Annotated in this window: 47 protein-coding genes; 24 read left to right on the forward strand and 23 right to left on the reverse strand. The window is 58.9% G+C overall.

Features of this window, described 5'->3' with window-relative positions; all coding sequences use genetic code 11:
* Window positions 1–602 precede the first annotated feature (602 nt).
* Window positions 603–959, forward strand: a complete 357-nt coding sequence (locus tag CGA21_RS23395; RefSeq protein WP_188265135.1) for a hypothetical protein — start codon at window positions 603–605, stop codon at window positions 957–959.
* 41 nt (window positions 960–1000) lie between these two features.
* Complete coding sequence (locus CGA21_RS23400) at window positions 1001–1312, forward strand: hypothetical protein (protein WP_188265136.1); 312 nt, start codon at window positions 1001–1003, stop codon at window positions 1310–1312.
* A 185-nt stretch (window positions 1313–1497) separates the two neighbouring features.
* Here the strand turns inward: CGA21_RS23400 and CGA21_RS23405 are convergent, their stop codons facing one another.
* From CGA21_RS23405 to CGA21_RS23415, 3 genes are all read right to left on the reverse strand, one after another.
* On the reverse strand, window positions 1498–2118 hold the full coding sequence (locus CGA21_RS23405; RefSeq protein WP_188265137.1) for a tyrosine-type recombinase/integrase: 621 nt from the start codon (window positions 2116–2118) through the stop codon (window positions 1498–1500).
* 174 nt (window positions 2119–2292) lie between these two features.
* Window positions 2293–3096, reverse strand: coding sequence for an SIR2 family NAD-dependent protein deacylase (locus CGA21_RS23410; RefSeq protein ID WP_188265138.1), 804 nt, complete (start codon window positions 3094–3096; stop codon window positions 2293–2295).
* 10 nt (window positions 3097–3106) lie between these two features.
* Window positions 3107–3760: a hypothetical protein gene (locus CGA21_RS23415; RefSeq protein ID WP_223194235.1), complete on the reverse strand. Its 654-nt coding sequence runs from the start codon at window positions 3758–3760 to the stop codon at window positions 3107–3109.
* Between the two features lie 82 nt (window positions 3761–3842).
* Here CGA21_RS23415 and CGA21_RS23420 point away from each other — a divergent pair, with 82 nt between their 5' ends.
* Window positions 3843–4529, forward strand: coding sequence for a hypothetical protein (locus CGA21_RS23420; protein ID WP_188265139.1), 687 nt, complete (start codon window positions 3843–3845; stop codon window positions 4527–4529).
* A gap of 160 nt (window positions 4530–4689) precedes the next feature.
* On the opposite strand, the gene CGA21_RS30170 is transcribed toward CGA21_RS23420, so the two are convergent.
* On the reverse strand, window positions 4690–4824 hold the full coding sequence (locus CGA21_RS30170; RefSeq protein ID WP_262927141.1) for a hypothetical protein: 135 nt from the start codon (window positions 4822–4824) through the stop codon (window positions 4690–4692).
* A 163-nt stretch (window positions 4825–4987) separates the two neighbouring features.
* On the opposite strand from CGA21_RS30170, the gene CGA21_RS23425 reads away from it, so the two are divergent.
* Window positions 4988–5680 carry a hypothetical protein gene (locus CGA21_RS23425; protein WP_188265140.1) on the forward strand — a complete coding sequence of 231 codons (693 nt, stop codon included), beginning with the start codon at window positions 4988–4990 and terminating at the stop codon, window positions 5678–5680.
* 63 nt (window positions 5681–5743) lie between these two features.
* Here the strand turns inward: CGA21_RS23425 and CGA21_RS23430 are convergent, their stop codons facing one another.
* Genes CGA21_RS23430 through CGA21_RS23450 form a run of 5 tightly spaced genes read right to left on the reverse strand, consistent with a single transcriptional unit; the run spans window position 5744 to window position 13920 of the window.
* A complete protein-coding gene (locus tag CGA21_RS23430; protein ID WP_188265141.1) occupies window positions 5744–8929 on the reverse strand; it encodes a UvrD-helicase domain-containing protein in 3186 nt (1061 codons plus the stop codon).
* Window positions 8930–8931: 2 nt separating this feature from the next.
* The gene (locus tag CGA21_RS23435; RefSeq protein ID WP_223194238.1) at window positions 8932–11547 is read right to left on the reverse strand and encodes a PD-(D/E)XK nuclease family protein; all 2616 of its coding nucleotides are present in this window, start codon (window positions 11545–11547) and stop codon (window positions 8932–8934) included.
* A gap of 35 nt (window positions 11548–11582) precedes the next feature.
* Complete coding sequence (locus CGA21_RS23440; RefSeq protein WP_188265143.1) at window positions 11583–12560, reverse strand: hypothetical protein; 978 nt, start codon at window positions 12558–12560, stop codon at window positions 11583–11585.
* Window positions 12561–12612: 52 nt separating this feature from the next.
* Window positions 12613–12984 carry a hypothetical protein gene (locus tag CGA21_RS23445; RefSeq protein WP_188265144.1) on the reverse strand — a complete coding sequence of 124 codons (372 nt, stop codon included), beginning with the start codon at window positions 12982–12984 and terminating at the stop codon, window positions 12613–12615.
* Window positions 12985–13038: 54 nt separating this feature from the next.
* On the reverse strand, window positions 13039–13920 hold the full coding sequence (locus CGA21_RS23450; RefSeq protein ID WP_188265145.1) for a hypothetical protein: 882 nt from the start codon (window positions 13918–13920) through the stop codon (window positions 13039–13041).
* Window positions 13921–14020: 100 nt separating this feature from the next.
* Here CGA21_RS23450 and CGA21_RS23455 point away from each other — a divergent pair, with 100 nt between their 5' ends.
* Entirely contained in the window at window positions 14021–15103 is a 1083-nt protein-coding gene (locus CGA21_RS23455; RefSeq protein ID WP_317451700.1) for a WYL domain-containing protein, read from the forward strand.
* A gap of 1087 nt (window positions 15104–16190) precedes the next feature.
* Complete coding sequence (locus CGA21_RS23460) at window positions 16191–17114, forward strand: LysR family transcriptional regulator (RefSeq protein WP_188265172.1); 924 nt, start codon at window positions 16191–16193, stop codon at window positions 17112–17114.
* A gap of 109 nt (window positions 17115–17223) precedes the next feature.
* Here the strand turns inward: CGA21_RS23460 and CGA21_RS23465 are convergent, their stop codons facing one another.
* The 3 genes from CGA21_RS23465 to CGA21_RS23475 form a co-directional block, all read right to left on the reverse strand.
* The gene (locus CGA21_RS23465; RefSeq protein WP_110749547.1) at window positions 17224–17952 is read right to left on the reverse strand and encodes an aspartate/glutamate racemase family protein; all 729 of its coding nucleotides are present in this window, start codon (window positions 17950–17952) and stop codon (window positions 17224–17226) included.
* Between the two features lie 56 nt (window positions 17953–18008).
* Window positions 18009–19550 carry an NCS1 family nucleobase:cation symporter-1 gene (locus tag CGA21_RS23470; RefSeq protein ID WP_188265147.1) on the reverse strand — a complete coding sequence of 514 codons (1542 nt, stop codon included), beginning with the start codon at window positions 19548–19550 and terminating at the stop codon, window positions 18009–18011.
* A 576-nt stretch (window positions 19551–20126) separates the two neighbouring features.
* Window positions 20127–20861: a phosphoadenylyl-sulfate reductase gene (locus CGA21_RS23475; protein WP_033044110.1), complete on the reverse strand. Its 735-nt coding sequence runs from the start codon at window positions 20859–20861 to the stop codon at window positions 20127–20129.
* Between the two features lie 163 nt (window positions 20862–21024).
* On the opposite strand from CGA21_RS23475, the gene thrH reads away from it, so the two are divergent.
* Complete coding sequence (gene thrH, locus CGA21_RS23480; RefSeq protein ID WP_188265148.1) at window positions 21025–21642, forward strand: bifunctional phosphoserine phosphatase/homoserine phosphotransferase ThrH; 618 nt, start codon at window positions 21025–21027, stop codon at window positions 21640–21642.
* Between the two features lie 84 nt (window positions 21643–21726).
* On the opposite strand, the gene pabB is transcribed toward thrH, so the two are convergent.
* The 4 genes from pabB to CGA21_RS23500 form a co-directional block, all read right to left on the reverse strand.
* Entirely contained in the window at window positions 21727–23070 is a 1344-nt protein-coding gene (gene pabB, locus CGA21_RS23485; protein ID WP_188265149.1) for an aminodeoxychorismate synthase component I, read from the reverse strand.
* Between the two features lie 205 nt (window positions 23071–23275).
* Window positions 23276–24262, reverse strand: coding sequence for an alpha-L-glutamate ligase-like protein (locus CGA21_RS23490; RefSeq protein WP_110749537.1), 987 nt, complete (start codon window positions 24260–24262; stop codon window positions 23276–23278).
* The gene (locus tag CGA21_RS23495) at window positions 24262–25797 is read right to left on the reverse strand and encodes an inactive transglutaminase family protein (RefSeq protein WP_033044105.1); all 1536 of its coding nucleotides are present in this window, start codon (window positions 25795–25797) and stop codon (window positions 24262–24264) included. The genes CGA21_RS23490 and CGA21_RS23495 overlap by 1 nt, the downstream gene beginning before the upstream one ends.
* Before the next feature lie 5 nt (window positions 25798–25802).
* Window positions 25803–26339, reverse strand: a complete 537-nt coding sequence (locus CGA21_RS23500) for an ATP-dependent zinc protease (protein WP_188265150.1) — start codon at window positions 26337–26339, stop codon at window positions 25803–25805.
* 302 nt (window positions 26340–26641) lie between these two features.
* Between CGA21_RS23500 and CGA21_RS23505 the strand changes: the two genes are divergently transcribed.
* The 6 genes from CGA21_RS23505 (at window position 26642) to prpD (ending at window position 35236) form a co-directional block, all read left to right on the forward strand.
* Window positions 26642–27358 carry a GntR family transcriptional regulator gene (locus tag CGA21_RS23505; RefSeq protein ID WP_173667179.1) on the forward strand — a complete coding sequence of 239 codons (717 nt, stop codon included), beginning with the start codon at window positions 26642–26644 and terminating at the stop codon, window positions 27356–27358.
* On the forward strand, window positions 27355–28245 hold the full coding sequence (gene prpB / locus CGA21_RS23510) for a methylisocitrate lyase (RefSeq protein ID WP_020800453.1): 891 nt from the start codon (window positions 27355–27357) through the stop codon (window positions 28243–28245). Before CGA21_RS23505 ends, prpB begins: the two co-directional genes overlap by 4 nt.
* A 160-nt stretch (window positions 28246–28405) precedes the next feature.
* Window positions 28406–29533, forward strand: coding sequence for a 2-methylcitrate synthase (gene prpC / locus CGA21_RS23515; RefSeq protein ID WP_110749535.1), 1128 nt, complete (start codon window positions 28406–28408; stop codon window positions 29531–29533).
* A gap of 204 nt (window positions 29534–29737) precedes the next feature.
* On the forward strand, window positions 29738–32332 hold the full coding sequence (gene acnD / locus CGA21_RS23520) for a Fe/S-dependent 2-methylisocitrate dehydratase AcnD (RefSeq protein ID WP_188265151.1): 2595 nt from the start codon (window positions 29738–29740) through the stop codon (window positions 32330–32332).
* A 56-nt stretch (window positions 32333–32388) separates the two neighbouring features.
* The gene (gene prpF / locus CGA21_RS23525; protein ID WP_188265152.1) at window positions 32389–33579 is read left to right on the forward strand and encodes a 2-methylaconitate cis-trans isomerase PrpF; all 1191 of its coding nucleotides are present in this window, start codon (window positions 32389–32391) and stop codon (window positions 33577–33579) included.
* Window positions 33580–33751: 172 nt separating this feature from the next.
* Window positions 33752–35236, forward strand: coding sequence for a 2-methylcitrate dehydratase (prpD, locus tag CGA21_RS23530; protein WP_188265153.1), 1485 nt, complete (start codon window positions 33752–33754; stop codon window positions 35234–35236).
* Window positions 35237–35362: 126 nt separating this feature from the next.
* On the opposite strand, the gene CGA21_RS23535 is transcribed toward prpD, so the two are convergent.
* Window positions 35363–36181 carry a pyruvate, water dikinase regulatory protein gene (locus tag CGA21_RS23535; protein WP_020801102.1) on the reverse strand — a complete coding sequence of 273 codons (819 nt, stop codon included), beginning with the start codon at window positions 36179–36181 and terminating at the stop codon, window positions 35363–35365.
* A 174-nt stretch (window positions 36182–36355) separates the two neighbouring features.
* Here CGA21_RS23535 and ppsA point away from each other — a divergent pair, with 174 nt between their 5' ends.
* The 8 genes from ppsA (at window position 36356) to CGA21_RS23575 (ending at window position 44541) form a co-directional block, all read left to right on the forward strand.
* Entirely contained in the window at window positions 36356–38731 is a 2376-nt protein-coding gene (ppsA, locus tag CGA21_RS23540) for a phosphoenolpyruvate synthase (RefSeq protein WP_033039437.1), read from the forward strand.
* 202 nt (window positions 38732–38933) lie between these two features.
* Window positions 38934–39923, forward strand: coding sequence for an alpha/beta fold hydrolase (locus tag CGA21_RS23545; RefSeq protein ID WP_188265154.1), 990 nt, complete (start codon window positions 38934–38936; stop codon window positions 39921–39923).
* A 137-nt stretch (window positions 39924–40060) separates the two neighbouring features.
* The gene (gene rraA / locus CGA21_RS23550; protein ID WP_110749526.1) at window positions 40061–40552 is read left to right on the forward strand and encodes a ribonuclease E activity regulator RraA; all 492 of its coding nucleotides are present in this window, start codon (window positions 40061–40063) and stop codon (window positions 40550–40552) included.
* A 34-nt stretch (window positions 40553–40586) separates the two neighbouring features.
* A complete protein-coding gene (locus tag CGA21_RS23555; protein ID WP_110749524.1) occupies window positions 40587–41582 on the forward strand; it encodes a zinc transporter ZntB in 996 nt (331 codons plus the stop codon).
* A gap of 63 nt (window positions 41583–41645) precedes the next feature.
* Window positions 41646–41894 carry a hypothetical protein gene (locus CGA21_RS23560; protein ID WP_020801096.1) on the forward strand — a complete coding sequence of 83 codons (249 nt, stop codon included), beginning with the start codon at window positions 41646–41648 and terminating at the stop codon, window positions 41892–41894.
* Window positions 41895–41896: 2 nt separating this feature from the next.
* Window positions 41897–42721 carry a mechanosensitive ion channel family protein gene (locus CGA21_RS23565; RefSeq protein ID WP_008048604.1) on the forward strand — a complete coding sequence of 275 codons (825 nt, stop codon included), beginning with the start codon at window positions 41897–41899 and terminating at the stop codon, window positions 42719–42721.
* Between the two features lie 90 nt (window positions 42722–42811).
* Window positions 42812–43402: an RNA polymerase sigma factor SigX gene (sigX, locus tag CGA21_RS23570; protein ID WP_075949123.1), complete on the forward strand. Its 591-nt coding sequence runs from the start codon at window positions 42812–42814 to the stop codon at window positions 43400–43402.
* A 107-nt stretch (window positions 43403–43509) separates the two neighbouring features.
* Window positions 43510–44541 carry an OmpA family protein gene (locus tag CGA21_RS23575; RefSeq protein ID WP_188265155.1) on the forward strand — a complete coding sequence of 344 codons (1032 nt, stop codon included), beginning with the start codon at window positions 43510–43512 and terminating at the stop codon, window positions 44539–44541.
* Window positions 44542–44645: 104 nt separating this feature from the next.
* Here the strand turns inward: CGA21_RS23575 and cobA are convergent, their stop codons facing one another.
* The 5 genes from cobA to CGA21_RS23600 all read right to left on the reverse strand — a co-directional run bounded on the left by cobA (window position 44646) and on the right by CGA21_RS23600 (window position 50430).
* Window positions 44646–45413, reverse strand: coding sequence for a uroporphyrinogen-III C-methyltransferase (cobA, locus tag CGA21_RS23580; protein WP_110749520.1), 768 nt, complete (start codon window positions 45411–45413; stop codon window positions 44646–44648).
* A gap of 50 nt (window positions 45414–45463) precedes the next feature.
* Window positions 45464–47134, reverse strand: coding sequence for a bifunctional protein-serine/threonine kinase/phosphatase (locus tag CGA21_RS23585; RefSeq protein WP_188265156.1), 1671 nt, complete (start codon window positions 47132–47134; stop codon window positions 45464–45466).
* 7 nt (window positions 47135–47141) lie between these two features.
* A complete protein-coding gene (locus CGA21_RS23590) occupies window positions 47142–48353 on the reverse strand; it encodes a nitrate/nitrite transporter (protein ID WP_110749516.1) in 1212 nt (403 codons plus the stop codon).
* 274 nt (window positions 48354–48627) lie between these two features.
* The gene (locus CGA21_RS23595; protein ID WP_110749514.1) at window positions 48628–49203 is read right to left on the reverse strand and encodes an ANTAR domain-containing response regulator; all 576 of its coding nucleotides are present in this window, start codon (window positions 49201–49203) and stop codon (window positions 48628–48630) included.
* A gap of 15 nt (window positions 49204–49218) precedes the next feature.
* Entirely contained in the window at window positions 49219–50430 is a 1212-nt protein-coding gene (locus CGA21_RS23600; protein ID WP_110749512.1) for a CmpA/NrtA family ABC transporter substrate-binding protein, read from the reverse strand.
* Between the two features lie 228 nt (window positions 50431–50658).
* On the opposite strand from CGA21_RS23600, the gene CGA21_RS23605 reads away from it, so the two are divergent.
* Window positions 50659–51678 (forward strand): quinone-dependent dihydroorotate dehydrogenase, encoded by a 1020-nt coding sequence (locus CGA21_RS23605; protein WP_110749510.1) that lies wholly within the window; start codon window positions 50659–50661, stop codon window positions 51676–51678.
* 222 nt (window positions 51679–51900) lie between these two features.
* On the opposite strand, the gene rmf is transcribed toward CGA21_RS23605, so the two are convergent.
* On the reverse strand, window positions 51901–52116 hold the full coding sequence (rmf, locus tag CGA21_RS23610; RefSeq protein WP_003223300.1) for a ribosome modulation factor: 216 nt from the start codon (window positions 52114–52116) through the stop codon (window positions 51901–51903).
* A gap of 527 nt (window positions 52117–52643) precedes the next feature.
* On the opposite strand from rmf, the gene rlmKL reads away from it, so the two are divergent.
* Both rlmKL and CGA21_RS23620 read left to right on the forward strand, forming a co-directional pair.
* Entirely contained in the window at window positions 52644–54914 is a 2271-nt protein-coding gene (gene rlmKL / locus CGA21_RS23615; protein WP_110749508.1) for a bifunctional 23S rRNA (guanine(2069)-N(7))-methyltransferase RlmK/23S rRNA (guanine(2445)-N(2))-methyltransferase RlmL, read from the forward strand.
* A gap of 277 nt (window positions 54915–55191) precedes the next feature.
* Entirely contained in the window at window positions 55192–57591 is a 2400-nt protein-coding gene (locus CGA21_RS23620; RefSeq protein ID WP_188265157.1) for a GGDEF domain-containing protein, read from the forward strand.
* Window positions 57592–57671: the final 80 nt, after the last annotated feature.

Raw genomic sequence — 57671 nt, forward strand, 5'->3', positions numbered from 1 at the left:
CCCAAACAGCATTAACGAACGCCTATGTAACTGACTAGGGCAATTCGCGATTCCGTCTGCTGGTTTCGCAGGCAACGCCCGTAGCTCTCAGCTTTCGAAGTGTTCAGTGCGTTTTCACACAGCCTGGGTCGAGAGGCGCCCTTCGTGCCCCGCAGCAATGGCCTAGGGCGTGTAAAAAAGCCAAGTCCAGTTTCGATCTTCGAGGCTGAGAGCCAAGCAGTCGGTCTTGGCTGATGGGATCGATCAAAGGTGGTGACGATACCATTTTGTAGTGCCAATTTGATATCATAGACCTGGCACATCCTCAAATGCGCAGGGGGGAACTGAGAATGAGGTAACTGCGCATTTGAAAGTTGTGTCGCTTAAATAAGCAGTACGCATGCTGCACCCTCACTCAGAAACTAAGTAGAAACGGCCTTTTACCTATTAGTAAGTTTAGGAGAGCAAAAATTTTAAAATATCTTATTGCAATAGCGTCTTCAATTTTGACCGGATGCGTAGCTCAAGCGCCTGAAAACTCCGGCCTTTCGAGTCGAGGAGTTGGGAAATGGCAGGCAGAGGTAGTCTGCAAGAAGATGGGGGCCGATACCCGTGATACTATCATGTTCAAGCTCAGCCCCGGCGAACTGCCATATTCCCAGCATGGGCTGATGGTATTTCACAGCCGAGATGAAAATGGTCGCAACCTTGGGTTTTCTACTTATTTTGTTCTTGTCCAGACGACTCCATTTACTGGTGGGATAGCAATCGATGTAGATCACCGGATAGTTAAAAACGGGCCTGATGTAGACACCCACTTTACGAAAATGGCAGGTGAAGACCAGCTAAAGCGTGGAGAGTTCACCGGTCCGGACGCTATGAAACTTAACATGTGTGGTCGTGTAGAAAAGTTTCACCGAATTCCAAGTAATACCCGACTTGATCAAGCTCCACCATTAGAAAATGTTGACTATAATTAGTAGTTCAGTGCTGGGTTTTTTATATACTATAGGAGAGAGTCGTGCTATTTCGGGTAATTGAACTAACGCAAGGCAACCTTAACAATAATCACCTTTACCTCTCCAGTGTCATAGATTTATTTCCGGCTGAATCCATTGGTGGTCCCAATGAAAGTGAGCTTGGCGCTCAACTAGAGATCCACTGCGGCATTGCGGAGCCGGTTTTCACTGACATTGCAGGTGACAAGAAGATTTTTAGAAAGCGCTCTTGGGTGGGAGAGTTTTTCCAGTCCCATGCCTTGTCTGCTGGCAGCAGGGTCATAATTGAAAGAACTGGGGCCAATCGCTACCACATCTACCCAGTGCGGGCGTAAGGCTCTAACAGACCAGTTGCGGTACTCAGTGTCTCTGTCGGTTCGGCCAAGGAAGGGCCAGCGCCAGGTTGGCACGGTTTGGCCCTAACAAATCGTTCAAGTCGCCCCTCCGGGGCTAGGGCGTTAGCCATGGTCTGCTTAGGGTCGGATAGCGACGGCCTAGCATCGACCGTCACTATGGATGATCAGACCTCCGTCTGTTCCGCCATTTCCAGGGCATCATCGACCTCGATCCCCAGGTATCTGACAGTGCTTTCAAGTTTCGTATGACCAAGCAGGAGTTGGACAGCTCTCAGGTTCTTCGTCCTGCGATAGATCAACGATGCCTTGGTTCTCCGTAGCGTGTGAGTACCGTACATGGTTGGATCAAGGCCAATGGCTGTCACCCACGCTTTGACTATTCGAGCGTATTGCCTGGTGGAAAGATGGTCTGAGGCGTGCAATCGGCTTGGAAACAAGAAGTCCTCGCTGCGGAGACGCGCCTGATGCATCCAAGCCTCCAGAACCACTCGGGTTTGCTCAGTGATTTCAAATTGCACTGGATGCTGGGTTTTCTGCTGCATCACGATGGCCCGTGACGACACATGTTCCCCATGAGCTATGTCTCGGACTCGCAACTTGGTTAAGTCACAGGCACGCAGCTTGCTATCGATGGCCAAGTTGAAGAGCGCCAAGTCCCGGGTCTTCTCAGCAAGCTGAAGTCTTACGCGGATGGCCCAGATATCTCTGACTCGAAGCGGGGCTTTCTGCCCGACAAGCTTTCCCTTGTTCCAAGGCTGATGGCTGTATCTAGCAATAGTGTTCATGGCTCGTCCTCCACGTTGAGGGAGGACAAGGGTGGATCAGTCACAATGGCTGGTGGTCGCTATCCGACCCGAAGCGGCCCGTCGCCACTCCGCCGTTCGGGCCTTCCAGTATCTCAGTGCATCGGAACCCGATACAAAAAGGGTGGGGCGTTAAATGCCCGCATAGCCTCACATTCAAAGGTCTGCGTTTGGATTTGCTTTGCGCAATAACTCATCGTGAGACCTGAATCCTTGCATCAGCAGTTGTGGCAGTACTTCACTTGCTCGCCCGACTAGCCAGAACTCGCGCACGCTTCGGATACACTTGGCGTCTGGATTGATATGCACCACGGTAGCTCCCGCCCGCCAGGCAATGTCTGGTATTTGTGCTGCGGGTTCGACTACTCCCGATGTACCGACAGATAGCAGTACGTCACAGTCTTTCGCAGCGGCAAAAGCCTGCGCGAGAGCTTGGGCGGGGAGGCTTTCTCCAAACCACACTACGCCAGGGCGTAGCTTGCCACCGCAATGACTGCATCGCGGCGGCTCCAAGTGCCGACCCTCTATTGGCTCATCAGGCAGCGGCAAAGGGTCGATAGCGAACCTGGCGCAGGCAAAACAACGTGGCTTGTTTAAACTCCCGTGCAGATGGATGACCTCAATACTGCCGGCGCGCTCATGCAGGTCATCTACGTTCTGTGTGACCAGTGTCAGCTTGGGCACTATGGCGGATAGTTCAGCAATTGCCCGATGCGCCAGATTGGGTTGCGCGTTGTACACCTGCATCCGCCGCCACTCATACCAGCCCCATACGAATGTCGGATCTCGCCTAAAGGCTTCACGTGTAGCCAGGGCTGCGGGGTCGAAGCGTGCCCATAATCCAACCAGCGCATCACGGAACGTTGGAATTCCGCTTTCCGCAGAAACTCCAGCTCCGGTAAACACAAGGACATGCTTGGCGTTTTGTAGTGCATCGAGCAAGCCCTGATTAATTTCCACGGGAGGCACCTCAGTTTTTTCTTCTTACCAACGCGATATAGATAGCCGACTGTCCATTCGCCGGGTCGATGTAGTTTGCCGTGGACATGTCGCAGAGATGCACGGGTTCTAATGCCAGCTCCAGTTTTGGCGCGCCTTCATACCATTCTTCGTCGTCTTGCAGTGCATGTTCAAAGGCCTGAAGCATTCCTTGGCAATCCTTGAACTGACGATTCAGCGCGTACCCGCCGGCTTGATCTTCGTAGAAGCGATGGAACACCAGAAGGACCGCACCCCACCGTATGACCTGGTCATTCGATTCGGTATTAGGTATTACCTTTTGCAGGTCACGGCGGATTTCCCATATTTTCTGGTAGGCATTTTTATTATTGTGGATGACTTTGAACTCCACGGAATGGGGTGGCTGTTCTCCTGTCTGATCTTCGATCCACAAATCCACTTTCTTGCGCTCGGCAGCGATCAGCCAGCGGGGCACATTGTGACGCTCATCCAGAGGTTCGCCCAGTCCAAACCGGGCACGATTGACGTCCAGTAGCGCAGCAGCTTCCAGGCTCAACCAATGCTCAGGGGCTGCTGTGACCGCAATGGACATCAGCATGCGTCGGCGCTCCTCCTGCTGGAGATGGGTAATCAAGAAATCAAAAAATGAAGGCACGAAGGACATGAGTGGTGTCTGCTCTCGAAGGGTTACGTGGTGACAATAATGATATAATGGCCATTTGCTATAGTGCAGAGGTACTGACCGGATGGCCAGTAGAAGTGAAATTTTTGGTTTTAAGTTCGAGTCACAAGATTTCCAAATCTACAGTTATGCCGATGAGGCTGGCTTGCTTTCTCATGCAACCATTCAGGAAGTCGATCGCGCCCGCTTTGCGTTTCTTGTCAATGCCCCGCTAGATGTCTCGATGCAGGTTACCGGCCAGTTCTCGTATGTGTTTTATCTAGATGCGGAACCTGTTGAGCGAAAGTTCTTGCCTCAAAATTATCAACTGGTTTACTCGGAACAGCCGTGTGGGCGCTCGTTCGACCGGTGGATCGAGACAGTTATCCGTTATTTGTGCGCCTGCTTTTGTTGCAATGCCATTCCGGCGTTCGATGCGCATGAAATAGCAAGTGTCCTCCTGGAAGCGCGGCAACACCGATTGCTCTTCAATGTAGTGCCCTTTGATGCCCTCTCCACTCTTGATGGTGAGCCGGTCTTCAATCGATTGCTGGCAGTCGTTTTCTCCTCGCCCGATTGGGGCTACGGGGATGTTTTCGATAAACTGGAGTTATGCGAGTGTCTCGGGCACCGCGTTGTTGGAGGTGGTGCTTTCCATCCGTACGATGAGCGTTTGGTGATGCTGCTAGGTGATCCAGCCTGCTGTGACCAACCCAGTAATGCGATAAAAGCCGAACTGGGTCCCGGAGATTTGCCGGCCATTTATGAATGAAAATGGGGCATGCAACCGTTAAAGCTCGGGCGCCTTGGGAAGGGGAGAGTCACTTGTCACCGGCTGGTTCTGGCCGATTGCGAAGGGCTGCAAGATAGTCCGTCCCACCTTCAACGATACTGGTAACGGTTGGGGGCGCGACGCACGCGCCTCCAATCATTCAAGCCAACATAGACGCATCAAGTTCATCATGACCTGTGATCAGCTCCGCAGGAGAAATACCCAACGACAGTGCCAAAGCCACGCTGCTCTGCATCAGCTTCGCATTGCGCTCAACATCGAGCGCGGCCGTCATGAGGTCGCCCAGTGGCTCTGCTTTGTATTGGTCTAATGAAGCCAGACACCCATTTCGGCAAGAATGCTCGCCAAATAGGAGTGCCTGATGAGTAAAAAACGTCGCTCCAGTAACTTTACTTCGAGCAGCCACTACTCGCGCTGGACAGCGCTAAGGAAGCATTATGTCCGCTTTCAATCTCAACGAATTTCCCACGTTCTTTTGTGCATACAACTGGTCGAATGCGAACCATAAGGCACGAGGCTATCCGGGCGACATATACCCCGACTTCCCATGGATGAAATCATTGGAAGAGCGAGGCGCGTGGCTCACAGTACAGTCTGAAGTGGCTGCCGCGCCGACGGACTACGTCCGCGAGCTTCTCGCGTGGGGAGCTGGCAAGAATGATCCCCGGATGAGGTTTGAAGTCGGGTTGGGCAACGTGTCACTGCTGGATATCTTCCAGCCGGTGGTTGCCAATATTGATGATCCAAAGGCCGCAATCACTGCAGCGCTTCAGATTCCCGGTTGCGGGTTGACCTACGCATCGAAGTTGCTGCGCTTCTTGCGGCCGAATTTGCACGCCAGCCTTGATGGACGCATACGCGAAGCAATGCTCAAAGCCGGGTTGCTAAGCAGGATTTACGACAGTAATGAAAATTCGATGGTCCGAGGCTATGTCGCATTTCAGGGATTTTGTACTGACTTGGTTGCACAACTCGATGCGGCGAAGATCGCACGACCAGGATGCAATCTTCCGGCGGCGCCAACGGCGACAGGCTGGCGAGTGGCAGACGTAGAGATGGCGCTGTTCGCCTGGGCTGACCGCTCGAATCCGGGAGCAGGCCTTGAGGGTCAGATAGCTGCCCCTGAGTGAAAAAAGTGCGGCCCGTACCTGGGCCGCAATCAGGGTTATCGGTCGTTCAAAACCGTTACTTGCTCAAAAGACCCGTACGGCACCGGCAGCTGTGGGAAGGAAAATCCATCCTTGTGCTACCGGTTTGCCCGACGCAACTTGGATGGCTCTGGCATAAGCTTCGAGCTGGCCGATGTGCTCGTCGGCCAATTCATCCCAGCGCGCCATCGGTGAAGGGTTCGATTTGTGATCGATCACTACCCAGCCTTCATGGGTGTCTAGCAACAGATCAATACGCCCGTTCAAGACCTGACCGGTCTCCAACATTTGTTGTACCGGGTATTCAGCCATTGCCCGTGACCCGGGCCACCGAGATTCAATCCAGTCGTGGAATGCACCCACTTGATCGTGAAGCTGTTGTGCATTCAGATTTTCGAGAAGGTCATGGGCCGCCAGCAGGCGGCGAATGTCCTCCAGGACGATCGGCTGATCCGTGTCGGCGAATGAAAGACACAGACTGGCGTGGATCGCGGCCCCCAAGACGCTCATTACCGGGCTGCCCTGAAGCACAATACGTGCCCCAATCTGGCATTTATCGCGATGCGTAGAAAAGGTGCGTGTTTCGCTACTGTAAGGCTGGAATATTAATGGCAGTCTCTGTTCGCTGGCCGGACTCGGTGCAAACCAATGAAGTATTTCAGCGCTGACATCAACTGGAATCGGTGAGCTCCGCGGTGAGAGCTTTTGGGCGTTGGCGAGCAGCGTTGAACCACCGGGCAACGTCAATTGTTGTTCGCCCTCCGGGAGTATCAACCAAGGAGCGGTTACGCAGTTGAGCCATGGACCGCTCATTTTTCTAGCAGGAGACGCGATCACCAGCAGGTCACGGGCACGGGTCATGCTGACGTAGAGCAGGCGCTTGGCCTCTTCTGTGGCCTCGTGCTTGAACATGATTCCTGCTTCAGAGTCCGCGATCTTTTCGGCTATCGGCACTTTTTGCTGTTTGCCAAGCGGCCATGGCCAGTAGCGAATGAACCGGTCATGCAACGGCCTGTGCGGGTCGAAAATGCTGTTTGAGCGTGTCGATACAGACCATAAGCGATCGCCGAAATCACGCGCCAGATCCATCAAGATGACCACGGGCCATTCCAGCCCTTTGCTGGCGTGATGGGTCATCACCTGCACAGCATCCAGCGCCGGTACCGGTAGTGCATCACTTTGGCTCTTCGCGATTTCGTCTAGCCAAAGAATCAGGCCGGAAATGGATGCGGTGCCCAGCCCATTTCGACAAAGCTCCTCATGCTGCTGGGCGAGGTCGATCAGCGCATCGACGTTCGCAAGTCGTTGCTGCGCCATGGCTGGGGAGGAGGACCAGGCAGTCACAAGGGAGAGGAGGTCACATTCGGCTATAAGGCGTTGCAATGCTTCCTTGGGTGTTATCAGCGCAAGGTCAGCACGCAACAACGCGATAGCGGCGACCACTGGGTGGGCTGCGTGGTCTTCAATATTTTCTTCACGCCATTGCGCCTGCGGATGTTCCGCATCCAGATAGCGCAATCGCTCAGAGACCCAGGCTTCGGGCTCCTCGGTGCCGGTGAGTGAAACGATCTGGGCAGTGGCCAATGTATCGGCAGGATCATTCAAACGACGCAAACATGCCAGCGCCAGAGTCGCCTCGGCACTGGCCAGTAATCCCGGTTGAGCTGTCGAGCATCGGAGTCCAGCTTGGGCAAGGGCGCTGGCTACTTTGATCACGTTGCTGTTTGAGTAGCAAAGGACCGTGATATCGCCAGGGCGAACATTTCGAATGGATTTACTGACGTTATCGAATACAGGGTGGCCTTGATCGATAAGTTGCTGGATACCTGCTGCTAATGCCTCCATGTACTGAACGACGTTACTACCGTCCAGGCACCAGTTAGCGAACGCCGCGCCGGGCAGACGGTCCTGTCGAGTGGGTGAAAGCCGTACCTCAGATGCTGCCAGGTCGGGTTCGAATGCAGGCGCAAAAACGTCGTTGATTAGCTCTACCAGTTCTGGCCGAGAACGCCAGGATTGAGTCAGGACCTCCTTTTCTCCGCCGAGTTGCGGAAGTGACTTGAGGATGGCCTGCATCAAGGCGCTGTCACTGCCGCGGAAACCATAAATGGCCTGTTTGATATCACCCACCCAGTAAACCCGTTTAGCCAACTGCGACAATTTCAAGAAAATCGCCAGTTGCATCGGACTGGTGTCCTGGAACTCATCGACCATGACCAGATCCAGCTCTTCCCCTAGTACCTGGGCTACTGCAGGGTTATCCAGCAATTTAAGGAGTGCATGCTCTTGGTCTGCGAAATCGAGCACGCCCAGTTCACGCTTGGAGTCGCCATAGACCTTCACAACACTGATTGCCAGGCTAAACACCTGCTCGAGGTAGTCCTGGATGTCGTTGTGCAGCGCTCGACTCTCGGCGAAGCGAGCAGCGGTTTCACCTATACGCTCGACCAATGGCTTGAGCTTCTTTTCCGGTTCGGTCTTCGATAGCTTTGCCCAGTCACTCCAGCGAGCGCTGTCCTGACACAGTGACCGCTGGAAATCCTTGAGCAACGACAGGTAGGTGCGCGTGGTGCCAACTTTGCTATCAGCGGCTATCAATTGAGCGAGCACATCGGGAATGGTGGAGAGCAGTTCAAGCTTCAAGTCTGATATTGCAGGTGCCGGAAAATGGGCAAGCAGTTCATCGGCATTGCGCTTGGCGAAACTCATGGCTGACTCGAGGTCGATGTCATTGGTGCGTAGCTGGTCGAGTATCTGACGCAGATCGTCGAGCCAGTTGTGAGTTTTGAATTCTCCCGTTTGCTCGTTTATTTCCAGGCCCATACGACGAGCAACAGCGAGGAAACGTTCCAGCATTTCGCCGTTGAGTACACGATCGATCGCCTGGTTCAGCAGCACTTTTGCCTGGCTGTCTTCCAAAACACGTTGTTGAGGCGGCATGCCAGCCTCAAAGGTAAATCTTTCCAGTAACTGGCCGCACAGACTATTCACTGTGCCGATGCGCGCCAGGCCCATAGCTGTGGCCAGGCCTGTGTTGCCTTGCTTGAGCAGGTGACCACGAACCCGCTCGCGCAACTCCGCTGCCGCCTTTCGGGTGAAGGTGGTGGCAATGACGCCGGCCGGGTCGACATCACCACTGAGCAGTTCCTGATGAAGGATCTCTGTGAGCCGGTGTGTTTTGCCACTGCCTGCGCCGGCGCTGATGAAGGTGATGCGAGGAGGTGTCGGCATTCTCATTGCTCCCACCCGGCAAGAGCCAAGTAGCGGTTATAGGATTCTTTGAGGTATTCCATCGACATTGCTCCATCAGGCGGGACGGATAGTTCGTCCTCTTCGATACCCTCCAAGGCAACTTCGAATTCCCCACCGGCAATTTGCGCCTGACGCCATGCCCATGTTGCTGTAAAGCTCTGCCACAACTCGCGCGTGGTGCCCGGTGGATTTGCTGGAATGCACTCAGAGTCCGCGAATGCTTGATCATCCGGCGTCAGAAGGCGGGCGGAGTCGAGTATGAAATACCCCACTGAAGGCATCGATCCAGTAGTCTGGCGCAACAGTTCGGCATAGATCGCCAGTTGGAGGTGCCGATTGCCCTTGAGTTGGTCAGGATATGTCTTGCCTCCGGCCCACTTCATGTCGACGATCGCTTGATGGCCATCCGCTTTGGTGATGATCAGATCGGCTGATCCGGCCAGCACGCCCCCCGCAAACTGTCCTTCAAGCTGTGTTTCGCAGGTAACGCTTTGTACTGACGCAACCGATAAATGAGTCAGCAGCTGCTTCAGTGCACGTCGCACCCGGTAGCGAAAAGAAGCCAGGTCAGCACCACGGCCGTCCATCAACAGCACCGCGCCTTCCTCTCTGATCACTTGGTCAAAGTGAAGCGCGAACCAGGCTGAAAAATCGCCATCACTCAGGCTCAAAGCGTCCTGCGAAGTGAAAAACCGCTCTGCTATGCGATGAGCCAGCTTTCCTTTGAGCTGAAAACTGTCGCCCAAGGTGAGGCTTTGTGAAGGGCGAATTCGCGCTCCGTAATGCAACAGCCATTGATAAGGGTTGAACAGGAGCAGATTCAAACTGGAGAAAGACGCTTTTTCCACCGTTGACAGTGGCGTTCGGCCAGGCAGCTTCCACCAGCGTTTGCGCAACGGCAGAGGAGCCAGCCGATGAGGTTGGGACAAGGGGCCTGGGGCAACCAATAGCGCTTCCAGCACCTCAACCTTGGGATGATCGACCAGCGTTTCCACCATCTGCCATAAAGGATGGCTTTCCTCGCTCTGTCGCCCGAGTACCAAGACCAAATGGCGATCCGCGGCCAATAGGGGGCGTAGCCAGTCCTGGGAGGCTTGGGCGAGCAGGGTCGCGCCCGTTGGCACTGCCACACCCATTTCTTCAAGTTGTTTGAGTTCTGCGTTGGACCACACCGAATGGCCGGGGAGCACCGGTATGCTCATGTTCCACCACACCACAGTGTCCACATGCTCGATAGCCGCTCCGGGTCGTGAGATCGCCAGTTGCGCCCCCACTTGCGCCGCCAGTAAGGGGTTATCGTTTCCAGCCGCGGTAGCCTGTTCCACCATTTGCTGCAGCTGGCGTGGGCGAAGCAGATACACGCCCTGCGCGACAAGGGTTTCAAGTGCTTGCTCAATGGCTGTGCACTGTGCGTGGCCTGCGTGTGATGCGAGATGGGGTGACGCTTCGGCGCGCCCCATTCGCCCTTGGAAGAATCTGCTCAGCCGTCGGACTCGCCCCAGCACGTCCTCCAAGGGTGCGCCCTGGTCTTTGCTGTATGTCGGACCCTGTATCCAAGCGGTTATGGATTCCAGAACCTGCGATGCTTCGTCCCCATAGTGTTGGCTGATACCGCCTACTACGTCCTCCCAGAGGACACCCTCAACACCGGGCGACGCAGCAATCTTGGCCGCCAGCTTACGACGCGCATGGGTGCGAATCGGGCATATTGAGTGCGTGAGGAATTGCAGTAGGGATGGGTAGTTCAGAGGCGCCCAGAGGAGCTCTATTGCCAGTGGCAGCACTTGGAGCGCGGGACGCAATGCGCTTGCGCTATCGAGCCCCTGACGAGCCCGGCTGGCGCCAACCATGTGTGCATCAAGGCAATCACCTTCCTGGCTCGAAACCAGCAGTAATGACTCGTTGTCCTTAAACGAGCGACTGAGCCAACTGGCCGCGAGGGAGCGGGTTTGTGCCTGTACAACTTGCACTGTGCCGTCGTCCTGCCAGATGAGAGGGGCAAGCTGTTCACCAGCAATGCTTCTTTGAAGCTGTTCTTGCAGCTGTCCTAAAAAGCCTTTCGCGCGGCCTGACGGTGGCTCGATGGACGCATGCGGAAGGCATTGGAGCACGTCTTGCCAGGCGCGGGGGTACGTTTGCCAATTATCAACTAACAGGATTTTTTCAATGGGCGTTCGACGCGTCTGCAAAGTTGACGCTATGCGTCGCAAGCGCTCGCCTACCGATGGTGCGACGTAGCGCTTTGCTTGCTGTTCAACATCGGCGAGATCACTGATGCGTGCGCTTCCATGAGCGGAGGCATTGCCATCCCAGCCGTGTAGATATAGATCGTCACGCCAGGAGAGCAGCTCGGCAGCGACGCCCAGTTCATCGGCCAGGAAACTAGCGAGATAGAAGCGTTTGGTGTCGGTACCCTTCGCAAGACAATCTCGATACGCTGCTGCTCGCTGGACGGCACATGGCTGTAGAGCAACCAGACCAAGCTGTGTTTCGAGAATTTCCAGCAACCCTTGCGGCCCAACCATCACAGACCCTAGTTGATTGCCAGGCTGTACCGGCCGCTGACCATCGAGTTGCATGCCAAATGTAATCTGCATATCAGACACGTTTATGCTCCCTGCTGATTTTTAATCTAGAAGCCCCGCGAAATATGGCTTCGCGTCCATTTGTGCCGACAATCCATGCAAGCGAAATCCTGCGTCACCTCATGATCCGTGACTGTTACCTGCCGCGATTTCCGCTTGCCCGTCAGCCGATCATTCACAATCTGCTCCACGGATCGCACTTGATAGACATTTTCCCGGTAGCCGGTGAGCTTTATCGCACGATGGTGGCAGCGTGGGCACTCTTTGTTTTTCTGCTGTTCAATCCAGAGAATTTGCACATGCGGTACAACCCAGATCAATGAGCTCAGCAGCGCGAGAATGATGGCCAGATCGGACGCGCTACTCGATAGACTCACTTTTGAGAACACCGGGATCAGGCACAACCCGCCCAGGATACCGAGCCATACCAGGCCCAAAATCAGCCGCTGGCTGCACAACGACCGATAACGTTTCTCGCGGCGGTTGATGTGCGTGGCAAACGAATCATCCTCCGTGTGTGGGGCAACTCCGGTAACCGCCTCAGTGTACTTGGTCTTATCAAACGCATTGTTGTAGAACTGCCGGGCTTGCCGCTGTAGCTGGATGCAAAACTGCTCGGGTAGCAGCATGTGTTCATTCTTTTCGGCCGAGTACAGCTTGAGTTTCAGCGACGCTGCGTCACACAGCTTGCGCAGCTGGCAAGGCGCGGGCTCCAAAAAAAACACGCCGATTTCATACAGGTCACCGCGGCGGTACTCGCAGGCCTTGTTGGGGAAATAGTTCAGTTCGATTCGCTGGTCATCCGCCAGTACGACCAGTTGCGAAGGCAGCCAGCCGCCCGAGCGCGACGTCTTTATTTCAAGATCAAGAATCATGCGGTCCGACGTCTGGCGAATACTGCGACGCCAGGACAACGTGAGTTCATTCGCCCCCCCGCGATGACGGCAGTGGCGCAGGTGCTCAATGGTGGTCAAACCCTCGAACTGATCTGTTTCAACCGACACGTAGTCTCCTTTGATACTCATCACTGCCCCTCTGGAAGTGCGTTGCACGTGCTGAAAAATGTCGCTGAGGTATTCAGTTCGACGAGTTCGAATCAGTGCCTTGTGCCTTGGCGATCATGGCGTCCAGTTGAGCAAGGAAATCGTCTACGTCGATTTCTACAAATTCCCCGCAGGACGCGGCGATGATTTTTTCGGCAAACTCGGCACTGTATTCGAGGGGCTGATAATCAGGGTCGGTCTTATCCAGGGTTTTGAAAAACCACTCTCCCTCCACTTCTTCGCCCACCAGGCATTCGAGTTCCTGCAGGCCCAAGAGCGCCGATTGGTATTGCGCGTCCATCAGATGCGGATAGTTACGGACTACCGCGTGTTTCAGTTCGATGGCGCGCATTCCGTTCGCGGCAAGGTCAACTATTAGGGTCTGCATCGGATTCAAGCGTTTCATCGTTCACCTCAATGATTCAGTGGTGACCCTCGTTCATGGACCGAGGGCCCGACGTCAGGCGGCCACAGCTGCTCGCTGAAGGCCAAGGTCATAGCCGATCATGAACAGCGCTGCTTCGAGGGCGCGCATCGGATCGTGGGGGGAGGCGACCGAATGGAAGGGGCTGGTTTTTGCGGTCGGGTGTGCCAATACCGCGCTCAATACCCAGTTGGCGCGCAGATTCCAGAGTGCGTGATGAGCGCCCGAACGCAGCCCTTTGAAGTGGAGATTGCCGATACCTGGATTGCGGCATTTAGGTGCAGTTGCGTTGGGCGCTTCTTTCGCGGCTGCCCAAGGGAAACACAACGCTTCTGGCACTTTCAGGAGACCCACAGACTGGCAGTATTTCACTACAAGCCAGCCGATGGCTGCGGCGACACGGCTGTCATATATGACGAAGCTCTTGCACAGCAGCGAGTAAACCTTGGTCATTCCAGAGTTGAAACGTAGATGCTTCGAGCGCAGAACCGGAGCCAGTTCATCGCCGGCATCCATTGCTGTCTGGACTGCTTTCAGCAGATCCGCCAGTCCTTCCTTATTCGCCTTAAGCCAGCTCGCGTTACCCGCGCTCACGCCACCCCAGCTCATTACGTCAAGCGAAGCATCGACAGCGCGATCGTCATTTCCTTGGATGTTTTCGAGATCCTTGCGCAGTGCCGCGAGAGCAAGGCCATTACTCATGGAGCAGTTACCGGGATTGAACGCCAGTCGCGAGTTTCCCGGATGATTCCAGCGGTAGCGGGTGAAGGCATCGAACAAGCTATTGCACGACCATTGCGCGCCCGAACGACGATCAACATACTTGTGCGTGAAACGCGATTCAGAATCGAGCTCGGCCGCGAGCCAGTTAATGAACTTCGACACCTGTGGGCAAGCGAGGTAGGTTTGGCGATTCATGAATACTCCTGTGGGCTGGCACTACGATTAGCGAAATTGCCTGCCAGCCAGAGCATCAAAACATCAGATAGGGACAGATCGTGTCCGCAAAAGGATGACTGTGGAAAATAAAGTCGATTTGTTTGATCGCCGAGATTGCCTGCGCAAGATTTTGTGTGAGTACAAGGAGGCGCAGCCGACCAACGTTCTGCATGAGCGTCTCTGCGCCGAGTTAGCGCTTGAGAACCACATTCCCAAAAATACGCAACGGGATCTTGAGGCATTAGAACGCATCGGGGATGTCAGGCTGGTCAAGCTGGACTCGGACCTGCGAGCCAATTTCTGGGAGTGGGCAGGGCCTGGCCTTGATTTGACGCTCTTGCCTACAGAGGCCATGACGGTATCGGCCATCATCGACCATGCGGCTCGTTTTGGCCTTCAGGCGCCACCCCAAATGCTGGGGAAACTGCGTAAATACGTTGATGGCGTCATGAGCAAGGGTTCTCACCGAAAGCTGGAGTGGGCCAAGCGCATCATCACAGGCACACGTTTTACGGTGCTGAAACCCGGACGATCCGATCCCGCTCATGTGGCCAGGATTCAAGACGCTCTTCGATACAATGAGCCGTTGAAGGTCACATATCTGCCTCGGGATGCCGAGGGCGTCGAGTGTGTCTACCACCTCAAACCCCTGGCGCTCTCCTATCAGGATTCGAACATCTACCTGTCTGCCTATGTTCTGACAGAAGAGTGGCCAGAAGGCTGTGCACCCGAGCCCGGCGCAAGGCGCGGTAAGTACAGCAGCAATGGTCCGAAAACACAGTGCGCGCTCATGCTCCATCGAGTGGTGGCGGTTGGCGAAAGCGGCTGGGAGATCCCTGAGCCCGAGGACTTTGACGTCAATTCGCTCGAAGCACAAAAACACCTCATGACCATTCATGGCGATGAGCCTGTTGAGCTCAGGCTTCGGCTGGGCGCCAACTTGCACAACCGGCTCACGGAAAATCCGCTGGCGGATGACCAGACCATGGTGCAATCGATTGACGGAAAATGGGATCTAAATTGCACCCTGCGCGATACTCAAGGCCTGAGGCTCTTTCTACTCAGCAATGCGGACGAGATCGAAGTGCTCGGACCTCTAGTGATTCGTGAGCATGTGCGAGAAACACTTCGCCGCGCAGTGGCTCATTATGCTGATGATTGAACCGGCGTACTGAGTGAAATGTACACTTGCTCAACCACCTGCGACTGAGCAAATTGTAGGCCAACCTTAGCATTCACTACCCAACTGAAAGGAAGTAGGTTCCGTAGTTACAGATGTGACGTCTGCCATTAACAATGCCGACGGTTTGATTGTTGACTGGGAGTGGCTGCGCCCGGATTCAATGCCATCGTGCCGGCATTCCGTTTATGCCAGTGGAACTCCTGAATTAGCTCTGGAGAATTAGCCGAGAGACAGATTTTGGCGCTGTTGTTTAGCCCAGGGCTGCGGCCGAAAGAATTAGAGGAACTGCGACAACAGAGTCAGCTAATTCAGAAGCTTTGCGCTCATGTCCAGGAACACTCGACGCTCTGGCCCACAGCATCCGCAGCTCCGAATGCAACGTCAGGAGAGTTGTTTTTTGAGTTGCTTGGCTCCGCCCTTTACCGACTCGATCCACTCACAGCAGTTGAAGCTCGGTAGCCACTTACCGTGATCACTTGGTATGTGTGTTGGGGTTGTGCCGTGAGCGGTTGATGATCTCGTGCAGCCACCGGGCACCCGGGCGACATCCAGCAGGTCTCGATGGCGATCGGTTGAATCCACAGCCCACAGCAGACAGTCACGACCGACCGCTTCTGGCCGTTTTCTGCCTGTCGTGAGGGGCAGAAATCGGCCGACTCTGTTGAACAAGTCGGATTTCAGCTAGCCCGAATCCACGCAACATCACCATCGGAGCTTTGTTAGCCCGGTACGGGAAGACCCGGCGAGCGCATTGGCCGTGCCGGCGTAGTTCCTTGCTGGCGGAAAAGCTATTCCAGTTAGGGGCAAAGTTTTTCCGGTAGCGCCGTCAGGGACTAACGCGGAGCAGCCTGGAACCTCTAGTAGAATTCGAAAATTCCTAATTGAGGTCTCGCCTCTTAGCCGGCAAAGTGGTCAGGGAATGTTCTTTCCTACGCCTTTGAAAGAAGCGACATGCTTTGCCCGTTTTAAAAACTAATGACTTCATTTTATTTTCTAATGACCACCGAAGGCTGAGTAGACGGCTATTGCGATAGTCTGTGTAAACCATAAGTTTATAATGGCTCCTATGGAAACCTTCAGCAGTATCGAATGCTTTGTGCGCAGTGCCGAGGTCGGCAGCTTTGCCGAGGCCGCGCGACGCTTGAGCCTGACGCCGGCGGCGGTGGGCAAGAGCGTGGCCAAACTGGAAGTGCGGCTGGGGGTACGCTTGTTTCAGCGCAGCACTCGCAGCCTGACGCTGACCGAGGCCGGGCAGCTGTTTCTGAGCGAGGTCAGTGCAAGCCTGCACACGATCCAGAATGCCGTCGCCAATCTCGCCAGCGCCGAGGGTCGTCCGGCGGGCACCTTGAAGGTCAGCATGGGTACCGTCTTCGGGCGTCTATACATCGTGCCGTTGCTCGGGGAGTTTTTGCGGCGTTTTCCAGCGATCAGCCCGGACTGGCATTTCGATAACCGTCAGGTCGACCTGATTGCCCAGGGCTTCGACGCCGCGATTGGTGGCGGATTCGAACTGCCCCAAGGGGTGGTTGCGCGCAGGCTGACACCGGCCCATCGTGTGCTGGTGGCCTCGGCCGGATACCTGGCGGCGCATGAAGCGATACTCGAGCCCGATGATCTCAAGCTTCACCACGGCATCCTCATTCGCTCGCCGCAGACTGGCCGCGTGCGCTCCTGGCAGTTGACCAGCCGCACCCGACAACACAGCCCGCTGACGCTCACGGCGCGGATGACCATGAGCGATTCGGAGGCGGCCTGCGCCACGGCGGTCCAGGGTTTAGGCATTGCCCTGGTGAGCATGCCGTTTGCCGTGGGGTATCTGGAGGCGGGGACGCTGGAGCGGGTGCTGCCGGACTGGTATGTCGATGATGGCAATATTTCGATCTATTACGCCGAGCACAAACTGCTGCCGGGCAAGACCCGGGCGTTTGTGGATTTTATTATCGAGCAGTTTGCCGGGCAGGGGTTGGGGCAGCGTTTTAGTGCTATTTGAGTCAGGCTTGAAACCGAGTCGCCCCCATTCGCGAGCGGGCTCGCTCCCACAGGGGAGTTTTGTACGCCGCGGAACCAATGTGGGAGCGAGCCTGCTCGCAAAGAACGGACTACCTGCCAAACCGCCCTGGCCAGCCCATGATTTTTTTCGGCCGCGGCGTCGCATAGGTCCGCACCTTGGACGTCGATAACCCCAGCCGCACCAGCGATTCGGCAATGGTCACCGCCGCCGTCACACCATCGATTACCGGCACGCCTGTGCGCTGGCGAATCTGCTCGTCCAGCCCGGCCATGCCACCGCAACCCAGGCAAATCACTTCGGCCTTGTCCTGGGTCACCGCCAGTTCAGCCTGATGCACGATGGCTTCCAGCGCGCGTTGTGGTTCGTGTTCCAGTTCCAGCACCGCCAGGCCGCTAGCTCGCACCGAGGCGCAGCGGTCCCAGAGCCCTGACAGTTTCAGGCGATCTTCGATCAGAGGAACGGTGCGGTCGAGGGTGGTGACGACCGAGTAGGCATGGCCGAGAAACATCGCGGTGCTCGCTGCCGCATCGGTGATGTCCACCACTGGCACGTTGAGCAATTCCTGCAGGCCTTCGCGACCGTGTTCGCCATAGCCTGCTTGAATCACAGCATCGAAGGGCTGGTCGTAGGCCATGACCCGATCCATCACCGCAATGGCGGCCAGGTAGCTTTCGAAGTTGCCTTCAATCGAGTCGGCACCGAAGTAGGGCGTCAGGCCAACGATTTCCGTGCCGGGCGCGGCCACGGCCTGGGCCGAACGGGCAATGGCCTGGGTGATGGATTCGGTGGTGTTGACGTTGACCACGAGAATACGCATGGGGATTCCTTATAGCGGGTGGTTCAGCGGCCCGACGCTGCCGGGCCGCGATGGAGTCAATGGCTGACGTTGTCCACGGCGATGGCTTCACCGCTGACGTCGGCGTAGTGAGGTTGGCGCTTGGCGATGATCAGGTAGAGCATCCCGGCAATCCCGGCCCCAATCAGCCAGGAAAACGGCGACACCCGGTGGAAACCCGGTACCAGCGCCAGGACGATGGCGATCAGCGCGGCGGGAATGAATGCCGCCACGGCGCGCAGATTGACCCCGCGGCTGTAGTAATAGGCGCCGTTGGGGTCTTCGCTGTACAACTGCGGCACGTTGACCTGGCCTTTTCGTACAAGCCAGTAGTCGACCATGATCACGCCATACAGCGGGCCGAGCAGGGCGCCAAGGCCAGAGAGGAAGTAGACGATCACCAGCGGGCTGTTATAGAGGTTCCACGGCAGGATCAGCACGGCGATGGTCGCGCTGATCAGCCCGGCACGACGGAATGTCAGGTATTTGGGCGCCAGGTTGCTGAGGACAAAGGCCGGCGCGACGAAGTTGGCCATGATGTTGACCGCTACGGTAACGATCAGGAACGCCAGGCAGCCCAGGACCAGGAAGAAGGTGTTGGGGATCGAGGCGATGATCTCCGTAGGACTTTCAATAATGCGGCCATTGATCTGGAATTGCGCGCCACACAGCAGGACGGTGATGGCAGCGAATACCAGGATGTTCACCGGCAGGCCCCAGAAGTTTCCGACCTTGATGGTCTTGCGGCACGGCGAAGAGCGGGCGAAGTCGCAGAAATTGAGGATTAGCGTACCGTAGATCGCCAGCCACAATGCACCGCCGGCAAAGATGTTGCGCCACATCTCGCCTCCGCTCAGCGGCTCGCGGATCGACCAGGCGATGGTTGCATTGGCCTGGAAATACATCCAGGCGGCGAGGGCGGCGACGGTCAGCAGGATCACCGGCCCGGCAACGGCTTCATAGCGCCGCACCATTTCCATGCCGTAGGCAAGGATGCCCAATTGCACCAACCAGATCGCCACGAAACACACCCAGCCCAGGCTAGACAGCCCGAGGATCGAATCGTGGTCGTACTCGGCGAATCCGGGGTGGATGGCGGTCAGCAGGACGCGGAACACAACCGAGGCCAGGTACGTCTGGATGCCGAACCAGGCGATGGCGATCACGGCGCGGATCAGGGCAGGAATCTGCGCACCGTGGATGCCGAAACTGATGCGGCTGATGACCGGAAACGGCACACCGGTCTTCTGGCCCATGTAGCCCGACAGGTTCATGAAGCAATACACCAGCGCCGCGCCGATGGCCAGCGACAGGAGTATCTGCCAGCCGCCCAGGCCCAGGGCGTAAAGGCCAATGGCAAACGAGTAGTTGGCGATGTTATGCACATCGTTGGTCCATAACGCGAAGATGCTGTAGCGACCCCAGCGCCGGCCTTCTGCCTTGGTCGGGGCCAGGTCCTTGTTATGCAGGCGGGGGCTGAGTACCACGGGGCATTGTTGTGTTTGATCACCGGTGGTTGGAGAGGAGTGGGAGGAGGGTAGATCCAGCGCGATATTGTTATTGGAGAGGCTTGTACGCATTCCGGCAGGCTCCTGATGCTCGACGCCGCGATGACTGTGCATGAGCGCAATGGCTCGACAAATCTTCGTCGCGGGTAGCGAATATCATTGGTTACGGGGCATCTGCAGCCTGTACGGGATAGGGCGCTTCAGGCTTGCGGATCTGGGTGTTTTTATGTTTTGAGATGATTGTATACAAAACATGTATGCACTTAAGCGAGATGCGTGCCAGTCCGGGATCTATGAAATTTGCGGCTGATTTCGTTTTGTTATGGACGAACTTCAAATTGCTGAAAAACGGGCGAAATAAGTTGACCGATTGCGCAGGTATTTATTTTTTCGGAGGTGTTTTAAAGAAGCTGTGGCGAGGGGGGCAGGCAGGGAAATGTAACTTTTTAGGGCGAAGAAACAAAAAGTGCACACAAAAATGACACCGATGGTGACAATGATGTGTACACATTTTTAGGGTTGAGTGCTGACACCTGTGGGAGCGGGCTTGCCCGCGATGCTCTTCAACGATAACGCAGGGTGCCTGAGACACCGCGGCGTTCTCACGTTTTTTCGTGAGCGAGCTCGCTCCTACAGGGGGTATCGCTGTTATGACTTGCTGATGATATTGCCGGCATGCAGCCCGCATTCCTTCTGCGTGGCCTCTTCCCACCACCAGCGACCTTCACGCTCGTGCTGGTTTGGTAGTACCGGACGGGTGCACGGCTCACAGCCAATGCTGATGAACCCGCGTTCGTGCAGGCTGTTGTACGGCAGTTCCAGCATCCGGATGTAACCCCAGATTTCCTCGCTGGTCATCTGCGCCAGCGGGTTGAACTTGTACAGGGTGCGTTCCGGGGTAGAGAACGCGGTGTCGATTTCCATCACTGCCACAGCGCTGCGCGTGCCAGGGCTCTGGTCGCGGCGCTGGCCGGTGGCCCAGGCCTTGACGCCAGACAATTTGCGACGCAGCGGCTCGATCTTGCGGATGCCGCAACATTCGCCATGACCGTCCTTGTAGAAACTGAACAGGCCTTTTTCCTTCACGAACGGTTCAAGCTTGGTGTGATCCGGCGACACCAGTTCGATATCGATCTTGTAATGCTCGCGCACCTGGTCGATGAAGCGGTAGGTTTCGGGATGCAAGCGGCCGGTGTCGAGGCTGAACACTTTGACGTTCTTGTTCAGCTTCCAGGCCATGTCCACCAGCACCACGTCCTCGGCGCCGCTGAAAGATATCCACAGATCATCGCCGAACTCGGCAAAAGCGAGTTTCAGGATGTCCTGGGCGGATTTGTTGGCATAGGTCGTGGCGAGTTCCACGACGTCGAACGTTGGGCTCATCAGGGCGGCTTCCTACAGGTCGGTGGCGCTGGGCGCTCTATATGGGGCCGATGGTAACAAAAAGCTGCGCTGGCCGGGGCGTCCTCTGCGTTGCGTGGTAGGGGAGTTGTCGCTAGAGTTCGGGCTCGCTCGACTCAATAAACAATACCAATGGGAGTGTCTTGTGGAAATTGCCTGTCTGGATCTTGAAGGTGTGCTGGTCCCGGAAATATGGATCGCCTTCGCCGAAAAAACCGGGATCGAATCCCTCAGGGCCACCACCCGGGACATTCCCGACTATGACGTGCTGATGAAGCAACGCTTGCGGATTCTCGACGAACACGGCCTGAAACTCGCCGACATCCAGGAGGTGATCGCTACGCTCAAGCCGCTGGACGGTGCCGTCGAGTTCGTCGATTGGCTGCGCGAGCGCTTCCAGGTGGTGATTCTGTCGGACACCTTCTACGAGTTTTCCCAGCCGCTGATGCGTCAGCTGGGGTTTCCGACCTTGCTCTGCCATCGTTTGATTACTGACGATACCGGCCGGGTGACGGGCTACCAGCTGCGTCAGAAAGATCCCAAGCGTCAGTCGGTGCTGTCCTTCAAGAGCCTCTACTACCGGGTGATTGCAGCGGGCGATTCCTACAACGACACCACGATGCTGGGTGAGGCGGACGCCGGGATTCTGTTCCATGCGCCGGACAACGTGATTGCCGAGTTCCCGCAGTTCCCGGCGGTGCATACGTTTGAAGAGTTGAAGCAGGAGTTCCTCAAGGCTTCCAGCCGCACCTTGAGCCTTTAGTCGTCTGGTCTGACGCCTTCGCTGGCAAGCCAGCTCCTACAGGATTGTCGCATCTCTGTAGGAGCCGGCTTGCCGGCGAAGCTTTTAGAGGTTTTGCAGGGTATCGAGCAGCACCTTCACCTTGGTGATCGATTCCTGATACTCGGCCTGCCACTCCGAATCGGCGACGATTCCACCACCGCCCCAGCAACACACCTGCCCATCCTTGACCAACAGGCTGCGGATGGCGATGGAGCTGTCCATCTCGCCGCGCACGTCCAGATACAGCAATGAACCGCAGTACAGGCCGCGTCGGGTGGGTTCCAGCTCGTCGATGATCTGCATCGAGCGAATTTTCGGCGCACCGGTAATCGAGCCGCCCGGGAAGCTGCCGGCGATCAGGTCCAACGCATCCCTGTCATCCGCCAGTTCGCCGGTCACGCTGCTCACCAGATGATGCACGTTCGGGTAGCTTTCCAGGCTGAACAACTCAGGCACACGAACCGAACCGGTGCGGCAGGTGCGACCGAGGTCGTTGCGCAACAGGTCGACGATCATCAGGTTCTCCGCACGGTCCTTGGGGCTCGCCAGCAGTTCGGCGGCGTTCGCCGCGTCCTCGGCAGCGCTAAGGCCGCGCGGGCGTGTGCCTTTGATCGGACGGGTCTCAACATGGCGATCGCTGACTTTGACGAAACGTTCCGGTGACAGGCTCAGCACCGCGCCGCCGTCGGGCAGGCTCTGGAAGCCGGAAAACGGAGTGGGGCAAGCCAGCCGCAGCGCGCAATACGCCGTCCATGGATCACCTTGGCAGGGTGCACGGAAACGCTGGGCGAAGTTGACCTGATAGCAATCGCCTGCCTGGATGTATTGCTGGATGCGCTCAATCGCCTGGCGATACTGATCAGCGTTCAGATCGGCATTCATCGGCGCTTGCAGCTTGAACGGCTCGACCGCTTCAGCGGCGGGCTGGCTGAACAGCTGGATCAGGCGTTGGCGCTCGTTGTCGGCCAGCGTTGGGTGAAACACCAATTGGCTGGTGGCCTGGTGGTGATCGCTGATCAGCGCCCAGTCGTACAGGCCGAAGCGCGCATCGGGCAACTGCAGGTCATCCAGGGCCTGGCTCGGCAGGTTTTCCAGGTGGCGGCCGAAGTCGTAGCTCAGGTAACCGATCAAACCGCCCGCGAACGGCAGTTCGAAAGGTGCAGGCAGCGATGCTTCGCCCAAGCGTGTCAGATTGTCCCGAAGGCGTTGCAGGAAATCGCTTCCGCGTTCGTCGGGCGCTACGGCCAGTTGTTCCAGCGGCCAGGCGCTGAGCAGGTCAAAGCGCCCGCGCTCGGCGCTGGGGCGGCCGCTGTCGAGCAGCACGGCACCTGGGGCATGACGAATGGCCGCGAAGTAGTCGGCAGGGTTGGCGCGATAGGGCAGCGGGTGTACGGAACAGGTCAGCATGGGCGGGTTGGATCAGCCATCGAGGCGGGGTGGCGATTGTAGTCCCCTCGGGGAATTGCTCCTAGAGGGGATTGGCAGATTGAAGGCAGGCATGACTACTGCGCAATCTGGCAGATCGTATTCGCGAGCAGGCTCGCTCCCACAGGGTTCAGCGCAGTCCTTGTGGGAGCGAGCCTGCTCGCGAAAGAGACATCTCGGTTCCGGATCAGCCCTCGACCGGTGGAATATGCCCGAACATCTCCTGCACAAACGCCATGCGCTCTTCGACGGTTTCAGTCACGCCACGTGCCTTCAAGTCTTCCAGCCGTGCCTCGACAGCATGGGTGCGCAAGGTCAGGCCGCAATCATTGGCAATCTGGATGTTCAAGCCAGGTCGGGCGTTGAGCTCTAGGATCAGTGGGCCTTTCTCCTGGTCCAGCACCATGTCGACACCGATGTAACCCAGCCCGCACAGTTCGTAGCAACCCGCGGCGAGTTTCATGAAACCGTCCCAGTAGGGCAGTTGCACGCCATCCACCGCATTGGTGGTGTCTGGGTGTTTGGCGATGATGTTGTTCAGCCAGGTGCCGCGCAGGGTCAGGCCGGTGGCCAGGTCGACACCCACGCCGATGGCGCCCTGGTGCAAGTTGGCCTTGCCGCCGGACTGACGGGTGGGCAAGCGCAGCATGGCCATGACCGGATACCCCATCAACACGATGATGCGGATATCCGGTACACCTTCATAGCTGATGCTCTTGAAGATCTGGTCGGGGATCACCCGGTATTCGATCAGTGCACGGTCGCGATGCCCGCCCAGGGAATACAGGCCGGTCAGGATGCTGGAGATATGGTGCTCGAGCTCTTCGTGATCGACGATCTTGCCCGACACCGTGCGATAGCGCCCCTCGAAGCGGTCGGCGATGACAATGATGCCGTCGCCGCCGGCGCCCTGCGCCGGCTTGATCACGAAATCGTTGCGCCCGCCGATGATCTCGTCGAGCTTGTCGATTTCCTTCTCGGTCGAGATCACGCCATACAACTGCGGCACGTGGATGCCGGCCGCGATGGCGCGTTCCTTGGTGATGATCTTGTCGTCGACGATCGGGTACAGGCTGCGCTTGTTGTACTTGAGCACGTAGTCCGCGTTACGCCGGTTGATGCCCATGATGCCCCGGGCTTCCAGGGCTTTCCAGGTCTTCCAGAAGCCGAACATCAGGCGTCAGCCTTCTTCAGGAAGGCCTTGAAACGCACCAGTTCAGTCAGGCGGTAGCCGCGATAGCGACCCATGGCCAGCATGAAGCCCACCATGATCAACAGGATCGCCGGGAAGGTGAATACGAAGTACACCAACTCTGGAATAGTCATGATCAGGTGCGCCAGCGTCGCGGCGAACAGGGTGCCGATCGCCACTTTCATGGCATGGCTGGCGCCTCGTTCTTCCCAGGTGATCGACAGGCGTTCGATGGTCATGGTCAGGATCACCATCGGGAACAATGCCACCGACAGCCCGCGCTCCAGGCCGAGCTTATGGCTGAACAGGCTGATGGCCGCAATCAACACCACGACGAACGTCAGCACCACCGACAGCCTTGGCAGCATCTGCAGTTTCAGGTGCTCAAGGTAAGAGCGCAGCGACAGCCCCAGCGCCGTGATGATGGTAAACAGCACGATACCGAAGCCGAGCTGGGTCTCGCGGAAGGCCAGGGCGATCAGCACCGGGGTAAAGGTGCCGAGGGTCTGCAGGCCGATCAGGTTGCGCAGGACCAGGATCACCAGCACGCCGATCGGGATCATCACCATGATCATGAAGGTCTGCTGGGTTTGCAGCGGCAGGCCGTACAGCGAGTACTCGAGGAAATTGGCGTCGGTGTTCTCGTCGGTCAGCTTGGCCAGGCGAATGGCGTTCATCTCGCTGTTGTTCATGCTGAAGGTTACAGTGGCCTTCTTGCCGCCATCGACGGTGATCAGGTTTTCATCGCCGGTCCACCACAGCAGGCGGTCGGTCGGCAGGCCCTGTTCGCCGGTTTCCGGGTTGAAGTACAGCCAGTCGGTGCCGTTGAAGCTGCGCAGCCAGAGTTCCGGGGTTTGTGGCTGGTCGGCCACCAGGCGAATGGTGTGGACCTTTTCCACCGGCACGTGGGCGATGGACAGCAGGAGCTCGACGATCTTCGCCTTGTGGGCCGGTGTCGGGTCGCCGGCCAGGAGCATCTTGGCGTTGTCGTCGTTGCTGTTGTTGACCCGCTTGATCGCTTCGCTGATGAAGGTCTCGACGTCGGCGGAGTGCTGGCGAATCGGCGCCAGCAGCGCTTCGGCGGCGAGTTTTTCAGGGCCTTCCACGGCAATGCTGTCGCGGAAGGTCGGCCCCTTGATCTTGGCTTTTTCGGCGGTGTAGCGCTTGGTCAACACCAGACGGTAATAAAGGGTCTGGTTGCCTTTGGCCCGGCGCGCCGACCAGGTGACCTTGCGGTTGCCGTCGACTCGGTTCACGGCCACGCCGTAATTATTGGAAATGAAGCTTTCGTTGAGGCTTACGTAATCGCGGCTCAACGGTGGCACGAACATCTGGATCTTGACGGGGTCCTTGGCACTGGCGACGAACTCGACCTTGGCGTCGATGTTCCACAGGTCGTCGGTGGCGTCTTCCGTCACGGGAATGCCGAGTACGAAGATCTGGTAGGCCGTGACTGAAATGCCCAACACCACCAGGATGGCGATCAGCATTTTCAGATGAAGGGTAAGAGAGCGCATTTAAATTACTCGGCGGTATGAGCGTCGGTGGCGCAGGCGGGTTTGCCGGCAGCGTATTTAAGACTGGGGTCGACCAGCGCATCAAAGCGTTTGAGTGCTTCGGAGCCGATCAAGAGCGGGTATTGGAACGCGCTACGGTCGGTCAGGTTCACTTCGATGCTGCGTAAAGCTGAACCCATGCAGATATCCAGCTCGATCACCGGGCGGGCAGTGTACTTCTTGCCCTCTTCCGGGTCGTAGTCACCGGCCCGACGTTTGATCTTGCTGACGCGGGCCAGCGGTCGTTCGATCGGGTGCGAATGGGCGGTGTCGATGGCCAGGTAGAAGCGTACCCAGGACTCGCCATTGCGTTTGAAGCGCTTGATGTCGCGGGCGCTCAAGGATGCGGTTTTTGCCCCGGTGTCGAGTTTGGCGGCCACTTCGAGGTCGATGCCGCCCAACGAAGCATATTCATTGAGGCCGTACACGGTCTTGTCCCCGGCAGCGGCGAAACCGGGCAGGCAAAGAAGAAAAAGGAAGATCTGGAAGGGCTTGAGTGTCATAAATCCTGGTGCGCAGCGGTCTGTTCTTTAATTCAAGACCCTGGCATCGCTGCGCAAGCTCCTCGTATGCCTATCAGCTATTTATGACAAGCCGTGCAGATGTCACAAACAAATGCGGGCGGCATTCTAGCACGGTAGGTTGATGGCGCCAGCGCTGGCGGGCAGCTGTGAATCGATGACAATGCTTTGTTATGGTTCTGGCGGTTATTAGACGATTGTCGACAATATCTAATTATCCTTTGACTGCGGCGGCAGTTTTGGTTAATTTTTGCCGCACTAGCTTTCAAGGTGTCGACAATATGCTGGATCAACTGGCTCCCCCGCTTACCGTTCAGGATGACTCGGAAACGCTTTCCGAAAACGTCTTCCGACGCATTCAAGCGGCCATCGTCAAGGGTGAGATCGCCCCGGGCAGCAAAATCTCCGAGCCCGAGCTGGCCCGTACCTACGGCATCAGCCGTGGCCCGTTGCGCGAAGCCATCCACCGCCTGGAAGGCCAGCGCCTGCTGGTGCGCGTGCCACACGTCGGAGCACGGGTGGTGTCGCTCAACCATGCCGAGCTGGTGGAACTCTACGAAATCCGCGAATCCCTCGAAGGCATGGCCTGTCGCCTGGCCGCCGAGCGCATGAGCGTCGAGGAAATCGACGAACTGCGCCGGGTCCTTGAAACCCACGAGCGCGACGAGGCCTTCCAGGCTGGCCGCGGCTACTACCAGCAGGAAGGCGATTTCGACTTCCACTACCGGATTATCCAGGGCAGCGGTAACCGCACCCTGACGCAAATGCTCTGCGGCGAGCTGTATCAATTGGTGCGCATGTACCGCATCCAGTTTTCCACCACGCCCAATCGCCCGCACCAGGCCTTTGCCGAGCACCACCGAATTCTCGATGCCATCGCCGACCGTGACGGTGAACTGGCCGAGTTGTTGATGCGCCGTCACATCGGCGCCTCCAAACGCAACATCGCCCGTCATTACCAGGACGGCGCTAACCCGACAGCCAAACGAGGTGAGTCATGAGTTTGAACAAGAGCACTCCAGGCCAGCGTTTCCGCGATGCGGTCGCCAGCGAGCATCCATTGCAAGTGGTCGGCGCCATCAACGCCAACCACGCCCTGCTGGCCAAGCGTGCCGGTTTCAAGGCGATCTACCTGTCTGGTGGCGGGGTGGCTGCTGGCTCCCTGGGCGTGCCGGACCTGGGCATCACCGGCCTGGATGACGTGCTGACCGACGTGCGTCGCATCACCGACGTCTGCGACCTGCCGCTGCTGGTGGATGTGGACACCGGTTTCGGTTCCTCGGCGTTCAACGTCGCCCGTACCGTCAAGTCGATGATCAAGTTCGGCGCGGCGGCGATTCACATCGAAGACCAGGTTGGCGCCAAGCGTTGCGGTCACCGTCCTAATAAGGAAATCGTGACCCAGCAGGAAATGGTCGATCGCATCAAGGCGGCCGTCGATGCCCGTACCGATGACAGCTTCGTGATCATGGCCCGTACCGACGCCCTGGCAGTGGAAGGCCTGGAATCGGCACTGGATCGCGCCGCCGCGTGCATCGAGGCCGGCGCCGACATGGTGTTCCCGGAAGCCATCACCGAACTCGAGATGTACAAACTGTTCGCCAGCCGTGTGAAAGCGCCGATCCTGGCCAACATCACCGAATTCGGCGCGACGCCGCTGTACACCACCGAGCAACTCGCCGCTGCGGACGTGTCGCTGGTGCTGTACCCGCTGTCGGCCTTCCGCGCCATGAACAAGGCTGCGGAAAATGTCTACACCGCGATCCGTCGCGATGGCACGCAGGCGAATGTCATCGACACCATGCAGACCCGCATGGAGCTTTACGATCGCATCGACTATCACACCTTCGAGCAGAAGCTCGATGCGTTGTTCGCCGCGAAAAAATGAAGATCAAAAGATCGCAGCCTTCGGCAGCTCCTACCTCGGCCGTGATCCTCTGTAGGAGCTGTCGAGTGCAACGAGGCTGCGATTTTTTCGGCATCACCCGAATAACCTGATGAAGCACAATTTGCCGATTCCCTAACAAAATTAAAAACTGGAGGCAGAAATGGCCGAAGCAAAAGTACTCAGTGGCGCCGGGCTCCGTGGCCAGGTTGCCGGGCAAACCGCACTGTCCACCGTGGGCCAGTCGGGCGCAGGCCTGACCTATCGTGGCTATGACGTCCGCGAACTGGCGGCTGACGCGCAATTCGAAGAAGTCGCTTACCTGCTGCTGTACGGCGAACTGCCGACCAAGGCGCAACTGGCCGCCTACATCACTAAACTGAGCAAGCTGCGTGACCTGCCGCAAGCGCTCAAGGAAGTGCTGGAACGCATCCCCGCCGACGCCCACCCGATGGACGTGATGCGCACCGGCTGCTCGTTCCTGGGCAACCTGGAGCCAGAGAACGACTTCTCCGAGCAGCACGACAAGACTGACCGCCTGCTGGCGGCATTCCCGGCGATCATGACCTACTGGTATCGCTTCAGCCACGAAGGCAAGCGCATTGAATGCGTTAGCGACGAACCATCCATCGGTGGTCACTTCCTGCACCTGCTGCACGGCAAGAAGCCGAGCGAGCTGCACGTCAAGGTGATGAACGTTTCGCTGATCCTCTACGCGGAGCACGAATTCAACGCCTCGACCTTCACCGCGCGTGTGTGTGCCTCGACCCTGTCCGACCTGTATTCGTGCATCACCGCGGCCATTGGCTCGCTGCGCGGTCCGTTGCATGGCGGCGCAAACGAAGCGGCGATGGAAATGATCGAGCGCTTCAGCTCGCCGGAAGATGCGATCAAGGGCACCCTCGGCATGCTCGAGCGCAAGGACAAGATCATGGGCTTCGGCCACGCGATCTATAAGGACAGCGATCCGCGCAACGAGGTGATCAAGGGCTGGTCGAAAAAGCTCGCCGACGAAGTGGGCGACAAAGTGTTGTTCCCGGTCTCCGAAGCCATCGACAAGACCATGTGGGAGCAGAAGAAGCTGTTCCCGAACGCCGACTTCTACCATGCCTCGGCGTACCACTTCATGGGTATCCCGACCAAGTTGTTCACACCGATCTTCGTCTGCTCGCGCCTGACCGGCTGGGCCGCACACGTGTACGAACAGCGTGCCAACAACCGCATCATCCGCCCAAGCGCCGAATACGTCGGCGTTGAACAGCGCAAGTTCGTGCCAATCGAACAACGCTGAATGGTGGAGGCTGCCACACGGGTTACTGGCTGAACCGGTGACCCTGTAGGAGCTGGCTTGCCAGCGAAAGCGATTTGCCGTTCAACATTTATGTTGCCTGAGCCACCGCATTCGCTGGCAAGCCAGCTCCTACAGAGGTCCGTGAATCCTCAGAAACCGTACCAGGCCCCACCCTTTGAAACTACCGTGACCGAGTCCTGACCGATGAACACAGAATTCCGTAAATCGCTGCCCGGCAGCCACCTGGATTACTTCGACGTCCGTGCGGCGGTCGAGGCCATCCAGCCCGGCGCCTATGACACCCTGCCGTACACCTCCCGCGTGCTGGCGGAAAACCTGGTGCGTCGCTGTGACCCGGCCACGCTGACCGAATCCCTGAAGCAATTCATCGAGCGCAAGCGCGACCTCGATTTCCCCTGGTTTCCGGCCCGTGTGGTGTGCCACGACATTCTTGGCCAGACCGCGCTGGTGGACCTCGCCGGCCTGCGTGACGCTATCGCTCTGCAAGGCGGCGACCCGGCGCAAGTCAACCCGGTGGTGCCAACCCAACTGATCGTCGACCACTCCCTGGCCGTCGAGCGCGGTGGTTTCGATCCGGAGGCGTTCGAGAAGAACCGCGCCATCGAAGACCGTCGTAACGAAGACCGTTTCCACTTCATCAACTGGACCAAGAAGGCGTTCAAGAACGTCGACGTGATCCCGCCGGGCAACGGCATCATGCACCAGATCAACCTGGAGAAAATGTCTCCGGTGATCCAGGTGCGCGACGGCGTGGCGTTCCCTGATACTTGCGTCGGCACCGACAGCCACACCCCGCACGTCGATGCGTTGGGCGTCATCGCCATCGGTGTGGGTGGCCTGGAAGCGGAAAGCGTAATGCTCGGCCGCGCCTCCTGGATGCGCCTGCCGGAAAGCGTTGGCGTCGAGCTCACCGGCAAGCTGCAACCGGGCATCACCGCCACCGACATGGTGCTGGCGCTGACCGAGTTCCTGCGCAAGCAAAAGGTCGTCGGTGCCTGGCTGGAGTTCTTCGGCGAAGGCGCCGCGGCCCTGACCCTGGGCGACCGCGCGACCATCTCCAACATGGCCCCGGAATACGGCGCCACCGCGGCGATGTTCTACATCGACCAGCAAACCATCGACTACCTCAAGCTCACCGGCCGTGAAGACGAGCAGGTGCAGCTGGTCGAGAACTACGCCAAGACCACGGGCCTGTGGGCCGATAGCTTGAAAGGCGCGCAATACGAGCGCGGTCTGACCTTCGATCTGTCCTCGGTGGTGCGCAACATGGCCGGCCCGAGCAACCCGCACGCCCGTGTGGCGGTGTCGGACCTGGCCGCCAAAGGTATCTCCGGCCAGTGGGACGATGTGCCTGGCCAAATGCCGGACGGCGCGGTGATCATCGCCGCCATCACCAGCTGCACCAACACCAGCAACCCGCGCAACGTGATCGCCGCCGGTCTGCTGGCGCGCAACGCCAACAAGCTGGGCCTGACCCGCAAGCCATGGGTCAAGTCGTCCCTGGCGCCAGGCTCGAAAACGGTCGCCCTGTACCTCGACGAAGCCGGCCTGACCGATGAGCTGGAGCAACTTGGTTTCGGCGTCGTGGCCTTCGCCTGCACCACCTGCAATGGCATGTCCGGCGCACTGGACCCGGTGATCCAGCAAGAGATCATCGACCGCGACTTGTACGCCACCGCCGTGCTTTCGGGCAACCGCAACTTCGACGGGCGGATTCACCCGTACGCCAAGCAAGCGTTCCTGGCTTCGCCGCCATTGGTGGTCGCTTACGCAATTGCCGGCACCATTCGTTTCGACATCGAAAAAGACGTGCTGGGCGTGGTCGACGGCAAGGAAATCCGCCTGAAGGACATCTGGCCGAGCGACGAAGAAATCGATGCCGTGGTGAAAGCCTCGGTGAAGCCGGAGCAGTTCCGCCAGGTCTACATCCCGATGTTCGCCATCCACGAAGACACCGGCCCGAAAGTCGCGCCGCTGTATGAATGGCGCGAGATGAGCACCTACATCCGCCGTCCGCCGTACTGGGAAGGCGCACTGGCCGGCGCGCGTCCGCTCAAGGGCATGCGCCCGCTGGCGGTGCTGCCGGACAACATCACCACCGATCACCTGTCGCCGTCGAACGCGATCATGCTCGACAGCGCCGCTGGCGAATACCTGGCGAAAATGGGCCTGCCGGAAGAGGACTTCAACTCCTACGCGACTCATCGGGGCGACCATTTGACGGCGCAGCGCGCGACCTTCGCCAACCCGAAACTGTTCAACGAAATGGTTGTGGAAAACGGCAAGGTCAAGCAGGGCTCCCTGGCCCGTGTCGAGCCGGAAGGCAAAGTGATGCGCATGTGGGAAGCCATCGAGACCTACATGGATCGCAAGCAGCCGCTGATCATTATCGCGGGTGCCGACTACGGTCAGGGTTCATCCCGCGACTGGGCAGCCAAAGGCGTGCGGCTGGCGGGGGTGGAAGCGATCGCCGCCGAAGGTTTCGAACGCATTCACCGCACCAACCTGGTGGGCATGGGCGTGTTGCCACTGGAGTTCAAACCGGGCACCAATCGTCACACCCTGGCCATTGACGGCAGCGAAACCTACGACGTGATCGGTGATCGCACCCCGCGTGCCGAGCTGACGCTGGTGATCCATCGCAAGAACGGCGAACGCGTCGATGTGCCGGTGACCTGCCGCCTCGATACCGCTGAGGAAGTGTCGATCTACGAGGCCGGTGGGGTGCTGCAACGCTTCGCCCAGGACTTCCTCGAAGAATCGGCGGTTGCCGTTTAACACACGCAGCATGGACACGGGACTTTGAGTCCCGTGTCTGTTTTGAAGGAGCACTCATGTCTCACGCACCGCAAATCAAAATTCCCGCCACCTACATGCGCGGCGGCACCAGCAAAGGCGTGTTCTTCAGCCTCAAGGACCTGCCAGAAGTTGCACAGGTTCCAGGCCCGGCTCGCGATGCATTGCTGCTGCGCGTGATCGGCAGCCCGGACCCGTACGACAAGCAAATCGACGGCATGGGCGGCGCGACCTCCAGCACCAGCAAAACCGTGATCCTGTCGAAAAGCACCAAGGCCGATCACGACGTCGACTACCTGTTCGGCCAGGTGTCGATCGACAAGCCATTCGTCGACTGGAGTGGCAACTGCGGCAACCTGACCGCGGCAGTCGGCTCGTTCGCCATCAGCAATGGCCTGGTGGACGCCAGCCGCATCCCCCAGAACGGCATCGCCGTGGTACGCGTATGGCAAGCCAACATCGGCAAGACCATCATCGCCCACGTGCCGATCACCGACGGTGAAGTGCAGGAAACCGGCGATTTCGAACTCGACGGCGTGACCTTTCCAGCGGCGGAAGTGCAGGTCGAATTCCTCGATCCGGCAGCAGAGGAAGAGGGCGGTGGCGGTTCGATGTTCCCTACCGGCAACCTGGTGGACGACCTGGAAGTGCCTGGCGTCGGGACCTTGAAGGCAACCCTGATCAACGCGGGCATCCCGACCATTTTCGTCAATGCCGAAGACATCGGTTACAAGGGCACCGAGTTGCAGGGCGCGATCAACGGCGATCCAAAAGCATTGCTGATGTTCGAAACCATCCGTGCCTACGGCGCACTGCGCATGGGCCTGATCTCCAACATCGACGAAGCGGCCAAGCGCCAGCACACGCCGAAGGTGGCATTCGTCGCCAAGCCTGCGGACTACGTGTCGTCGAGCGGCAAAGCGGTTGCGGCGGGCGATGTCGACCTGCTGGTGCGCGCGCTGTCCATGGGTAAGTTGCACCACGCGATGATGGGCACGGCGGCAGTCGCCATCGGCACGGCGGCAGCGATTTCCGGGACACTGGTGAACCTCGCGGCAGGCGGTATAGAACGCAATGCGGTGCGCTTCGGTCACCCTTCGGGCACCTTGCGCGTCGGCGCCGAGGCCAGCCAGGTGAACGGTGAGTGGACCGTGAAAAAGGCCATCATGAGCCGCAGTGCGCGGGTGTTGATGGAAGGTTTTGTCCGCGTACCGGGCGATTCTTTCTAAGCGACACGTACCCCTGTAGGAGCTGCCGCAGGCTGCGATCTTTTGATCTTAAAAAACAAATCAAAAGATCGCAGCCTGCGGCAGCTCCTACAGGAGATCGCATTTCCATAATAAGACTGAGATTGCCCTGAACCGAGGTCCCATCAACGAACACTTGCCGAGTGAATCGAACATGAGCGCCAACGTCGACCTCAACAATCGTCCCGACTATGACCAGGTCCTGCAGGACATTGCCGACTACGTCCTCAATTACAGGATCGACTCGGCAGAGGCGCTGGATACCGCGCGCAACTGCCTGATCGATACCTTGGGTTGCGGCCTGCTGGCACTGCGTTTTCCCGAATGCACCAAGCACCTCGGGCCCCTGGTCGAAGGCACCGTCGTGCCGTTCGGCGCCCGGGTACCCGGCACCCATTTTCGCCTCGATCCGGTCAAGGCCGCGTGGGACATCGGCTGCATCGTGCGCTGGCTCGACTACAACGACACCTGGCTCGCCGCTGAATGGGGCCATCCGTCGGATAACCTCGGCGCAATTCTCGCGGTGGCCGACCACCTGTCGCAAAAACGCCTGGCCAATGGCGAGACGCCGCTGACCGTTCGTACGGTACTCGACGCAATGATCATGGCCCATGAGATTCAGGGCGTGATCGCGCTGGAAAACTCGTTCAACCGCGTGGGCCTCGATCACGTCATCCTGGTGAAAGTCGCCTCTACCGCGGTCACCGCCAAACTCATGGGCGCCAATCGCGCGCAGTTGCTCTCGGCGTTGTCCCACGCTTTCGCCGATGGCCAGGCATTACGCACCTACCGCCATGCACCCAATGCCGGCTCGCGCAAATCCTGGGCGGCGGGCGATGCAACCAGTCGTGGAGTGCGCCTGGCGGACATTGCCATGCGTGGCGAGATGGGCATCCCCGGTGTGTTGAGTGCCAAACAGTGGGGCTTTTACGACGTACTGTTCAGCCACACCAACAACGACCTGGCGCTCAAGCCTGACGACAAGCGCCAGTTCAGCTTCTCGCGGCCTTACGGCAGTTATGTGATGGAGAACGTGCTGTTCAAGATCAGTTTTCCCGCCGAATTTCACGCGCAGACGGCCTGTGAAGCAGCGGTGACCCTGCATCCGCAAGTGCGTAATCGCCTGCATGACATCGACCGCATTGTCATCACCACCCATCAATCGGCGATCCGCATCATTTCCAAGGTCGGTCCGCTGGCCAATGCCGCCGACCGCGACCACTGCATCCAGTACATGACGGCGGTGCCACTGGCCTACGGCAATCTGGTAGCCGAGCACTACGAAGACGATTTCCACAAGGCGCATCCGATCATTGATGCACTCCGCGACAAAATGGTCATTGTCGAAAACCCTGATTACACCCGCGAATACCTGGAACCTGACAAGCGGTCGATTGCCAATGCCGTGCAGGTGTTTTTCAAGGATGGGTCCAGCACCGAAAATGTGGTGGTGGAGTACCCGATAGGCCATCGTCGGCGCCGTGCCGAGGGCATTCCGTTGTTGGAGGACAAGTTCAGGGCGAACCTGCTGACACGCTTTACCGCGCAACGTAGCGAGGAGATTTTCGAGCTGTGCAAGGATCAGCAAAAGCTTGAGGCAACACCGGTGAACCGGTTTGTAGACCTGTTTGTTATCTAGTAGACCGCGTCATCGTTCCTTCGCGAGCAAGCTCGCTCCCACATTCGATCGAGTTTCGCCGGGATGAATGCGATCAAATGTGGGAGCGGGCTTGCTCGCGAAGGCGGCCTGGCCGGCACTACAAAATTACTTGAACCGCCGCTCGACGCCTTTTTCCACCAGGATCTTCGCGGAAATCTCTTCAACGGAAAAATGCGTGGAATTGATATTCGGAATGTTCTCGCGGCGAAACAGGTTTTCGACCTCGCGCACTTCGAATTCGCACTGGGCGTAGCTCGAATAGCGGCTGTTGGGCTTGCGCTCATTGCGGATCGCGGTGAGGCGGTCCGGGTCGATGGTCAGGCCGAACAGCTTGTGCTGGTGGGCACGCAGGGCGCTAGGCAGTTGCAGGCGTTCCATGTCGTCTTCGGTCAGCGGGTAGTTGGCCGCGCGGATGCCGAATTGCATGGCCATGTACAGACACGTCGGCGTCTTACCACAACGCGACACGCCCACTAGTATCAGGTCGGCCTTGTCGTAATAGTGCGTGCGGGCACCGTCGTCGTTGTCGAGGGCGAAGTTCACCGCCTCGATGCGCTCCATGTAATTGGTGTTGGCGCCGATGGAGTGGGATTTGCCCACGGTATAGGAAGAATGCTCGGTCAGTTCCTGTTCAAGCGGCGCCAGGAAAGTCGAGAAAATATCGATCATGAAACCATTGGAAGTCGCGAGGATCTCACGAATGTCCTGATTGACGATGGTGTCGAAGATAATCGGACGGAAGCCGTCGGTTTCGGCGGCTTTGTTGATTTGTTGTACCATGGCCCGCGCTTTTTCCACGCTGTCGATGTACGGCCGCGTGAATTTGCTGAAGGTAATGTTTTCGAACTGCGCCAGGAGGCTTTGACCCAGGGTTTCGGCGGTAATGCCGGTGCCATCGGAGATAAAGAAAGCAGATCGTTTCATTTGCACCTTGGGCCTTAAGCTAATGAGCATTCTTGGATATGATAGGCGCGATTTGCCGGCCGCCAATGGCCCGCATTCTCACTTATTTTCCAGGTCCAGGCCATACAGCTGGCAAATGCTCCCCCGAGCAGCCGGCTTCTGAGCTTTTCCAACACAGTTAGTGGAGAGATCACCTTGGTAGAGTACGTAGTTTCCCTCGATAAGCTCGGCAAACACGATGTTGAGCATGTGGGGGGCAAGAACGCATCCCTGGGCGAGATGATCAGCAATCTTGCGGGTGCCGGTGTATCGGTACCCGGTGGCTTCGCCACGACCGCTCAGGCATATCGTGATTTCCTGGAACTGAGCGGCCTGAACCAGCAGATTCATGACGCCCTGGATGCCCTGGACGTCGACGACGTGAACGCCCTGGCCAAGACCGGCGCCCAGATCCGCCAATGGATCATGGAAGCCGAGTTCCCGGAAAAACTGAATACCGAAATCCGCACCGCGTTTGCCGCGCTGTCCGCCGGCAACCCTGACGTGGCCGTGGCCGTGCGCTCTTCCGCTACCGCCGAAGACTTGCCCGATGCGTCCTTCGCCGGTCAGCAGGAAACCTTCCTGAACATCCGCGGTGTCGAAAACGTCATTCGTGCCGCCAAGGAAGTATTCGCCTCCCTTTTCAACGATCGCGCGATCTCCTATCGCGTGCACCAGGGCTTCGACCACAAGTTGGTAGCCCTGTCGGCCGGCGTACAGCGCATGGTCCGCTCCGAAACCGGCACCGCCGGCGTGATGTTCACCCTCGATACCGAATCGGGCTTCCGTGACGTGGTGTTCATCACCGGCGCCTACGGCCTGGGTGAAACCGTCGTACAAGGCGCGGTGAACCCGGATGAGTTCTACGTCCACAAAGGCACCCTGGCCGCCGGTCGCCCGGCGATCCTGCGCCGCAACCTGGGCAGCAAGGCCATCAAGATGATCTACGGCGACGAGGCCAAGGCCGGTCGTTCGGTCAAGACCGTGGATGTCGACAAGGCTGAACGTGCGCGTTTCTGCCTGACCGATGCTGAAGTCAGCGAGCTGGCCAAGCAGGCGATGATCATCGAGAAGCACTACCAGTGCCCGATGGACATCGAATGGGCCAAGGACGGTGACGACGGCAAGCTGTACATCGTGCAGGCCCGCCCGGAAACCGTGAAGAGCCGTACCCAGGCCAACGTCATGGAACGTTACCTGTTGAAGGAAACCGGCACCGTGCTGGTCGAAGGTCGTGCCATTGGCCAGCGAATTGGCGCCGGCAAGGTTCGCATCATCAAGGACGTGTCCGAGATGGACAAGGTCCAGCCAGGCGACGTACTGGTATCGGACATGACCGACCCGGACTGGGAACCGGTCATGAAGCGCGCCAGCGCCATCGTCACCAACCGTGGCGGTCGTACCTGCCACGCGGCCATCATTGCCCGCGAGCTGGGTATCCCGGCCGTGGTCGGTTGCGGCAACGCCACCCAGCTGTTGAAAGACGGCCAGGGCGTGACCGTTTCCTGCGCTGAAGGCGACACCGGCTTCATCTTCGAAGGCGAACTGGGCTTCGACATCAAGAAGAACTCCGTGGACGCCATGCCGGATCTGCCGTTCAAGATCATGATGAACGTCGGCAACCCGGACCGCGCCTTCGACTTCGCGCAGCTGCCGAACGCCGGCGTGGGCCTGGCCCGCCTGGAGTTCATCATCAACCGCATGATCGGCGTGCACCCTAAAGCGCTGCTGAACTACGACGGCCTGCCGCAGGACATCAAGGAAAGCGTCGACAAGCGCATTGCCGGCTACGACGACCCGGTCGGCTTCTACGTCGAGAAACTGGTCGAAGGCATCAGCACCCTGGCGGCCGCGTTCTGGCCGAAAAAGGTCATCGTGCGTCTGTCGGACTTCAAGTCCAACGAATACGCCAACCTGATCGGCGGCAAGCTCTACGAGCCGGAAGAAGAGAACCCGATGCTGGGCTTCCGCGGCGCCTCGCGTTACATCAGCGAATCGTTCCGTGACTGCTTCGAACTCGAATGCCGCGCCCTCAAGCGCGTGCGCAACGAGATGGGCCTGACCAACGTCGAAATCATGGTGCCGTTCGTCCGTACCCTGGGCGAAGCGAGCCAGGTGGTGGATCTGCTGGCCGAAAACGGCCTGGCCCGTGGCGACAACGGTCTGCGCGTCATCATGATGTGCGAGCTGCCGTCCAACGCGATCCTGGCAGAAGAGTTCCTCGAATTCTTCGACGGTTTCTCCATCGGCTCCAACGACCTGACCCAGCTCACCCTGGGCCTGGACCGTGACTCCGGGATCATCGCGCACCTGTTCGACGAGCGAAATCCTGCGGTCAAGAAGTTGCTGGCCAACGCCATTGCCGCCTGTAACAAGGCTGGCAAGTACATCGGCATTTGCGGCCAGGGCCCTTCGGACCACCCTGACCTGGCCAAGTGGCTGATGGAGCAGGGCATCGAAAGCGTTTCGCTGAACCCGGATTCCGTGCTGGAAACCTGGTTCTTCCTGGCGGAAGGTCAAGCGCAGGCTTGATAGTGTGTGAACGGCTCGCTCACGTGCCTTGGTAGGAGCGAGCATGCTCGCGATGGACGTCAACGATAACGCGTTTGTCATGGATGAATGTGGTGTCTTGACGTTTCTCGCGAGCATGCTCGCTCCTGCACGGGGCGCGGAGCCTTTGAGATTCAAGTAGGGCGGGCTCCTCTGGAAGCCGCCCTTTTTTGTGCAAGAGATTATGCAAAGCAGCAGCAACCTGTTTCCTGTCGCCCTGATCAGCGCCGAGCGGCGCGGTGATCTGAGCGAAGATGTCTACCGCTTGAAACCCGGTAACAGCCCGGACGGCACCGTAGAACTGGCGGTGACGCGCCTCGGCATGGCCGATGAACCGGCATCCCGTGGCGTGCCGGTGATCCTGTTGCACGGCAGTTTTTCCAATCGGCGTTTCTGGTTCTCCCACAAGGGGTTGGGCCTGGGTGCCTATCTGGCGCGTTTGGGGTTCGATGTCTGGATTGCGGAAATGCGCGGTCACGGTCTCTCCCGGCGCAACCAGAGCTATCGCAAGAACCGAGTTGCCGACTATGCACGATACGACCTGCCAGCCATCGGCGCCTTCGTACGTGAGCAAAGCGGCCAGGTTCCACACTGGATCGGCCATTCGCTGGGCGGCATCACCCTGGCGGCCGCGCTGGGTGGCCAATACATTGGCGAACCCGTGGTGGCGTCCGCGGCGCTTTTTGGCACGCAAGTCAGTCGCACTTACTGGCCGCTGAAGATCCCACCGGTGGAATGGAGCGGTCGTTTCATCCTCAAGCGCTTTGCCCAGCTGTCCGGTTCACGGCTCAAGCGTGGCCCAGAGGACGAGCCGATTGGCCTGGCCCTGGAAAGCATGCGCTGGTACGGTCTGTTCGGGCGCTTTGGCGATGCCGACAAAGACTGGTGGGCGGGCCTGGCCGAGGTCAGGATACCGGTGCTGGCGGTGAGCGCCGCGGGCGATCATCAGGACCCGGCCTGGGCTTGTCGCAAGCTGTTCGATCAGTTGGGTGGCGAGCACAAGCAATTCATTAACCTGGGGCGCGAGCAGGGTTTTGCCGATAATTTCGGTCATGTCGAAATGTTGGTCAGCAAGGCCGCCCAGGCTGAAGTCTGGCCGTTAGTCGCTCGCTGGCTGTCAGATCAGCAGACGCCATTGCTCGGTAATCAAGCGGATTTGGCCGCGGCAATCTAAGCTGGACGCTCTATCAAGGGCATTTCGCTCTGGTCGGGTTGCGGCTAAGATATGACGCATTGAGCTGTTCCGGTCATTTTCCGTGACTGAATCAGTAGTGATGTTCGTGCTTTCTTCCTCTTTACAGGAGTTTCTCGATGAACCATTACCTCACCCCTGACCTGTGCGACGCCTACCCGGAACTGGTGCAGGTGCTGGAACCGATGTTCAGCAATTTCGGTGGCCGGGATTCCTTCGGCGGCGAGATCGTGACCATCAAGTGCTTCGAAGACAACTCGCTGGTAAAGGAGCAAGCCGAGCTCAAGGGTAATGGCAAAGTGTTGGTGGTCGATGGTGGCGGCTCCCTGCGTCGTGCGTTGCTGGGCGATATGATCGCCGAGAAAGCCGCGAAGAATGGCTGGGAAGGGATGGTGATCTACGGTTGCATCCGTGACGTCGACGTCATCGCGCAAACCGACCTGGGGGTCCAGGCGTTGGCCAGCCACCCGATGAAAACCGACAAGCGTGGTATCGGCGACCTGAATGTTGCCGTGACCTTCGCCGGCGTGACCTTTCATCCCGGCCATTACCTCTATGCGGACAACAACGGCGTGATCATCTCGCCGAGCCCGCTTGCGATGCCTGAGTAAGTGCTGGCCGATTTTTTTGAAGAATGGAATGCGGATGTTCGAGGAAGAAAACGCGCAGTGGGGGCTGGTACATGCCCTGGTGCTGGATGGTAAAGGTGGTGCGCGTTCGATAGCCCGGACAGAACTCGACGAATTGCAGCTGCAGGCTCATGAAAGCCTGTGGCTGCACTGGGATCGCAGTCACCCGCAAACCCAGACCTGGCTGCGCAAGTCCAGCGGCCTGAGTGAGTTCAGCTGCGATCTCTTGCTGGAAGAAAACACCCGTCCGCGTCTCCTGCAGCTTTCGGACAGCGAACTGCTGCTATTTTTGCGTGGCGTAAACCTTAATCCGGGCGCCGAGCCTGAAGACATGGTGTCGGTACGCATTTTCGGTTCAGCCCAGCGAGTCATCTCCCTGCGTCTGCGTCCGCTGCGTGCCACTGAAGAATTGCTGGTGCAACTGGAAGCAGGCAAGGGGCCGAAAACTGCCTCCGAGCTCATTCTCTACATGGCTCAGTACCTCACCAACAAGGTGCAGGATCTGGTCAGTTGCCTCTCGGAAGTGGTCGATGAGGAAGAAGAAAAGCTGGATTCCGACGAGCGGTATACTCCTGAGCACGGTGCTGTTTTGCAGATCCGGCGCCGGGCTGCTGCGTTGAAGCGATTCCTCGCTCCGCAGCGGGACATTTTTGGTCAACTGACGCGCATCAAATTGCCCTGGTTCGTCGAGGACGATGGCGATTACTGGAACGAATTGAACAACAGCCTGACCCGCTATCTGGAGGAGCTGGAATTAACCCGAGAGCGCGTGGGGCTGGTCCTGGAGACTGAAGACCGGCGATTGAGCGTGCGCATGAACCGCACCATGTATCGCTTTGGCATCATCACCGGGATTTTTTTGCCGATGAGTTTTCTGACCGGTCTTTTGGGAATCAACGTCGGGGGCATTCCATTTTCACAAAGCCCCTATGGCTTCCTCGTCGCCTGCCTGCTGATGATCTCGGTGGCGCTCGGGCAGTGGTGGTTATTCCGACGTTTGCGCTGGGTTTGAACGTGCGCCATGTGACCCGGGCAAATTTGACCGCGTCTTTCACAGACATCACGAGAGGTGCGTATGCACGATCCGTTTGAACAGTCTTTGCGCGACATGCTCAAGGCATCACCGTCCACCCGGGACGACGATGCATGCCTGGGGCGTGTCCTGAAAACCGCCAATCGCCAGGTTGGCGCAGGTGATTTGTTCAGCCTGCTGGGCCGCTGGTTGCCCGCCCTGATGATCGCCCTCAATAATGGCTCGGCCCATGTCGCGCCGGTCTCCCGTCTTCGTAAACCTACCGCTCGCACTGCTGATAAGGCTGATTGAATATGGAACTTGATCTCTGGACACAGAGCCTCGTCACTGCAATGACTGCGTTATGGACCAAGGTTGCGAACTTCATTCCGAACCTGTTCGGCGCACTGGTCGTGCTCCTGCTCGGTTTTGTCGTGGCCAAGCTGTTGGACACCTTGCTGTCCAAACTGCTCGCCAAACTGGGCCTGGATCGCCTGATGGGCGGTACCGGCCTGACGAAACTGTTGTCCCGTGCCGGCCTTCAAGTACCTATCTCAACGCTGATCGGTAAGATCGTCTATTGGTTCGTTCTGCTGATTTTTTTGGTTTCCGCCGCAGAATCACTTGGACTTGAACGAGTTTCAGCTACGCTGGATATGCTTGCGCTATATTTGCCGAAGGTATTCGGTGCGGCGCTGGTGCTGTTGGTGGGTGTCTTGCTGGCGCAATTGGCCAATGGGCTGGTGCGCGGAGCGGCAGAAGGCGTAGGCCTGGACTACGCTTCGGGACTTGGGAGAATTGCCCAGGGCCTGGTGATCATCATCAGTATCTCGGTCGCGATCAGTCAGTTGGAGGTCAAGACTGACCTGCTTAACCACGTGATCGTGATCGTTTTGATTACCGTTGGTCTGGCGGTTGCGCTGGCCATGGGGTTGGGAAGCCGGGAAATTGCGGGTCAGATTCTTGCGGGAATCTATGTGCGTGAGTTGTACCAGGTTGGGCAACAAGTGCGTGTTGGAGAGGTCGAAGGGCAGATCGAAGAGATCGGCACGGTTAAAACTACATTGCTGACGGATGAGGGTGAGCTAGTCTCTCTTTCCAATCGGATCCTCCTCGAGCAGCATGTGAGTAGCCGCTAACCCGGCAAACCCTGCTAATGTATGCCGCCGCGAAATGCCGCCTGATGCTGGCTGCGGCGGACATTGACCTGACTGTCGGCACGACTTGTTTTGAATAAAGCCCAATCGTTATCCATGCGCTACGACCCCCGCGAGCTCTCTGATGAGGAGTTGGTCGCGCGCTCGCATACCGAGCTGTTTCACGTGACGCGCGCATATGAAGAACTGATGCGGCGTTACCAACGAACATTATTTAACGTCTGTGCAAGGTATCTCGGGAACGATCGCGACGCTGACGATGTCTGTCAGGAGGTCATGTTGAAGGTGCTGTACGGCCTGAAGAACTTCGAGGGCAAATCGAAGTTCAAGACATGGCTATATAGCATCACGTACAACGAGTGCATTACGCAGTATCGGAAGGAAAGGCGAAAGCGTCGCTTGATGGACGCCTTGAGTCTTGACCCCCTCGAGGAAGCGTCCGAAGAAAAGGCGCCGAAACCCGAGGAGAAGGGTGGACTTGATCGCTGGTTAGTGTATGTGAACCCGATTGACCGAGAAATTCTGGTGCTACGATTTGTCGCAGAGCTGGAGTTTCAGGAGATCGCAGACATCATGCACATGGGCTTGAGCGCTACAAAAATGCGGTACAAACGCGCTCTAGATAAATTGCGTGAGAAATTTGCGGGCATTGCTGAAACTTAGTTCGGCGCAAATATCTCTTACGTGTAGGCAAGTTCTGATAGACTTGCCGCCGAGTTGTCCCCCGGTTTGCGGGACTGCTTCACAATCACCAGATGGGGATTTAACGGATGAAACTGAAAAACACCTTGGGCTTGGCCATTGGTTCTCTTATTGCCGCCACTTCGTTCGGCGCTCTGGCACAGGGCCAAGGCGCAGTTGAAATCGAAGGCTTCGCAAAGAAGGAACAGTTCGACAGCGCTCGTAACTTCAAGAACAACGGCAACCTGTTCGGCGGTTCCGTAGGTTACTTCCTGACCGACGACGTTGAACTGCGTTTGGGCTACGACGAAGTGCATAACGTACGTGCCGACGACGGCAAGAACGTGAAGGGCGCCAACACCGCTCTGGACGCTCTGTACCACTTCAACAACCCAGGCGACATGGTTCGTCCATACGTATCGGCTGGCTTCTCCGACCAGAGCATCGACCAGAACGGTTCGAATGGTCGTAACCGCTCCACCTTCGCCAACGTTGGCGGCGGTGCCAAGCTGTACTTCACCGAAAACTTCTACGCCCGTGCTGGCGTTGAAGCTCAGTACAACATCGACCAGGGCGACACCGAGTGGGCTCCTAGCGTCGGTATCGGTGTGAACTTCGGTGGCGGCTCCAAGCCAGCTGCTGCTCCAGCTCCAGCACCAGAAGTCTGCTCCGACAGCGACAACGATGGCGTTTGCGACAACGTTGACAAGTGCCCGGACACCCCAGCCAACGTAACTGTTGACGCTGATGGCTGCCCAGCAGTTGCTGAAGTTGTTCGTGTAGAGCTGGACGTGAAATTCGACTTCGACAAGTCGGTAGTCAAGCCTAACAGCTACGGCGACATCAAGAACCTGGCTGACTTCATGAAGCAATACCCATCCACCAGCACCACTGTTGAAGGTCACACTGACTCCGTCGGTCCTGACGCTTACAACCAGAAACTGTCTGAGCGTCGTGCAAACGCCGTTAAGCAAGTTCTGACCAACCAGTACGGTGTTGAGTCGTCCCGCGTTCAGTCTGTTGGCTACGGCGAATCCCGCCCAGTTGCTGACAACGCTACTGAAGCTGGCCGTGCTGTAAACCGTCGCGTAGAAGCGCAGGTTGAAGCTCAAGCTAAGTAATTAGCCCACAGCTCTGAGAAAAGCCCGGCTCTTGCCGGGCTTTTCTTTGTCTGCGATTTGAGATTTGTGTGGTGACTTGAAAAGATCGCAGCCTACGGCAGCTCCTACATTGGTACTGCGCAAATCCCTGTAGGAGCTGCCGCAGGCTGCGATCTTTTGATCTTCTCGCCAACCGCCACTGCACCGATGACCAATATCGCCGGGCTTTTCAGCTCAAAGGCGTAGGCATCTTCCTCCATGGCTGTCAGATCACTCCTGCATTCACGCTGATGGGGCAGTGAGGCATTCTCGATCATCGCCACCGGCGTGTCCGCCGCCATTCCTCCTGCCAACAGCTGCTCACGGATCTCGCTAAGCTTGGCCACGCCCATGTAGATCACCAGGGTCGTACCGCCTTTGGCCAGTGCCTGCCAATTCAGGCTGCTGCCGTCCTGGGTATGGGCGGTGACCAGTGTCACGCCGCGCGCCACACCGCGCAGGGTCAGCGGAATATCGCATTGCGTGGCGCCCGCGAGCCCGGCAGTGATGCCGTTGACCAATTCGACCTCAACCCCGCGCTCGCGCAACCACTGGGCCTCTTCGCCTCCGCGCCCGAAAATGCACGGGTCACCGCCTTTGAGCCGCACCACGCATTTGCCCTGCCGGGCGTAACGCAACATCAGGCGATGGATGAACGCTTGTGGCGTGGAGCGGCAACCACCGCGTTTGCCCACCGCAATGACCCGCGCCCCGGGGCAGTGTTCGAGTATTGCGCCGTTGACCAGGTCATCGATCAGCACCACGTCCGCTTCTTTCAATGCGCGCACCGCCTTGAGGGTCAACAACTCAGGATCACCGGGACCCGCACCCACCAGCCAGACTTTTGCGTTCATAGGTTCTTCCTCACGAAATGACGATGATGGGTTTTAAGGGCAATGCAAGTTCAGCCATGGAACACCAGGAACAGCAACGCCAGGTTCGCCAGCAGCGACATCAGGGCCAATGTCCGCCACACCTTCAGCGGTTCGCGCTCCAGTAAAGGCCTGGGGCGTACGCTTAAACTGCGTCGCTCCCCCTGTTCCAGCAGGCGCAACCATTCTTCGGCGGTTTCAAAGCGCTCAGCCGGGTCTGCGGCAACCGCACGTTCCAGGCATTGCGCCAGCCATTCGGGCAGGTCAGGGCGGTAGCGGCTGGCACTGACCGGTACGCCGAACCGTGGGCGCTGGAAGGCTTCGATTTCACCGTAGGGAAAATGCCCGGTGAGCAGAAAGTACAAGGTCACCCCCACCGCATACAGGTCCTGCTGCGGCGTCGGTGACTCTCCGCGGAAGGCTTCCGGGGCTATATAGCTGGGGGTTCCGGGCAGGGTACTGAGCTGATCTTCAGACAGGCCGGGGCAGTAGGCGAGGCCGAAGTCCAACAGGCGCAACTCGCCGTCGTCCCCTGACAGCAGGTTCTGCGGCTTGATATCGCGATGCAGGATCTGCCGTCGATGGAGCATGCCGACCGCTCGCAGCAGGCGTTCAGCCACGTCCTGCCACTGGGCCAGGGGCATGGGTCCGATCTGTTCATGCACTTGAGCAAGGGTCGAGCCCGAATATTCGCGCATCACGTAGTACAGATGCTGACGCTGGCTGGCCGCATGCACTTCAGGAAAGTGTCGCCCGGCTACGCGCTTGAGGAACCATTCTTCGGACAGCAACGCTTGCCCGGCCTGATGATCGTCATGCAGGCGAGGGGGCAGGGTTTTCAGCAGCCAGGGCTGCTGCTGGCTGTCGCGTACCCGATAGAGCAGCGACTGCTGGCTCTGGCTGAGAATCCCTTCAATCTGCCAGCCCTCGAAAACCTGCCCCGGTTTCAGTGCCGGGGGCAGTGGCCATTGCTGCAGATGGATCAATGCATCGCCGATATTGGCTTCACCCAGGGCATCGACACGCACCAGCAGTGCGCTGGCGTTATCCTGGCTGCCCGCCAGGTGTGCGGCGTTGACCAGGGTTTGCGCGGCGCTGTCCAGGTCCGGTTGGTCACGCAGGATCGCCGCAATGGCGGTGTCGCCCAGGGCCGCCCAGACACCGTCGCTGAGCAGCACAAAGCTTTCGTCGATACGCAGTTCGCCATCGAGAAAGTCCAGCACCAGGTGTTGATCCAGGCCCAGAGCACGCTTGAGTACATGCTGCATGCCCGGTTGGTCCCAGACGTGATCTTCGCTGACCCGCTGCAACTGCTCGGCGTGCCAGCGATACACCCGGCAATCGCCGACATGGGCCAAGGTAAAACGCCGGCCGCGCAGGACCAGGGCGCTGACGGTGGTCAGCAGCGGCTGGCCTGCGCCGTTGGCTTGCAGCCAGCGGTTTTGCGCCAGCAGCAAGCGATCCAGTGCCTGGGCAACACCCCAGGTTTCCGGCGTGGCGTAGTAGTCCAAAGCCAGGGCCTGCAACGTCGAGCGAGCCGCCAGGCCGCCGTCGGCGCACTGGCTGACGCCATCGGCGATGGCGAACAGGTAGCCCTTGCTGGCGGCCAGCGCCGGGGCCGGCGTGACCAGGCGCAAGGCATCCTGGTTCTCATCGCGCGGGCCGATGGCGCTGGCTTGCGCGAAACTCAAGTGCAGGCTCATGGCAGCGTCAGACCCGTGCAGCTGTCACGGCGGCCGAACCCCAAGTGGTCCTCCAGCGGCGTTTTACGCCGTGCAGTCCGAACCAGGCGAGCACCCCCAGGCTGGCAAACAACCACAATGCCATCTGGTAGCTGCCGGTGCTCTGCTTGATTGCACCCATGCCCGCCGCCAGGGCAAATCCACCGATGCCGCCGGCCATGCCGATCAGGCCGGTCATGACGCCGATTTCGCGACGGAAACGCTGTGGCACCAACTGGAACACCGCACCGTTGCCTGCACCCAAACCGAGCATGGTGCACACGAACAGGGCCAGAGCAGCATAGGAACTGGGCAAGTTGAAGCCGACAGCAGCGATACAGATGGCCGCCACGGTGTACATCGCGAGCAGGGTGCGGATACCGCCGAAACGATCAGCCAGGGCGCCTCCCAGTGGACGCATCAGGCTACCGCCGAACACACAGGCTGCCGTGTAGTAACCCGCGGTCACGGGGCTCAGGCCATACTGATCGTTGAAATAACCGGGCAGGGCGCTGGCCAGGCCGATGAAGCCACCGAAGGTCACGCTGTAGAAAAACATGAACCACCAGCTGTCGCGGTCGCCCAGGGCCTTGAAGTAGTCGGCCATCGACTTGGCTTTCGGCCGCTCAGGCGCGTTCTTGGCCAGCCAGGCGAAGACGATCAGTGTCAGGATCAACGGGATCAGTGCGAAACCGAACACATTGCTCCAGCCAAAGGCAGCCGCCAGAACCGGTGCAATCAGCGCCGCGAGCACAGTGCCGGAGTTTCCGGCCCCGGCGATGCCCATGGCTTTGCCCTGGTGCTGTGGCGGATACCATTGCGATGCCAGGGGCAGGGCGACAGCGAAGGAGGCGCCGGCCATGCCGAGGAACAACCCCAGCAGCAAGGCTTGCTCGTAGGTATGGATGCCGAGTTTCCAGGCGCCGAACAATGCACAGATGACGATCACCTGGCCGATCAGGCCGGCGGTCTTGGGTGACAGGCGATCAGCCAGCATCCCCATCACGAAGCGCAGTACCGCCCCGGCCAGAATCGGCGTGGCCACCACCAGCCCGCGTTGCTGGGTGGTCAGGTGCAGGTCGCCAGCGATCTGTACGGCCAGCGGGCCGAGCAGGTACCACACCATGAAACTCAGGTCGAAATAGAGGAAGGCTGCGAACAGTGTCGGGGTATGGCCGGATTTCCAGAAGCTTGAATTCATCGCGCACCTCAGATGATAGGAGTCTCGAACGGGAGCCAAAACAAAAAAACGCCGCCACCTGATTCGCCATGGGGCAAATGAGGTGAGCGACGTCTTTGTCGTAGGTGGGGCAACCGCCGTTGGTTACCTGTAGGGATTACTTAGCCAGATCTGTGCCAACAGGTGAGACCGTGGCTCGGCCATTCGCGAGCAGGCTCGCTCCCACAGGGGGAATGCATTTCAATTGTGGGAGCGAGCCTGCTCGCGAAGAGGCCTTCAACGGCACCAGAAAAACTCAGCCCAGCAACTCACTCATGGCAATGATCTGCTCCGCCACCTGGATCAGCTTCTGCTGGCGGCTCATCGCCTGGCGGCGCATCAGGGTGTAGGCCTCTTCTTCGTTGCAGTCCTTCATCTTCATCAGCAACCCCTTGGCCAGCTCGATGCGCTTGCGCTCGGCCAGTTGCTGGTCACGGGCGTGCAGTTGGGCGCGAAGGGCCTGGTCGCTTTCGAAACGCGCCATGGCCACGTCGAGAATCGGTTGCAGGCGCTGTGCATGGATGCCCTCGACGATGTAGGCACTGACCCCGGACTTGATCGCCTGGCGCATCACATCGGGGTCGTGTTCGTCGGTGAACATCACAATCGGCCGTGGCTGGTCGCGGCTGACCAGCACCACTTGCTCCATGACATCGCGGCTCGGTGACTCGGTATCGATCAGGATCACGTCCGGGCGCACCGTTTCGACGCGTTCGGGCAAGTCGATGGTCAGCCCGGATTCGTCGACGACCTCGAAACCGGCCTCGGTCAGGGCAGCTTTCAAGCGGCCGACTTTTTTTGCGGTGTCGTTGATCAGCAGGATACGCAACATGTCTGCAGTCTCCTGTCAGCGGCTGGCGAGAAGAGGCGAGCTGTCGCTCATGGCGTGCAGCTTGAAGCTGCGGGCATAACTGGCCGGGTCCGAACCGTCCCAGACCCTGCCGTCGATCAGTTGGCTGCTGCGCATTTCATTGCCCGGGGCGGCGACACCGACGGCGCTGGCGGCCTCTCGGTATAAGTCCAGTTGTTGAACCTGACGGGCCACGGCGAGGTAATCGGGGTCGTCGCGCAACAGCCCCCAACGACGAAACTGGGTCATGAACCACATGCCATCGGACAGGTAGGGCAGGTTGACCGCCCCCTGCCCATGGAAACGCAGGGCGTGCGGGTCTTGCCATTCATTGCCCAGGCCGTCGGCATAGTCGCCCAGCAGGCGCGGTTCGATACGCGACAGCGGCGCATCGAGGTACTGCGCAGCGCTGAGCAATTGCGCGGTACTGCGGCGATTCTCGACACTGTCGTCGATGAAGCGGCTGGCTTCGAGGATCGCCATCACCAGTGCGCGAGCGGTATTGGGGTATTGCTCGACGAAGGCGCGCGTACAGCCGAGGACTTTCTCCGGGTGGTCGGGCCAGATGGCCTGGGAGGTTGCCAGGGTAAAACCGAGGTCCTGCTTCACCGCGCTGTCAGCCCACGGCTCGCCGACGCAGAAGCCGTCGATACGCCCGGCTTGCAGGTGCGCCACCATTTGCGGCGGCGGCACCACTACGCTGTCGACGTCGTGCAGCGGATGAATGCCCTGGCTCGCCAGCCAGTAGTACAACCACATGGCATGGGTGCCGGTGGGAAAGGTCTGGGCGAAGGTCAGTTTTGGGCGAGTTTGGTGCACGTGACGGTCCAGTGCTTCAGGACTGGTCACGCCGGCGGCCTGCAAGCCGTGGGAGAGGTTGATGCTCTGGCCGTTCTGGTTCAGGCCCATGAGCACCGCCATGTCAGTGGGGGCCACGCCGCCGATGCCCAGGTGCACGGCGTAGATCAGGCCGTACAGGCTGTGGGCGGCGTCGAGTTCGCCGCTCACCAGTTTGTCCCGCAGGTTGGCCCAGGATGACTGGCGCTTGAGGTTCAAGGTCAATCCGTAGGGCTGGGCGAAGCCTTGGGTGGCGGCGACCACCACCGAAGCGCAGTCGCTCAGGGCCATGAAGCCGAGGTTGATTTCGGTCTTTTCCGGGGCATCGCTGCCATTGACCCAGGCCAGGGGATTGGTTGAGGGTTCGTTCATCGATTTCGCACCTTCCAAAAAAAACGTCGTCCCGGACCCCGTTTGAGCAGGGGTGGCTGACGACGCCGTTGTCCTGGCACGCATTCCGCCGTTGGCCAGCGTGCTGATGCCTGTGCCGGTGCAAGGCATATGCCATCGCCCGCTGTTTTTGTCGCGCCCTCGCTTGCAACCCCGATGCGCGGGTATAATCGCCGCCTCATTTCGCCGCCAATCGAGTCAAGCCCGCCCATGTACACCCTGGCCCGTCAGCTGTTGTTCAAACTTTCCCCGGAAACCTCCCACGATCTGTCCCTGGACCTGATCGGTGCGGGTGGGCGCCTGGGGCTCAACGGTTTGCTGTGCAAGGCCCCGGCAAAGCTGCCGGTGAATGTCATGGGCCTGGACTTCCCGAACCCGGTGGGTCTGGCTGCTGGCCTGGACAAGAATGGCGCGGCCATCGACGGCTTTGCACAATTGGGTTTTGGCTTTGTCGAGATCGGCACCATTACCCCGCGCCCACAACCGGGCAACCCCAAACCCCGGTTGTTCCGTTTGCCGGAGGCCGAGGCGATCATCAACCGCATGGGCTTCAACAACCTTGGCGTCGATCACCTGCTGGCCCGCGTGGCAGCGGCCAAGTACAAGGGCGTGCTGGGCATCAACATCGGCAAGAACTTCGACACCCCGGTCGAGCGCGCGGTCGACGACTACCTGATCTGCCTGGACAAGGTCTACGCCCACGCCAGCTACGTGACAGTCAACGTCAGCTCGCCCAATACCCCGGGCCTGCGCAGCCTGCAATTTGGTGACTCGCTCAAGCAGCTGCTGGCAGACCTCGCCACGCGCCGGGCGGAACTGGCGCTGCGTCATGGCCGGCACGTTCCTCTGGCGATCAAGATCGCACCGGACATGACCGACGAAGAAACCGCGCAGGTCGCACAGGCGTTGATCGAAACCGGGATGGACGCGGTCATCGCCACCAACACCACCTTGAGCCGCGTGGGTGTCGAAGGCATGGAACATGGGGACGAGGCGGGCGGGCTGTCCGGCGCGCCGGTGCGTGACAAGAGCACGCACACCGTGAAGGTGCTGGCCTCGGAGCTGGGTGGTCGCTTGCCGATCATCGCGGCGGGTGGCATCACCGAAGGCCGGCACGCAGCGGAAAAAATCAGCGCGGGTGCGAGCCTGGTGCAGATCTACTCGGGTTTTATCTACAAAGGCCCGGCGCTCATCCGCGAGTCGGTAGACGCCATAGCAGCCTTGCGCTGACCACCTTCCCTGTAGGAGCTGCCGCAGGCTGCGATCTTTTGATTTTTAAAACAAGATCAAAAGATCGCAGCCTGCGGCAGCTCCTACAGGGGGATTGCGTTTGAAACAGGCATAAAAAGGGCCCCTTCAAAGGAGCCCCTGGGCCGTAGCCCGCCGTCCGGATGGGACGTGCGTGGTTAATTCACTGCATATCAGATTGTATGTCGGAGTGTGTGCCCTGTGTTAGCCGACGGCGTGAAGTTCGTTGAGTCTGTGGATTCCCGCAGTGCCGGTCATACCGTCCCAGTTGTCGCCGCGTCCTTCGCGCCAGCCGTTAATCCAGGCTTGGCGTACCGACGGTAGAGTAAATGGGCAAAGCTCACGGGATTTGCCACCAACGCCATATTGATATCCGCGCAAAAATGCTCTTTCCAACGGATCACGCTTAAGTCTTCTCATAGGGTGTTGCCCTCACTTGTTGACTGTATTTATCGCGTAGACCTCAATCGAGGTCTGGCAGAAAAACTCTGCCGTTGGGGCTCGTTGCCGGCGTGACGAGCCAAGGTGTTGGCGTCATTGCGGCGCCAACCTGAATTGAGTTCTAACCAATGCGTCACATCGAGGGAATGATCGTTTTGTCATAAGGACGTAACCGTTAATGTGCTATGGCACTAAGTAACATGATGTTTGTGGCGTATTTCTTGACCAAACCCCGGTATGATCGGCCCTGCGTTGGATGATCAGGTTAATCCTTTGCTGAGAATGCCTCCCGTTGCCGGGACGGACTATTCGACGAAGGGTCGACTTATGTCATTTTGTTGCATCAACTTTTTTATCTGTCCTTGCATCTAAGCTCATTTAACCCGGGCAGCAAGGGTGGAACGGCACACCTTCGTGCCACGCGGGCGCTCTTCGAGAAAAGCGCCTGATTGAAAACCGGGCCGGCAATGCGTTGCCGCTCCACTCAGCAAAGGCTCCGAATTCTCATGTCCGATCGTTTCGAACTCTTCCTCACTTGCCCTAAAGGCCTTGAAGGCCTGCTCATCGAGGAAGCCGTCGGGCTTGGCCTTGAAGAAGCACGTGAGCACACTTCCGCCGTGCGTGGCATGGCCACCATGGAAACCGCTTATCGCCTGTGCCTGTGGTCGCGCCTGGCCAACCGGGTCCTGCTGGTGCTCAAGCGTTTTGCGATGAAAGACGCCGAAGACCTCTACCACGGTGTGCTGGACATCGAGTGGCAAGACCACATGCTCAATGACGGCACGCTGGCCGTCGAATTCAGCGGCCACGGCTCGGGTATCGACAACACCCACTTTGGCGCCTTGAAGGTCAAGGACGCCATCGTCGACAAACTGCGCACTCCGCAGGGCGACCGTCCGTCCATCGACAAGCTCAACCCGGACCTGCGCATCCATCTGCGCCTGGACCGCGGTGAAGCGATCCTCTCCCTCGACCTGTCCGGCCATAGCCTGCACCAGCGTGGCTATCGCCTGCAGCAAGGCGCGGCGCCGCTGAAGGAAAACCTGGCGGCGGCGATCCTGATCCGTTCCGGCTGGCCACGCATCGCCGCTGAAGGCGGCGCCCTGGCTGACCCGATGTGCGGTGTCGGCACCTTCCTGGTCGAAGCGGCGATGATCGCTGCCGACATCGCGCCGAACCTGCGCCGCGAACAATGGGGTTTCACTGCCTGGCTCGGTCACGTACCGGCGCTGTGGAAAAAACTCCATGAAGAAGCTTCCGAGCGTGCAGCTGCCGGCCTGGCCAAGCCACCGTTGTGGATTCGCGGTTACGAAGCCGATCCGCGCCTGATTCAACCGGGGCGCAACAACGTCGAGCGTGCCGGCCTGAGCGAGTGGATCAAGATTTACCAGGGCGAAGTCGCGACCTTCGAGCCGCGTCCGGACCAGAACCAGAAAGGCCTGGTGATCTGTAACCCCCCGTACGGCGAACGTCTGGGCGACGAGGCGAGCCTGCTCTACCTCTACCAGAACCTTGGCGAACGTCTGCGCCAGGCTTGCCTCAACTGGGAAGCCGCGGTGTTCACCGGTGCTCCGGACCTGGGCAAGCGCATGGGCATCCGTAGCCACAAGCAGTATTCGTTCTGGAACGGCGCTCTGCCGTGCAAGCTGTTGCTGATCAAGGTATTGCCGGATCAATTCGTCACCGGCGAGCGTCGTACCCCGGAGCAGCGTCAGGCCGAGCGTGAGCAGGCGGCCTACGATCAGGCGCCGAGCGAGCCGCAAGAGCGCCAGTACAACAAGAACGGCAACCCGATCAAACCTGCGCCAGCCCCGGTACCGGTGATCGAGCAGCCGCGCCTGAGTGAAGGTGGGCAGATGTTTGCCAACCGCCTGCAGAAAAACCTCAAGGCGCTGGGCAAGTGGGTCAAGCGTGAGGGTATCGACTGCTATCGCGTCTACGATGCCGACATGCCGGAATACTCCATGGCCATCGACCTCTACCACGATTGGGTCCACGTCCAGGAATACGCCGCACCGAAATCCATTGATCCGCAAAAGGCCTCGGCGCGCATGTTCGACGCCCTGGCGGCGATCCCGCAGGCCCTGAACATCGACAAGAACCAGGTGGTGGTCAAGCGCCGCGAGCGTCAGAGCGGTACCAAGCAATACGAGCGCCAGGCGGCCCAGGGCAAGTTCGTCGAGGTGAATGAAGGCGGCGTGAAACTGCTGGTCAACCTCACCGATTACCTCGACACCGGGTTGTTCCTCGACCACCGGCCGATGCGCATGCGCATTCAGAAAGAGGCTGCCGGCAAGCGCTTCCTCAATCTGTATTGCTACACCGCCACTGCCAGTGTGCACGCGGCCAAGGGCGGCGCGCGCAGCACCACCAGCGTCGACCTGTCGAAAACCTACCTGGACTGGGCGCGTCGCAACCTGTCGCTGAACGGTTTCTCCGACAAGAACCGCCTGGAGCAAAGTGATGTGATGGTCTGGCTGGATGCCTGCCGTGAAGAGTACGACCTGATCTTCATCGATCCGCCGACATTCTCCAACTCCAAACGCATGGAAGGCATCTTCGACGTGCAACGTGACCAGGTGCAACTGATCGACCTGGCCATGGCGCGGCTGGCACCGGGCGGGGTGTTGTACTTCTCCAACAACTTCCGCAAGTTCGAGCTCGAGCCTAACCTCAGCGAGCGCTACGCGATCGAAGAGATTACCGCCCAGACCATCGATCCGGATTTTGCCCGTAACGCCAAGATCCATCGCGCGTGGAAGATCACTGCCCGCTGACAGGCGAGCCGGACGCGGGGGGCATCTGCCACACCGCGTCCTCGTTCTTCGCCTGTAGGAGCCAGCGGTGCGGCGATCCGACTTGTCGGCGAACCACACACCGCGGTGTACCTGCTCCACCGCATCATCGTTCTTCGCGGGCAAGCCTCGCTCCTACAGGAGGGGATGCGCACCAGATGTTGTTGGTCCCGCACCACTGGTCAAATTAGTGGCTAATAGCTATAACTCAACTCACGGCCAATGGGCTTTCCCGCACATGGCGTTTTGAGTTGCGTCTATGTCGTTGTACGCCGTGCGCCCCAAGATCCTGGGTTTTATCAGCGAAGATGTCTCGGCCGGGCTGGTCGCGCTCATGGTCTTGCTCGTCGGCGCGATTCTCACGGCATTGCTCGCCTGGTCCACTCTGAACCTGTTTCACTATCAATTGCGTCAACGCTTCCAGTTACTGGCCAGCGAACGCTACAGCCGTATCGAAGAACGTTTCCAGGATCAGGAGCAGCGCCTCGATGGCCTGCGCCGCTTCTTTGCCAACTCCGATACGGTCTCGCACGCGGAATTCAACGGCTACACCCAACCCCTGTTGCACCGGACCCAGGCGTATTCGTTCGCTGAGCGGGTCAGCCACGACCAGCGGGCGGCCTTTGAGCAACGGGCGCGCGAGGAGGGCCTGAGCGGGTTCACCCTGCGCGAACTCAATGCCGCCGGCCAACTGCAATTGGCCGGCGAGCGGGATGAGTACGTTGCGGTGCTGTATAGCCAGACGCAAAGCAAGCTCGGTGCGCCACTGGGCTATGACTTGCTGGCTCAGCCCCTGCGTCGGGCTACCCTGGAGCGGGCTGACCAGCATCAGGGCATGGCCGTGTCGCAACCGATGCACCTGGTCAATATCGAGCCTGCCTATGCGCGAGGCGTACTGTTGGTTGCGCCGGTCATGCCGCACAGCAGCAAGGGCGGCGCAACCGGCAAACCGTTCGGGTATGTGATGGCGGTGATCAGCATGCGTCAGTTGCTGGCGGACGGGTTGCCGGAGGCGGGTCGCGATTATCTCTCGGTGCGTATCCTCGACCTGTCCACCGATGAGCAACACGAGGTGCTGTTTGAATCGCCCAATGTGCCAGCGCACAGTGACTTGTCCACAACGCGCTTGTTACGTCTCGCCGATCATGATTATCAGGTTGATATCCGGCCCAGCGAGGCTTTCCTCCAGGCCAACCACTCTTCAGTGACCGCGCTGGTCGTGCTCGGTGGCTTGCTCAGTGTGTTGCTCAGCGCCTTGCTCTATGTACTGGTCAGTCAGCGGCAGCGGGCGCTGAAAATGGTCGAGCAAAGGACCGGGGAGCTGCGCGCCCGCGAACAGGAACTGCGCGGCACCCATGGCCAGTTGCGCGGGGTTCTGGATGCCGCGACCCAGGTAGCCATCATCGCCACGGACCTGCGCGGGGTGATCAGCACCTTCAATGCCGGCGCCGAGCAGATGCTTGGTTATACCGCCGCCGACGTGGTCGGGCACATGACCCTGGAAAACCTGCACTTGCCCCGGGAGCTCGCGGCACGCTCGGCAGAATTGAGTGCGCGTTACGGCAAGCCGGTTCCGGCCTGTCACGCGATGCTGGTCGAGGGCGGCGAGGAGGGTGGCCATGAGGCGCGGGAGTGGACGCTGGTACGCGGCGATGGCAGCCATCTGATCGTCAACATGCTGGCGACCCCGGTCCTCGACGAGCAGGGGTTGTGGGTCGGGCACCTGGCGATCTGTATCGACATCACTGAACGCAAGCGCGTGCACGAGGCCCTGGCCGCGCGGGACCTGTTGTTGAAGAAACTCAGTGCCCATGTGCCCGGCGGGATCTACCAGTTCAAGATGGAGTTCGACGGGCGCTTCAGCGTGATCTACGCCAGCGACGGTATTCGCGAGATCTATGAGCTGGAGCCGGACGTGCTATTGCTCAACGCCGAAGCGATTTTCACGCGGATTCATCCTCAGGACACCACCCGCGTGCGCGCCTCGATCCGCGCCTCGGCCAACACCCTCAGCCACTGGCGCGAGGAGTACCGCGTGCAATTGCCCCAGCGCGGCCTGCGCTGGGTCCGTGGCGAGGCGACCCCGGAGGAACTGCCCGGCGGCGGCGTGCTCTGGCATGGCTACATTTCCGACATTACCGACACCAAGCGAGTGGAAGAAGAACTGCGGGCGCTGTCGGTCACCGATTCCCTGACCGGTATCCACAACCGTCGTTATTTCCAGGAACGCCTGACCACCGAGATGGCGCGGGTGGAGCGCGGTGGTGGCGAACTGTCGGTGATCATGCTCGACATCGACCACTTCAAGCGTATCAATGACCAGTACGGCCACGCCGTGGGCGATCGGGTGTTGCAAGCGGTGTGCGAGCGCATTGGTCGTCGGCTGCGGCGCTCGGATGTGTTCTGCCGCCTGGGCGGCGAGGAGTTCATGGTCCTTTGCCCGGACCTCGGCGGCAAGCAGGCCCATCTGCTGTCACTGGAGTTGTGGCAAAGCCTGCGCAGTGCGCCGATCGATGAAGTAGGCGTCGTCACCGCCAGTTTCGGCATTGCCAGCTGGCGGCCCGGAGAAGGTGCGGATGCGCTGTTGTTACGGGCGGACTCGGGGGTGTATGTGGCGAAGCAGGAAGGCAGGGATCGGGTGCAGGGGGAGATGAACTGAGCCGACCTGAACACGACACCTGTAGGAGCCGGCTTGCTGGCGATAGCGGTGTATCAGGCACCATCAATGTTGAATGATGT

Source organism: Pseudomonas sp. PSB11 (assembly GCF_014596605.1).
GTDB lineage: Bacteria > Pseudomonadota > Gammaproteobacteria > Pseudomonadales > Pseudomonadaceae > Aquipseudomonas > Aquipseudomonas umsongensis.

Excerpts from the sequence above, each read along its gene's own strand:
- CGA21_RS23395 (WP_188265135.1), top strand. The coding sequence starts at position 603 with ATGTTCAAGCTCAGCCCCGGCGAACTGCCATATTCCCAGCATGGGCTG.
- CGA21_RS23405 (WP_188265137.1), bottom strand. The coding sequence starts at position 2,118 with ATGAACACTATTGCTAGATACAGCCATCAGCCTTGGAACAAGGGAAAG.
- CGA21_RS23415 (WP_223194235.1), bottom strand. The coding sequence starts at position 3,760 with ATGTCCTTCGTGCCTTCATTTTTTGATTTCTTGATTACCCATCTCCAG.
- CGA21_RS23420 (WP_188265139.1), top strand. The coding sequence starts at position 3,843 with ATGGCCAGTAGAAGTGAAATTTTTGGTTTTAAGTTCGAGTCACAAGAT.
- CGA21_RS30170 (WP_262927141.1), bottom strand. The coding sequence starts at position 4,824 with ATGACGGCCGCGCTCGATGTTGAGCGCAATGCGAAGCTGATGCAGAGC.
- CGA21_RS23425 (WP_188265140.1), top strand. The coding sequence starts at position 4,988 with ATGTCCGCTTTCAATCTCAACGAATTTCCCACGTTCTTTTGTGCATAC.
- CGA21_RS23430 (WP_188265141.1), bottom strand. The coding sequence starts at position 8,929 with ATGCCGACACCTCCTCGCATCACCTTCATCAGCGCCGGCGCAGGCAGT.
- CGA21_RS23435 (WP_223194238.1), bottom strand. The coding sequence starts at position 11,547 with ATGCAGATTACATTTGGCATGCAACTCGATGGTCAGCGGCCGGTACAG.
- CGA21_RS23440 (WP_188265143.1), bottom strand. The coding sequence starts at position 12,560 with ATGAGTATCAAAGGAGACTACGTGTCGGTTGAAACAGATCAGTTCGAG.
- CGA21_RS23445 (WP_188265144.1), bottom strand. The coding sequence starts at position 12,984 with ATGAAACGCTTGAATCCGATGCAGACCCTAATAGTTGACCTTGCCGCG.
- CGA21_RS23450 (WP_188265145.1), bottom strand. The coding sequence starts at position 13,920 with ATGAATCGCCAAACCTACCTCGCTTGCCCACAGGTGTCGAAGTTCATT.
- CGA21_RS23460 (WP_188265172.1), top strand. The coding sequence starts at position 16,191 with ATGGAAACCTTCAGCAGTATCGAATGCTTTGTGCGCAGTGCCGAGGTC.
- CGA21_RS23465 (WP_110749547.1), bottom strand. The coding sequence starts at position 17,952 with ATGCGTATTCTCGTGGTCAACGTCAACACCACCGAATCCATCACCCAG.
- CGA21_RS23470 (WP_188265147.1), bottom strand. The coding sequence starts at position 19,550 with ATGCGTACAAGCCTCTCCAATAACAATATCGCGCTGGATCTACCCTCC.
- CGA21_RS23475 (WP_033044110.1), bottom strand. The coding sequence starts at position 20,861 with ATGAGCCCAACGTTCGACGTCGTGGAACTCGCCACGACCTATGCCAAC.
- pabB (WP_188265149.1), bottom strand. The coding sequence starts at position 23,070 with ATGCTGACCTGTTCCGTACACCCGCTGCCCTATCGCGCCAACCCTGCC.
- CGA21_RS23490 (WP_110749537.1), bottom strand. The coding sequence starts at position 24,262 with ATGTTCGGCTTCTGGAAGACCTGGAAAGCCCTGGAAGCCCGGGGCATC.
- CGA21_RS23495 (WP_033044105.1), bottom strand. The coding sequence starts at position 25,797 with ATGCGCTCTCTTACCCTTCATCTGAAAATGCTGATCGCCATCCTGGTG.
- CGA21_RS23500 (WP_188265150.1), bottom strand. The coding sequence starts at position 26,339 with ATGACACTCAAGCCCTTCCAGATCTTCCTTTTTCTTCTTTGCCTGCCC.
- prpB (WP_020800453.1), top strand. The coding sequence starts at position 27,355 with ATGAGTTTGAACAAGAGCACTCCAGGCCAGCGTTTCCGCGATGCGGTC.
- prpC (WP_110749535.1), top strand. The coding sequence starts at position 28,406 with ATGGCCGAAGCAAAAGTACTCAGTGGCGCCGGGCTCCGTGGCCAGGTT.
- acnD (WP_188265151.1), top strand. The coding sequence starts at position 29,738 with ATGAACACAGAATTCCGTAAATCGCTGCCCGGCAGCCACCTGGATTAC.
- prpF (WP_188265152.1), top strand. The coding sequence starts at position 32,389 with ATGTCTCACGCACCGCAAATCAAAATTCCCGCCACCTACATGCGCGGC.
- prpD (WP_188265153.1), top strand. The coding sequence starts at position 33,752 with ATGAGCGCCAACGTCGACCTCAACAATCGTCCCGACTATGACCAGGTC.
- CGA21_RS23535 (WP_020801102.1), bottom strand. The coding sequence starts at position 36,181 with ATGAAACGATCTGCTTTCTTTATCTCCGATGGCACCGGCATTACCGCC.
- CGA21_RS23545 (WP_188265154.1), top strand. The coding sequence starts at position 38,934 with ATGCAAAGCAGCAGCAACCTGTTTCCTGTCGCCCTGATCAGCGCCGAG.
- rraA (WP_110749526.1), top strand. The coding sequence starts at position 40,061 with ATGAACCATTACCTCACCCCTGACCTGTGCGACGCCTACCCGGAACTG.
- CGA21_RS23555 (WP_110749524.1), top strand. The coding sequence starts at position 40,587 with ATGTTCGAGGAAGAAAACGCGCAGTGGGGGCTGGTACATGCCCTGGTG.
- CGA21_RS23560 (WP_020801096.1), top strand. The coding sequence starts at position 41,646 with ATGCACGATCCGTTTGAACAGTCTTTGCGCGACATGCTCAAGGCATCA.
- CGA21_RS23565 (WP_008048604.1), top strand. The coding sequence starts at position 41,897 with ATGGAACTTGATCTCTGGACACAGAGCCTCGTCACTGCAATGACTGCG.
- CGA21_RS23575 (WP_188265155.1), top strand. The coding sequence starts at position 43,510 with ATGAAACTGAAAAACACCTTGGGCTTGGCCATTGGTTCTCTTATTGCC.
- cobA (WP_110749520.1), bottom strand. The coding sequence starts at position 45,413 with ATGAACGCAAAAGTCTGGCTGGTGGGTGCGGGTCCCGGTGATCCTGAG.
- CGA21_RS23585 (WP_188265156.1), bottom strand. The coding sequence starts at position 47,134 with ATGAGCCTGCACTTGAGTTTCGCGCAAGCCAGCGCCATCGGCCCGCGC.
- CGA21_RS23590 (WP_110749516.1), bottom strand. The coding sequence starts at position 48,353 with ATGAATTCAAGCTTCTGGAAATCCGGCCATACCCCGACACTGTTCGCA.
- CGA21_RS23595 (WP_110749514.1), bottom strand. The coding sequence starts at position 49,203 with ATGTTGCGTATCCTGCTGATCAACGACACCGCAAAAAAAGTCGGCCGC.
- CGA21_RS23600 (WP_110749512.1), bottom strand. The coding sequence starts at position 50,430 with ATGAACGAACCCTCAACCAATCCCCTGGCCTGGGTCAATGGCAGCGAT.
- CGA21_RS23605 (WP_110749510.1), top strand. The coding sequence starts at position 50,659 with ATGTACACCCTGGCCCGTCAGCTGTTGTTCAAACTTTCCCCGGAAACC.
- rmf (WP_003223300.1), bottom strand. The coding sequence starts at position 52,116 with ATGAGAAGACTTAAGCGTGATCCGTTGGAAAGAGCATTTTTGCGCGGA.
- rlmKL (WP_110749508.1), top strand. The coding sequence starts at position 52,644 with ATGTCCGATCGTTTCGAACTCTTCCTCACTTGCCCTAAAGGCCTTGAA.
- CGA21_RS23620 (WP_188265157.1), top strand. The coding sequence starts at position 55,192 with ATGTCGTTGTACGCCGTGCGCCCCAAGATCCTGGGTTTTATCAGCGAA.